Raw genomic sequence first — 57,671 nt, 5'->3', positions numbered from 1 at the left:
TGCAGTAAATGCAGCGGAAATTGCACTTGTCGGTAACGGCAATGCGCAGGTAGTTGATATCGCGGCCAAAGCCGTCATGTTGCACGCGCCCGTCCACGCGGCCCTCCTCTCACGCGGCGTTTTATTCTTCGGAAAACATAATACCCCACGAGAGAATCATGCTGACACCCGTACGACAGGACAGGTCGCTTCGAGCAAAACGGACTTTCCAAGCCCATTCTCAGCACAGACCATCACAACATTCGATGCTTTTCACGTTTTTGGCAAAAAACGTCGAATGTTGTGATGGTTTGCCTGCCCACGGCACCCCGCAGAAGGACCAAAGCGCCCCTAAAGGCCGCCGTCCCAGTGCCGAATCACGAATTCTCGCAGATCGTTCTGCCGCTTCTGGAACGCTTCGCTTCGGTCGCACTTAAGGCCCATAGCGAGCGCGATGGCGTTCATCGCCCGATGCAATTGCAGCTGGTGGGCAAACTGAGTCCCGGTGAGGACGATCATCCTAAAGCCCAGCGCGCTCAGCACGGCCATACGCTCCGCATCCGACGCGCTGCGCTGTTTATCAAGATGGTCCGAGCCGTTGTACTCAATCCCCGTACCGCTCGCAGGCGCATATACGTCGATCTCGAAATACCCGGCCTTTGCGAGATACTTGAACTCGTTGGGAACATCGACCCGATGGTTGAGCTCGATCTTGGCGTATCCCAGCCCTCCCTGGGAACGTTTTGCTACGACCATGATTGCGGTGGCCGTCTCCATGGGCGACCGCGCGCCATCGTGCACGCGCTTGAGCACGGCGGCCGCGCGTATAGCCCCCTGACGAGATCGGTTCTCATTGCAATAAACAATCAAGTCGGCAACGGTATACCTCTGCCCCATCTCGATATAATCGCCTGTCGACAGATGATTCAAATGGTATCGGGCACAGATTTCGTAGCCATATTCCAGCTGCTCGGGCTCGCTCATCCACGAACCCGCTTGGACAAAGCACATGGCCTCATCAACCACCAGAAGGCCCTCTGCCACCTCGATAAGATGGCCTGGAGGTACCGGCGCTCCAAACACGTGGCACCTAAATCCAGCCGGCGTCGAGCGCTCAAAATCGAAGTTGACGAGCGTGTCGATATGATCGAGCTCTTCTCGTGGAATACCAAGCGAAACCAGATAGCCGGTAACGATCCCAACTGCCGTTGAAGCCCTCAGCCCCTTGGTATCAAGCCCCAATTTGGGCAGGTCCGCAGTCGGCTCTGCCTCGTTAGCAAGCGAGTCCTCATCGTATAGGCTGCTTGCTCGCGAGAGCGGCTCGGACGGGCGCGCCACGTTGTGGTACAGCCAGGCAGTCTTATGGGACAGGACGATCGGCAGGTCCATGAGCCCTCCAATGGAGTCGGATAACCAACCTTATTCCCCTGCCCACGGGTCCGCACACCTTCATGCGCAAGAAAGCGATTCCACCCGATCGAGTGGCAGAAAAACCATCACAACATTCGATGCTTTTCCCGATTTTGGCAAAAAACGTCGAATGTTGTGATGGTTTGAGGCGAGGTGAGGGGCACGGAGGGATCAAAGCATCGTGCTCGAACGGGTTAATCTAGCTCTTTTAAGCCATGCGCCAGCTGCCAGTACTCGCCGTGCTGGGCGAGCAGCTCTTCGTGCGTGCCGCGCTCGATGATGCGGCCGTGTTCGAGGACCATGATGGCGTCGGCGTCGCGGACGGTGGACAGGCGGTGCGCGATCATAAACGTGGTGCGACCGCGCATGATGCGGTCCATACCGCGCTCGATGAGCTTTTCGGTACGCGTGTCAATGGAGCTCGTGGCCTCGTCCAGGATGAGCACCGGCGGATCGGCGACGGCCACGCGCGCGATGGCGAGCAGCTGACGCTGACCCTGCGACAGGTTGGCGCCGTCGGCCGTGACCGGTGTGTCGTAGCCCCGCGGCAGGCGGCGGATAAACGAGTCGGCGCAGGCGGCCTCGGCAGCGGCGCGCACCTCCTCGTCGGTCGCGTCGAGCTTGCCAAAGCGGATGTTCTGCGCAATGGTGCCGCTAAACAGGTGCGTGTCCTGCAGCACAATGCCGAGCGACCCGCGCAGGCTGGCCTTGGCAATGTGCTTGACGTCGATGCCGTCGTACGTGATCTCGCCGTCATCGACCTCGTAGAAGCGGTTGATGAGGTTGGTAATGGTCGTCTTGCCGGCGCCCGTGGAGCCCACAAACGCAATCTTTTGCCCCGGCTTGGCAAACAGGTTGAGGTCCGTGAGCACGCGGGCGCCCGGCACGTAGGAAAAGTCCACGGCATGGAAGCGCACGTCGCCGGCAAGCGGGACCAAGCCGCACGTGAGCTCGGTACCGTCGGCAGCCACCGCGCGGCCCGACTCATCAACGGCTGCCACGTCATGCAGGTGCCCGTAGACGCCCACGCCCTGGCCCTCGGGAATTTTCCACGCCCACGCGGCATCGCCCGTCTGCACCAGCTCCACGCAGCCCTCGTCCACCTCGGGCTCAAGGTCCATAGCCGCAAACAGGCGCTCGGCACCGGCCAACGCGTTGAGCAAGAAGTTGCCCAGCTGCGTAAACTGGTTGATGGGCATGGCCGCCTGGCGAACGAAGACCAGGTAGCTTGCAAGCGCGCCCACATCGGCGAGCCCCTTGATGCAGAGCATGCCGCCCGCCACGGCGACGATGGCATAGTTGACGTAGCCAATCACGACGGTCATGGGCACCATGGAGTTGGCATAGCTCACGGCGGCGGTACCGGTGCGGCGAAGCTCGTCGTTGCGGCAGGTGAAGCCGGCGACATTCGCTGCCTCACGGTTAAAGACCTTGATGACCTTTTGGCCCGAGACCATTTCTTCGATATATCCGTCCAGGTCGCCAAGCGATGCCTGCTGGGCGGCAAAGAAGCGCTTTGAGCGCGCGCCCGAGTAGCGCGCATACAGCACAATGGCCGCATCGCACACGAGCGTGATGATCGTGAGCTGCCAGTTAAGGATGATGAGCATAGCCGTGGTGCCCACAACCTGAATGGCGGCCTGAATCACGTTGGCAAAGCTGTTGTTGAGCGCCTCGGAGACGGTGTCGACGTCGTTGGTGAAAAAACTCATGATGTCGCCCGAGCGCGTGCTGTCAAAATAACTGAGCGGCAGCGTCTGGATGTGCGCGAACAGGTCGCGGCGAATATCGGACACCACGTGTTGGGCCGCGCGCACCATAATCTGCGAGTAGCCCAGGGCCGAGAGCACGCCCGCAGCGTAGATGATCGCCGTCAGGATGACCTGCTTGGCAAGCAGTTCCTCCCCGCCCGTGGCCAAACCGTTAACGATGGGGCGCACCATGTAGGTGCCGGCGAGGCTCGCGATGGCGGCGACGGAGGCGAGCACGCCCACCGCGAGCAACGAGAACTTGGCATGACCCATGTAGGAGAGCAGGCGGCGCACAGTGCGCTTGAGGTCGGCCGGGCGTGCTTGGGCTGCGGTCTTAGGCATGACGCTCACCCCCTTCCAAGGGCGATCCGCATGCGACGGAGGAAAACGGATCATTCGCGCAACCATCGTCGCTGCCGTCGCCGGCGTCCGCGTTCCCCGCAAACTCCATCTGCGAGGCGTAAATCTCCTGGTAGATGTTGTCGCCCGCCAGCAGCTCCTCGTGCGTGCCCACGCCGTGGACACGACCGTCGTCCAACACCACAATGCGATCGGCATCCATGACGCTCGCGATACGCTGGGCGATGATGAGCACGGTCGTATCGGAAATCCGAGCGATGTGCTCTCGAATCTTTGCGTCGGTCGCCATATCGACCGCGCTGGTGGAGTCATCAAAAATGAGCACGCGCGGATGCTTGAGCAGCGTGCGTGCGATGCAAAGGCGTTGCTTCTGGCCACCCGAGACACCGGCGCCACCTTGCCCCAACTCGCCGTCCAGCCCGCCGATGCGATCAAGGAACTCGTCCACGCACGCTGCGCGGCAAGCCGCGAGGAGCTCATCGTCCGACGCCTGCGGATTGCCCCACTGCAGGTTCTCGCGCACGGTGCCCGTAAACAGCACGTTCTTTTGCAGCACAATGCCTACGGCGTCGCGCAAGGCGACCAGGTCGTAGTCGCGCACGTCGTGTCCGCCCACAAGCACGGCGCCCTCGGTGGCGTCGTACAGGCGCGCAATCAGCTGCACAAGCGAGCTCTTGCCCGAGCCCGTGCCGCCGAGGATGCCCACCGTCGAGCCGCTCTCGATGCGAAGGTCGATATGCTCGAGCACATCCTCGGCTGCATCCGCGCGGTATTTAAAGGAAACGTCGCGAAACTCGATACTGCCGTCCGCTGGCGCCGCAATCGCGAGGTCCCCCGCGGGGTTGGCGATAAAGGGCTCCTCATCGAGCACCTCGGCGATACGGCCCACACTCGTAAGAGCGCGCGTGAGCAGCAAAAACACGTTGGAAATCATCATGAGCGAATTCATGATCAGCAGCACGTAGCTCATAAAGCCCGTGAGCGAGCCCACGCCCAGCTTGCCGGCGAGAATCATGCGGCCGCCAATCCACAGGATGGAGAGCGCAGCCACGTACATCGACAGCTGAAACACCGGCAGGTTGAGCACCGCGCTGCCAAAGGTCTTTGTCGCAGTGCGCGCGAGCTCGGTATTGACGGTGTCGAACTTGGCCTCCTCATGCTCGGTACGAACGTAGGCCTTGACGGCACGCACGGCGGTGAGGCCTTCCTGTACCACGCCGTTGAGGTGGTCCATCGAGGTCTGGAGTTGGCGGTAGAGCGGGCTCACGCGATAGGTGATGACGCCCAGCACGATTGCCAGCACGGGCAAGATGATCGCAAAGACGGTGGCGAGCGGGCGCGACAGCATCAGCGCGTAGATAAGGCCGACGATAAGCGTCACCGGGCCGCGCACCATAGGGCGAAAGCCGTTGCCCACAGCATTTTGGATAACGGTGATGTCCGTGGTCATGCGGGTGACGAGCGAGCTGGCGTCGTAGTTGTCCAGGTTACCAAAAGCGAGCGTCTGAATCTTTTTGTACTCAGCCTCGCGCAGGTTAGCGCCTAGGCCCGAGGCAACGCGGGCGGACGTGTGTGCATAACCCAAGCCCAGTACCAGCGAAAGCGCAGCGCACACCAACATGTACGACCCCTGCAGCAGCATGTAGTTGATATCACCCGCAGGCACGCCCACATCGATGATGTTGGCCATGATGACCGGGATAAACAGCTCGAGCACCGTCTCGACCGACACAAAGAACACGCCGAGGATGGCATCGCGACGGTATGCCCCTAGATAGGAAAACAGTATTTTGAGATTGCGCACGCAGGTTCAACCCCCATCAAACGTTGTTCGCAAACGCACGTATTATTGCGCGCCGAATAATGGTGTCAAGTATTCCGAAATCGTTTTCTGCAAGGTTAGCGCCGGCGGCGAGTTCTCGTGATGTGTGTCCATATTCACTCGGAATAATGGTGCGCGAGACTTTTTCGCCCCACTGCCAACACAAACCTTGACTCTACAATCGCTGTAGGGTTTTCACTACACTGGTACGTAAACAAACCCAGCCAGAAAGCCCCGCCCATGGAACACGACCTCACACGCGGTAATGTCCTTAAGACCATCGCGGTCTTTGCCCTGCCCTATATGCTCTCGTACTTTTTGCAGATGCTCTACGGTATGGCCGACCTGTACATGATGGGGCAGTTTAGCGGCGCCGCCGGCATCACCGCCGTGGGCAATGGCGCGCAGACGCTCTATATCATTACCGTGACGCTCGTGGGCCTGGCCATGGGCACGACGGTCATCGTCGGCCACGCCGTGGGCTCGCGCCGTTTCGATCGCGCCGAGACCGCCATCGGCAACACCATCACGCTCTTTATGGGTGTCTCGGTGGTGCTGGCCGCCATCTTGCTTGCACTGTGCCCGCAGATCGTGGCACTCATTGGCACGCCGGCCGAGGCGGTCGAAGGAACCGCTGCCTACCTGCGCATCTGCTTTGTCGGCATTCCGTTTATCGCCGCATACAACATCCTCTCGGCCATTTTTCGCGGCCTGGGCGATTCGCGCTCGCCCATGTACGTGATCGGCGTGGCATGCATCATCAACATCGCGCTCGACTTTCTGTTTATCGGTCACATGGGGCTCGGCCCCGTGGGTGCGGCACTCGGCACGGTAACCGCGCAGACGGCCAGCGTCGCCCTCGCGCTCGTGTGGCTCAAGAGCCGCCGCACGAACATCCACGTTAAGCGCAGCGACCTGCGCCCCCAGCCCGAGGTGCTCGGCAGCATTCTTAAGATCGGCGTGCCCGTGGCCGTGCAGGACGGCTGTATCCAGGTGGCGTTTATGTTTATCACCGTCATCGCCAACCACCGTGGGCTCGTCGACGCCGCCGCCGTGGGCCTGGTCGAAAAGATGATCAGCTTTTTGTTCATTATGCCGAGTTCCATGGGCGCCACCGTCAGCGCGCTCACGGCACAAAATGCCGGCGCGGGCAAGGGCGACCGCGCGCGTCAAGTGCTCAAGGACGCCATGACGATCTCGGTGGTGTACGGCTGTCTGATCACGGTTCTGATGTGGCTGGTAGCGCCGGCGTTTATCGGCTTTTTTGCCAAGGACGCCGCGGTAGTCGCGGCCGGCACCGGCTATATGCGCAGCTATATTTTTGACGCGATTTTTGCCGGCATCCACATTTGCTTTAGCGGCTTTTTCGCTGCGTATGGCAAGAGCTACATCGGCTTTGCGCACAACGTGCTGGCCGTGGCGCTCATTCGCGTGCCGGGCGCGTGGCTGCTGTCGAACGCCTATTCCGACACGCTGTTTCCCATGGGCATCGCTTCGCCATGCGGATCGATTTTGTCGGCAGTCATTTGCGTGATGGCATTTACCGTACTCAACCGCCGCGGAGCTTTTGACAAGTTGGCAGCGTAGCGGGGCAACGTGAGATTGCCCTGATCGACGACATCATCAGCGATGATCCCACAACATACGTGACGCAGATCACGGTGCCCGTATCGCTAGGCTAGACCGAGCCTCGTCTCTAACTCGGTCAACGCCTCAAAAGCATCACGAGACGCACCTGCCGAGCGCTCACGTTCCGCAATGCGAATTCGCGCCGTCAGGTGCTCTTTTGCCTGCCCTTGGGCGTGCCTCGTGCGCCCTTCCGCCTGCGAGCAATTGCGATTCTCTATATCCATTACGCCTCCGGCACCTGACCAGTAGCCAAGATCTGCTCGAGTGCGTCCTCGTCCAGCACGGGTACGCCCAGCTGCTCGGCTTTGGTGAGCTTGGAGCCCGCTTTGGGGCCGGCGACCAGATAGCTCGTCTTCTTTGAAACACTGCCCGAAACCTTGGCGCCGAGCACCTTGAGCGCCGCGCCTGCCTCGTCGCGCGTGCGGTTGACGAGCGTGCCGGTGAGCACGAAGGTCAGACCCGCGAGCGGCTGTGCGTCGGCGAGCTCGCCCGCTACGCCGGCATCGGCTGCGGCTTGCGCATGCGCGGCGCCCAGGTCGACCTCGAGCGAAAGGCCCGCTTGGCGCAGACGTTCCAGCACGGCAAGGTTCTCGGGCACGGCCAGGAACTGCTTGACGCTCGCCGCAATCTTGGGACCGATGCCCTCGCACTCGGCGATGTCCTCTTCGCTCGCCAAGATAAGCTTGTCGATCGACAGGAATCGCTCGGCGATGACCTCGCCCACGCTCTTGCCCACGTGGCGGATGCCCAGGGCAAACAGTACGCGACCGAGCGGCTGGCTCTTGGACTTGTTGAGCTCGACGATAATTTTCTCGGCCGTCTTGAGGCCCACCGGAATGGGGTCGCCCTTCTTGACGCCCTTTTTGCTGTTGGAGCTGGCATAGGTGCGCCCCGTGTCCAAGCCGGCGATGTCGTCAACCGTGAGCTGGTAGAAGTCCGCGACATCGTGGATCAGGCCGGCGGCGATCATCTTGTCGACGATCTCGTCGCCCAGGCCGTCGACGTCCATGCAGCCGCGGCTCACCCAGTGGAGCAGGCGCTCCTTGAGCTGCGCGGGGCAGTCGATGGAGACGCAGCGGTAGGCGACCTCGCCGTCCTCGTGGACCACGGGGCTGCCGCACACGGGGCAGACCTCGGGCATCTGCCAGTCGACCGAATCGGCCGGGCGCTTATCGAGCACCGGGCCCACGACCTCGGGGATTACGTCGCCTGCCTTATGCACGATGATGGTGTCGCCCTCGCGCACGTTTTTGCGACGGATCTCGTCGATGTTGTGCAGCGTGGCGCGCGCGATGGTGGAGCCGGCGACCGTCACCGGATCGAACTCGGCGACCGGCGTGAGCACACCGGTGCGGCCCACCTGGATGCGAATTTCGCGCAGGACGGTCTGCTTTTCCTCGGGCGGGAACTTAAAGGCAATGGCCCAGCGCGGCGCGCGGGCGGTAAAGCCCAAGTCGAGCTGCTGCTGAAAGCTGTCGACCTTTACGACAACGCCGTCGATGTCGTAGTCCAGGTCGCCGCGATGTTCGAGCGCCTGGGCACAGAACTCGTGGACCTCGGCGGGCGTGGCGCAACGAGCCACGTTGGGGTTGACGCTAAAACCGGCGCTGCGCAGCCAGTCAAGAAACTCGCGCTGGCTGTGGACATGCAGCGGATCGGTATCGGCGATGGCATAGATAAAGGTGGCAAGATCGCGGCGCGCCGTGACCTTGGGGTCCTTTTGGCGCAGGCTGCCGGCGGCGGCGTTGCGCGGGTTGGCGAAGGGGTCGCGCCCCTCGGCATCGGCCTCTTCATTCAGGCGAACAAAGCTGCCCTTGGGCATATAGACCTCGCCGCGCACCTCAATGGTGCGCTCACGGTCGGCGCCCATGTGAGCGAGCGCCGGCTCGGACAGGTGCATGGGCACATCCTTGATGGTGCGCACGTTGAGCGACACATCCTCGCCCGTGGTGCCATCGCCACGTGTGGCCGCACGTACGAAGGTGCCGTTTTGGTAGGTAAGGGCCACGCCCAGACCGTCGATCTTAAGCTCGCAGGTATAGGTGACGCTGCCGGCACCGAGCGCATCCTCGGCGCGCTGGAGCCACGCGTCGAGTTCGTCCAGATCCATGGCATCGTCCATGGAATACATGCGCGCCATATGCGTGACCGGCGTAAACTGCTCGCTCACGTAGCCGCCCACGCGTTGGGTGTAGCTGTCGGGCGTTACCAGATCGGGGTAGGTCGCCTCAATTTCCTGCAGCTCAACGAGCATTTTGTCAAAGGCGGCGTCCGTGATCTCGGGCGCATCGAGCATGTAGTAGCGATAGGCGTGGTAATCGAGCTCGTGGCGCAGCTCGGCCGCGCGCGCTGCCGCCTGGGCACGGGCGTCGGTCGGTGCGGCGGCTTCCGCGGTCGTGGGCGTTTCGGTATCGATGTCCACGCCGTCACCAAACAGGCTCGATTGCTCCATAGCGGCACTCCTTCGCTCGATTTCAAACGGATACTAGAGTACCACCGGTCACGATAGGGCCGAATAACCCTTTCGAACCGCACCGAATCGGCAGCCACCAGACTGGAGTGGACAGTTAGTTCAGATACGTATAAATCCTAGAGCCGAATCAAGCACGAACACCCCTGTTTCAACTAATTTGGGCTCCTCGAGACCATGTAAACGTCCCACTCTCCCTTCCAAACACCCATTCGAGCCCCATCCCAATCAAAAATTGCTCAAAACGCATCCCAAGCTGCCCCAGATTTATACGTATCTGAACCAACTGTCCAGACCATTACGAACCAGGCCTCTTATCAGCCCCAAGTGATCCGTTTTTCTCCGTCCCCAACGGATCAATAAGAAAAGAGGGGCTGTCCCACGTTGATGGGACAGCCCCTCTGGCATCGGTATGTGCGATACGGCTCGTTAGAAACCCTGACCGTAGCCCTGGCCCTGCTGGCCCAGCAGCTCCTCCAGATACTGGCGCAGCTGCTCGTCGGTAATACCGCCGTTGCCGGTGTCAGTCGCGCTGTCGTCCTGCTGCTGGTTCTGCAGCTCCTCGTCGGAGCCAAGCTCGACGGTGACCTTCTTCTCGTCCTTGCCGCGCATGAGCGTGATCTCGACCTTCTCGCCCACCTCGTGGCTGCGCAGCGCGATGATCAGGCCATCGGCGCTCGTGATCTCGTCGTCGCCCAGCTTGGTAATGACATCGCCCTCTTGGATGCCGGCCTTTGCGGCAGGACCGTCCTCAACGACGCTCGCCACGTACGCGCCGCTATCGGTGCTCAGCTTGTTGGTGCGGGCGTTGAGCGCGTTGACGCTCGAAAGCGTGGCGCCCATGTACGGATGCACCGGCGTCTTGCCGTCGATGAGCTGGTCGGCAATGTTCTTGGCATAGTTGACCGGAATGGCAAAACCCACGCCCGAGCTGGAGCCCGAATAGCTCTCGATGAGCGAGTTGATACCCACGAGCTCGCCATTGTCGTTGACGAGCGCGCCGCCGGAGTTGCCTGGGTTGATGGCGGCATCGGTCTGAATCATGTTGGCGTAGATAGTGTTGCCGCTGGTAGAGCTCATGGCCGTGGAGCGGTAGAGCGCCGAGACGATACCGGTAGAGACAGACTGCTCGTTGCCAAACGGCGAACCGATCGCCATGACCCACTCGCCCACGTTGAGCTTGGAGGAATCGCCGATCTCGATCGGCGTGAGCTTGGAGGCGTCGGCGTCCTTGAGCTTGATGACGGCCAGGTCGCTCGAAGCATCGTTGCCCACGAACTCGGCCTCGTAGGTGGTGCCGTCGTCCATGGTGACCACGTACTGGTCGTAGCCGTCGACCACGTGGTTGTTGGTGAGGATGTGGCCCTCGGTATCGAGCACGACGCCCGAACCGACGCTGCCCGAGCTATCCGACTCATCAGCAGACTGCGAAAGCGAGCCATTCTGGCTGCCGCTCGAAGTGGCGGTGATGGAAACGACGGAGGGCAGGGCCTTGGCAGAAACGGCCTCGGCAAGTGTGGTGTCCTCGGAGTCGATCGTAATCTTTTGCGTCGACGAACCCGAAGCACCCGCCGTCACGGCATTCTTGCCGCCGCCGATATCGAGCGTGCCGCTCATAATGAGCGCAATGACCAGCAGGGCGCCGCATGCGCAGCCGGCGAGCGCTGTAATGAAAATCGGCAGCTTTTTGGTCTTGGTCTTGACCACCGTGTGCTTGTTTACAACCTGTTGGCCGCCCAGCGGCTTGCCGGTCTGTGTGTCGTAAGCCTGCACGTAGGGAATGTTGCTACCGGCAGGCGTCGACTCCACCTGCACGCGCGGCTGCTGCTGGGTCTCGCCGGCGTTGCCCGCATCCTGGGGACGCTGGGAATCGTACTCGCTCATAGCTGCGATCCTTTCGTCAAATAACCAAAGGCCCGCCAAACATGTGGCGGGCCATCATTGTTCACGTTGAGTTGTACCCCAATATGCGGGCGTACGTGTATGAGAACGCAATCTTTTAGGAAGGCTTAAGTTCTGCTGCAGACCCAAAAGGACCCGGCCTGCGTCAAAACCACCACGAAGGTGCCTGTCCCCTTTGTGGTGGAAATCTAGTCCTTAAACAGATAACCCACGCCACGGACGGTGGTGATATGTGCTGCGATCTGCGGGCCCACCTTGGAACGGATGCGTCGAATGTGCACGTCGACGGTGCGCGTGCCGCCGCAGTACTCAAAGCCCCACACGCGGTGCAGCAGCACCTCGCGGCTGTAGGCGCGGTTGGGATGCGTCGCCAAAAAGCTCAGCAGCGAGTACTCCATCAGCGTCAGGTCGATAGGCTCGTTATCGAGCGTCACCTGGTAGGTAGCCAGGTTAATCTCGAGGTTATCGATGTTGAGCACATCGTCGGCGGTGACGGTCTCCTCCTCGCCCATCAGGCGCTGCGCACGAGCCTTGAGTTCGTTGGGCGTCGCCGTGGGGCATACAAAGTCGGCATGCGCATGATTGGGCAGACGCAGGGTGCCAAGGGCCTCGTCGTCGACGATCACCAGCATGGGGACGCCGCCACGATCGTCAAGCCACTTGGCAATCTGATCGATGCGGTCACTGCGGATACCATCGGAATCGAGAATCAGCAGGTCAAAGTCGTGCGCCGCAGTCGGCGAATCGGGGGTGGCCAGGCTCACCTCGACACCCAGGGTGGTCGTCAAGCTGCGGGCAAACTCGTGGAAGCGCGTCGTGCGCGCCATGAACAGGGCACTCTTTTCGGACATATCGGCCTCCAAAAAAATGAGCTCAATCGTACTGGAACAAGCCAGCGCGATTAGGAGTTCGCCAGGTAGTGCTTGATCTCCCACTCGGTGATCGTAGACTCAAACTTATGCCACTCGTCGCGCTTCTTTTTGAGGAAGAAGCTGTGGATATGCTCGCCGAGGGCATCCTTCATAAACTGCGAGTCCTCAAACACGTCGAGCGCCTCTTTGAGCGAGCGCGGCAGCGGCGTGTAGCCGGCCTCGAGCATCTGGCGGTCGGTGAGCTTGAGCGTCTCGGCCGTAGCCTCGGGCGGGAGTTCCAGCTTGCGCTCGATGCCGTCCAGACCAGCCGCCAGCGTGACGGCGTTGACCAGGTACGGATTGGCCATGGGGTCGGGACTGCGCAGCTCGATGCGCGTGGACAGCTGCTTGCCGGGCTTGTAGACCGGGATGCGGACCATGCTCGCGCGGTTGCGCAGGCCCCACGTGGCGTACTGCGGCACGGAGTCGCCGCCCGTGGTGATGCGCTTGTACGAGTTGACCGTGGGGTTAGTGATGGCGCTGATCTCGCGCGCGTGCGCCAAGATGCCGGCCATGTAGTGCTTGGCGATATCGGAGAGATGGTACTTCTCGTCGTCCTCGCCCCAAAAGACGTTGTTGCCGTCGTGGTCGAATAGCGACTGGCACAGGAACATAGCACTGCCGTCCTCGCCTGCCAACGGCTTGGGCATAAAGGAGGCGTGGCAACCGCTCTCGTAGGCCTGCTGCTTAATGATGAGCTTGGCCGTGGTGATGGCATCGGACATGCTCAGGGCCTCGGCGTGGCGCAGGCTCATGCCGTGCTGCGAGCGGCCGGCAGCGTGGAAGGTGTACTCCACGGGCACGGACATCTTCTCGAGCGTGAGAACCGTGTTGCGACGCAGGTCGCGAGCGGCATCGCTCACCGAAAGATCGAAGTAGCCCACGTTGTCGAGCGGCTCGGGGGTGTGCTCGTCGGGGAAGTAATAGTACTCCAGCTCGGCGCCCACGTTGAGCAGGTAGCCAGCCTTCTCGGCCTTGCGGAACATGCGGCGCAGGGCATCGCGCGGGTCGCCGGCGAAGGGCTTGCGGTCGGGGGTGCACACGTCGCAGAACACGCGGGCGACGCCGTTGTGGCTCGGGCGCCACGGCAAAATCTGGAAGGTCGAAGCATCGGGAAACGCCAGCATGTCGGCTTCCTCGGGCGTGGCAAAGCCCTCGATGGCGGAGCCGTCAAAGCCAATACCCTCCTCAAAAGCGACCTCGAGGTCCTCGGGGCTAATGGCAAAGTTCTTGAGGCGGCCGAGAATGTCGACAAACCACAGACGCACAAAGCGGATGTCACGCTGCTCTACGGAGCGGAGTACGTAATCGATGTTCTGCTGGTTCATGTCGCTCCCCTTTCTTTCGGGCGGGTTTCGACTGGTCTATATCGCAGATACTATCGCAGAAAAATGTTTCCGCAGGGTTAAAGCGTATCAAGCGCTCAAAAAACGTGTGCGAACAGGCCGTTGCGAACGAGCGGTTAGCGCGAGGTTGATGCGCGATGTTCGATGTGGCCGGGAATCTCGATGCGTTTGGGCGCCAGCTTTGCGGCCTCGCCCACGGTGGTGGTAACGACGTCGATGCGCTCGGAAAGGCGCTCGACTACGCGCTCGGCAATGGTGAGGGTGTCCTGCGCTGCCGTGGTCACACCGCCAAAGAGCACATGGTTCCAGGGGTAGTCGTCAAACGTCGCGATCTTGAGCCCCGCCGGCAGCGAGGGACCAAGCTGCGCCAGCGCCTCGGTCAGACGCAGGAAAACCAGGCCGTTGACAGCAATGAGGCCGAGCTTTTTGCCTGCATAGCCGCGGATGGTCTCGTCCAAGCGGCCGACGCCCGAGGCGCCACCGTCGGCCAGAGTGACGACCTCACCCGCAAGGCCGCGTCGCGAAAGTTCGTCGGCAAAGGCCTCGGCGCGCTCTCGACGCACGGGGCTATCGTCGCTTGCCTCGGTGAGCAGGCACAGACGCTCGCTGCCCGCAGCTGCCAAGGCGTCTACCAAGCCGGCGACCAGCTCACGGTTGTTAGATGTCACCAGGTCAACACCGCCGTCGGCAACGTCGCGGTCGAGCAGCACGACGGGCAGACGTCCCGCTGCCGCGGCGATCGCCTCGTCATTGCCTCCGCAGGTGTTGACGACCAGGCCGTCCACGCCGGCATCGATAAGTCTGGTGAGCGACTCCGCTTCCTTAGCGGGGTCGTTGCCGCTAATGGCCGTCATGAGCGAGCAGCCGCGCGCCGCGGCGCTGGCGGAAAGGCCCTCGAGCATGGCGCTCGAGAACGGGTTGGCGATGTCAGCCAGAATCACACCGATGAGGTTCGTACGCGAGCTGCGCAGATTGCGCGCGGCGGCACGTGGGCGATAGCCGGTGCGCTCGATAACTGCCGCGATGCGAGCACGGGTCTCCTCGGTCATTTGCCCGGGGCGGTTGTTGAGATAGCGCGAGACCGTGGCCGGGCTCACGCCCGCCTCGGCGGCAATGTCCTTGATTCTCATCTGCGCCATAGCGCACCCCGTTTCCCAATGTCGGCAGTCTGAGCCATTTTAGGCATTTTTTAAAAATCTCGGTTGCAAAACGCTGTAGGTGAGTATACTACAACACGAAACGAAACCGATTTCGTAAACCGATTTCGGCGAGCGTTGGCACGCAGGTGCAAAGACGCACCCTACCGTCTTGGCACCTGCGTGCCAACGCCATATCAAAGGTGTACGCACGAGTAAAAGGAGCTGCGCGACCATGGGTAAAACGGTTCTTACCTTCGGCGAGATCATGATGAGACTCTCACCCAAAGACCACCTGCGTATTGAGCAGGCAACCGAGTTTGACGTCCGCTACGGCGGCGCCGAGGCCAACACTGCGCTTTCCCTGGCCTACCAGGGCGACAAGGCCGCTTACGTCTCCGTTGTCCCGGCCAACCGTCTGGGCGAGTGCGCCCTGCGTTCGCTGAAGGCCTACGGCGTCGACACCACGCGCGTCGTGCGTCAGGGCGACCGCCTTGGCTCCTATGTGTTTGAGGTCGGTGCCTCGCAGCGCGGCAACGGTTGCGTCTACGACCGCAAGTACTCTGCCATCAACATGGCCAAGCGCGACGTCTTTGACTGGGACGAGATCCTCAAGGGCATCGATGTCTTCTATTTCTCCGGCGTGACGCCCGCTGTCTCCGGCGAGATGGCCGCTGCGTGCAAGGACGCCCTCACCGCCTGCCGCGCCAAGGGCATCACCACCGTGTGCGACGTTAACTATCGCGGCAAGATGTGGTCGCCCGAGAAGTCGCAGGCAACCATGAAGGAGCTCCTACCGCTCGTCGACATCTGCATCGCCAACGACGAGGACGCACCCGCCGGCCTCGGCATGACCTGCGTCTCCGGCTCCCTTGCCCATGGCATCGAGGAGCGTGACACCTACGTCGAGATGGCCCGTCAGATTTGCGCCGAGTACGGCTGTAAGAAGGTCGCTTCGGTCGTCCGCAACATCTCCTGCGTCGAACGCTCCATCTGGATGGGCATGCTCTATGACGCCGAGAGCGACGCGCACTGGTTCTCCCCTGCCCACGACGTGCACGTGCTCGAGGGCGTTGCCGCCGGCGACGCTTTCAACGCCGGCCTCGTCCATGCCCTCATCAACGACTTTGACCCGCAGGACGCCGTCAACTACGCGATTGCAGCCTCGATCCTCAAGCTCACCATCAAGGGCGATTCCAACCTGGTGACCGCCGACGAGATCGCCGCTGTGGCCAACGCCGCCGACGGTGGCACCCGCGTCGCGCGCTAGTCCGTCTCCATTCCGCGGGCCGCAGCTTTCCAATCCCATACCCCTGCGGCCCGCTCCCCGATTCCTCCGGCCGGGCAAAACCACCAGTCCCATTCCGGTTTTGCCTGGCATTCCCTACATGACTGGTCGAGCAGCCGGTTTTGGAATTGCTTGAACCCCAAGCAGTGCCTCCGATAACCAATCCAAAATCGGCTCCTGACCAGCACATTTGGCAATCACGCGCCCATGCGCGCCACACATCGAAAGGAACATCATGTTCGATCAGTTCTACACCACGCTTGAGTCCCTGGGCATCGTGCCGGTCGTTGTGCTCGACAAGGTCGAGGACGCCGCTCCGCTCGCCCACGCCCTTATGGCAGCTGGCATGAAGTCCGCCGAGGTCACCTTCCGCACCGCCTGCGCCGCCGAGTGCATCGCCGCTATGGCCGAGGCCGAGCCCGAGATGTGCGTTGGCGCCGGCACTGTCCTGACCGTCGAGCAGGTTGAGCAGGCCCGCGCCGCCGGTGCCAAGTTCATCGTCTCCCCGGGTTACAACGAGGACGTCGTGAAACACTGCATCGACATCGACCTGCCCGTGCTGCCCGGCACCGTGACCCCCTCCGAGGTCACCGCCGCCGAGAACCTGGGCCTCAAGGTCACCAAATTCTTCCCCGCGGCTCAGTATGGCGGCCTCAACACCATCAAGGCCCTCGCTGCTCCGTTTGTCGGCCATCGCTTTATGCCCACCGGCGGCGTGAACACTGCCAACGTCGAGGAGTACCTGAGCTCCTCCGCCATCATCGCCTGCGGTGGCACTTGGATGGTCAAGCCCGCCCTGTTCGCCGACGGCGACTTCTCCAAGGTCGAGCAGATCGCTCGCGAGGCCATGGACGTCGTCAAGAAGGTCCGCGGCTAAGTTTAGCTCTCTATCGTGAAAGGGGGCGTGCCCTAGACCTCGCCCCCTTTCTTTTAAAGCAGCTCGGAAGCGCGCCGTTTCCGTCACGAGCAAGAACCAAAACCGTCTTGTATGCTGATAGAACGTGACGGAAGCGACACGCCCCCGAGCCGCTTTGTCTACTCGGCTGGCAGTCGCACTCAACTAAGACACTTCGACAAAAGCCGAACCATCAAAACAGCTGCGGCACCGTCTGGAGGAATGGACCCTTGCTTCCGGTCTTTTCCTCCAAGCGGCGCCGCAGCGTTTTCGTGCCCCGATGTGCCCCGGCACTTGCGGTGGAATACGGACTGCTTACACCATCAGAGCCGCAAAACAATCCCTATTTCACCGCAACTTATATGGGGATTGATTAGATGAACGAGTCTTTGGACAGCTCAAAATAGTCGGGATGCAAGGCGATAACCGGACCTTGCTCTTCGGGCATCAGGTGCAGGTGTGTCTCTGCCAGATAGCTCGCCGCGTCGGTATCGCCCCTCTTAATGGCCTCGAGAATCCGGCGATGCTGCCGACGAATCGGCTCCCAATCCAAATCCTGCGACACCATACGCAACCAGTTGTATCGCTCAAAATGCGTGTTGATGCTCTTCATCCAATCCCACAACATGTGACGACCGGCAATCTCAAAACATGTCTCATGGAACAGGTTATCCAGGTCAAAGAAACGGCGCGTTTCGCCATGGTCGAGCGACTCGGACTCGGCAAGAATCTGCTCGAGCCGCTGCTTTTGCTCGGGCGAGGCGGCCGAACAGCATTTAATAAGCACGCTTCTCTCGAGCTTCTCGCGCAAAAAGCAGGCGTTTTCGGCGCGTTCCATGCTGATCTTAGAGACGTAGGTGCCGCTTTTGGGACGCGTTTCCACCAGCTCCTGCTCACGCAGGCGCACAAAGGATTCGCGAATGGGCGTGCGCCCGATTCCCGTCTCCTTTTCCAGACCAATCGCCGAAAGACGCGTGCCGGGCCTGAGCTCGGCATAGATGATCTTGGAGCGCAATGCGTTGTACGCCTGGTCTTGCAGGCTCTGATAATGCTGGTGCTGTTCCATAAAGCCCTCGGATAAGTCCTCGGTTAGTCGAATACCACCATGCAATACTATCGCATCCCCCGCCCCCTCATAAGTTGCGGTGGAATAGTTCCTGTTCAAGGCCTTCAGCAGCAAAAACAGGAACTATTCCACCGCAACTACAGCCAACGAGTTGTTGCGATTAGGTGAACGTTCACCTTTTTATTGTTTTTCTCATCGCAAATAAAATCCCGTGCGTATACTTAGGCTCAAACGAAACCGATTTCGTTGAGCGTGGGCAATAGGATGCTAAGACACACCCTACCATCTTGGCATCTTATCGCCCACGCAATGCCATTTGCTTTCTTCCCGTCTCGTTGGACCTTTAGTCCCATTCCGGCACAGCGAGACACTTCCTAGACGACTGACCGTGGGGCCGGCTTTTCTGCTTTTGCAGCAGTGCCTCCGATAACCCTCTTTTGCCGGCCCGGGTCAGCTTTTTCGCACAACCGAAAGGACGGGTAGCAACATGCGACCGCTCATCATCATGCATGGCGAGAACATCGACTGGTGCCATACCGTCATCAGAATGCTGATGTATCTGGTGGGCGTTGCAGTACTGGCACTCGGTATGAGTCTCCAGACGGCATCCGGCCTGGGCGTCGCCGCGCTCACGTGCTTTGCCACAACCCTATCCATGCTCACTGGTAAGACGCTCGGCTTTTGGATCACCGCAACCTACGTCGCCTACATCGTGGCGCAATTAGCCATCTTGCGAAGCGAGTTCCAGCCGCGCATCCTGCTCGAGTTGTTCTTCTCAACGCTGATTGGCGGCTTGACCGACCTCTTCATGGCGGTCAACCCACTGCATCCCACGGCACTCCCCACACAGATTGCGACCATGCTGCTCTCCCTCGCTGTCACCGCATTTGGCGTAAGTCTCGTCGTCAACATGGGCGTTGTCCCCAACGCGCCCGACGGCTTGGTGCAAGTCATTGCCGAAAAGCTTAAACGCCGCTTTGGTGACGTAAAAGTCGTGTTTGACTGCTCACATGTCGCCGCCTCGCTCGCGTTGTCGCTGATCTTTATGTACAACCTGGGCGGCTTTGGCGTCACGACCGCCATCTCGGCACTGTTCCTGGGCCATGTCATCAACGTCGCCAACAAGCTGTTCGCCCAGCGCTTTGTGCGCGCGGCATTCGGGAAATAGCACCACCGTAAGAACCCGCAAACAGCGCTATACGTTGCTATATCTCACTATACTTTGCTATATCTTGCTATACTTTGCTATATCTTGCTATATCTTGAGCAAAGGTGGCTCACATGCAAACAAACCCTTTTAAGCCCACAGCAGGTAAAACACCCCCCACGATTATCGGCCGCGAAGATGTACTCGAAGAATTCAATGAAGGCCTCGTCAACGGGCCTGGTGCCCCGGGGCGCCTAATGCGCATAGCCGGCGTCCGTGGAACAGGCAAGACGGTCCTCCTTGACGAGTGCTCACGTTTGGCGCAAAGCCGTGGCTGGACGGTCATAAAAGAGGTCGCAACCGAGGGACTTTGCCAGCGCATTCTCGAACAGCTGCAGCCCAAATTCCAGGCCAAACACGCCAGATTTGAGCCCACCGTAGCTGGCATATCCATCGGCAGCATAGACATTGAGCGAATCGGTCCATCGCTACGCGACGCCATGAGACAGACAATATCCAAGAATGAAAATGGCCTGCTCATCACTCTCGACGAGGTTCAAGACGCAGAGCTCGATGAGGTCCGAACGCTCTCCATTGCGATTCAGCAGGTTATCGGCGAAGACCTTGATATCGCCTTTGTTTTTGCGGGGCTGCCTTCGATGATTGAAAGCATCATCAACGGAAAGACACTTACGTTTTTGCGCCGTGCCCTCCCCTTTGACCTGAAGGCTGTGGCAGTGACCGAAGTGTCGTACTCCCTCGAGGAAACCATTGAAGCGTCTGGCATGGAGTTGCAGCCAGGTATTGCCGGCCAACTTGCCGAGGCAACGCAAGGTTATCCTTTCATGATCCAACTCGTTGGATACTACGCATGGCAGTTGGCAAGACGCGCACATACACCGATTATTGGAGAAGAAGAAGCCGAGCGCGGCATTGCAACGGCACGCGAACGCTTCTGCGCCATGGTGATTGAGCCCGCGCTGCAGCGCATTCCGCCCACGTGCATCGCTTATCTGCTGAGCATGGCGTCTTTGGGGCAGACGAGCTCGACCAGCATGGTTGCCGATGCCCTAAACAAAACGCCTCAACAGGTGAGCTCCGTCCGCAGCCGCCTGTTAAGAGAATCGATTATCGAGGCTCCTTCGTACGGCAAGGTCTCATTTGCCATCCCCTACATGCGCGACTACCTCTGCGAACACAAAGCCGAACTGGAAGTTGAACTGTAGAAACGACAACTGCCCTGCAAGACGAAAACCGTTTTCGTGCGGATTTATAGCAGACGCAAACGGTTTACGTCTTGATTTGCGTCCGGAATTAAGACGTAAATTGCGCTTTCGTACGCTTATTACCAGACGCAAATTGTTTTCGTCCGGCCATGCGTCCCCAATCTAGACGAAAAGAGCCCCGAGCTCGTATTGAACTGCATCCCAATTCTTGGACGGGCGCCGATGCCCTGATCTCTGCCATGTCGAGGAGCGAGATCAAATCCTTGGCGCGCTCGCCGGAGTGGTATGCCTTGTTCGGCGCCACCTTCCTGTAGAGCTTCTTGAGCTTCGTCTTCCCCTTGTTGCCCGGCGGCATCTCCGTCTCAGGTGGCAGCCCTAGGAAGGACAGGACGCCGGGCAGGTCGCACAGCATCACGTCCTCGATGTCGGCCTTGGCCGCCAGGTCGATGACTCTCTGCGCTGTCGGCGAGATGTTCGGGGTGCTGCTACCGCCCGCTGGTTCGGAAGCTGGCGGGCAGTAGCGGGCAGTAGCGGCAGTAGCGGTGTGGCTCGATAGGCCCGAATATCCGTAAGGAAGGTGCTCGCTCTCATATGTGCTGATATGCCTCGCCTCGCGAACCTTGGGATGCTTCCTGAGGTAATCCCTCAATTCGAGCCACTCTTTATGCTCATAACGCTTCGAAATCGTTTCCCCGTCGACAGTTTCCTTCACATAATGGTATGTTCGAACGCCTTCGAACTTGCCGAACCCGTTCTCGACGCTGAAGTTTCTGAACCAGCGCGAAAACCCATTCAGGTCCATGAAGTTGACTTGGGGATGCCTGTCTTTCGTTCGTTCGAATGAGTGGACGAGCGGAGTGCCTTTGACTTGTTCCAGGCCGAAGGCTTCCATTTCGCGGGCCTGCTCCTTTTTCCAGAATTCGAGATACGACGTCAGCGTCTCGCTTATCGAGATCCTCCGCACGCTTTTCTTGCTTTTGGGCGAGCGAACGCTTCGATCGGCCGCGAACTGCTGCTCAATGAGGATGCTTCTGTTCTCGACGGAGACATCGGACCACGTCATCCCGAGGGCTTCTGCCCTTCTCATGTCGGTGTCGAGCATGAGCATCACGCATGTGATGTGCGCGTCCGGTTCTCGATTGAGTAGGATGTCGGGTAGGCGAGCGGCGTGATGGTTCCTTCGCGGTTGTCGTGGAACTTTTTTGCGTACGAGCCGACGGTGTCCCTCGATTTTTGGACGTAGGTGCCGCTGTTGAGTTCTGCCTTGTAGGCTTCGAGTGCGGCGTCGACCTCTCGGCTTTTGGTGGTATGTATGGTCTGCCACGGCGAATAGCGGTATTTGCCCGTGACCGGATCCTTGCCGAGGCTGTGACGGTAGCGCCACGTGTATTTGTCGCGGCGTTGCTTCGTTCCTTTGCCTATGACGAGAGGTCGGTCGTTCATCGTGTTCCTTGCCTGAAGTGCCTGAGAATCGCGCTCGGTTGCGCGGAATGGCGCAAAGGGCTGGGGCGGGTGGGCATTACCCTTGGTGGTGGGCCCTGCGTGGGGTCACACCCCAAGGGTAATGCTCCGCCTGACCGCTTTCAAGCTCGTTGTGGGTCGAATTTGGGTCGAATTATTCCGCGTACTTTTCTTTCGTAAATCTATGAAAACATCAAATGACCTGGAGTTATATTGACTTCAATTTGGGTCGAAATGTCTGAATGAAACAACGTCGTAGCGACCTCATAACCCAAAGGTCGGTGGTTCAAATCCGCCCCCCGCGACCATGAAACTTCAGGTCGGAAGCATAAAAGCTCCCGACCTTTTTCTTTGTCTAGGGGTTTCGGCATCTCTCGTTCTTTGGGTACCTCGAGGCGGGCAATCAGATAGGTGCTTACGAGTATCATAGGGTCTTTTTACGTCGCGGTCGTGTCTCGTACTGGTGCGCCGCTCTTTGTGGGACGTGTCACTTTGCCATAGGTTGTCCGGCGGCGGGGCGCAGGTCGTTCCCCGTGGCGTCGCTCCTTTCGACGCTACGCTGCCTGGCTACTCGTTCCACTGGTGCTTTTTCATGTCGACGCAGCCGTTGTCTCGGAAGGCGACTCCTTCCTCCGTCAGTAGTGCTCGCTGGTCGGGGAAGTTTGGCGCGAGGCGTCCCGCGTGGTTGACGACGCGGTGGCAGGGATAATCGCCGTAGCGATCCGCCTCGCTCAGCACCGCTCCGACCAGGCGAGAGTTTTTCTCCCTGCCGATGAGGCGCGCTATCTGACCGTACGAGGCGACGCCTCCCGCCGGAATCTCTGCCACGACGGAGAGAATCTCATAAACCAAATCTTCGTCCAGGACTTTTCCCATCGTATCGCTCCCGTGTTCGCTTTTGCCTTCGGGGGCGCGGCGCCGATCACCCGTGCTGCGATTTTCGCAGCTCCCCTTACCGAAGCATCGAGGGAAAGCGCGTGCGTGTCAAGGCTGTCTGGTCCAGTTGCTGGCTCGATGCCTCGAGATGTTCGCCTCAAGTGCGACCTGCCCCTATTGGAAAAGGATGCCGAAGATGTATTTGGTGATGGCGGAGCGGCGGATGACCCCCACGAGTTTGCCCTCGTCATCAACCACAGGAAGCTTCTTGAACTTCTTCTTCGCCAGCAGCGCGGCGACGCGGGCGATGCTCTGCTCGGGACGGGCACACACTACCTGGCGCGTCGCGAAATCCATGACGCAGCGATCCTTCAGGTCTTCGATGCGCTGCTCAAGGCTCTGATCGTCGAAGTACAGCATGGACGCGTCGCCGCCCGTGAAGATGGTGTGAGCGCGATGCTGCGCGATGGCTCCCATGACATCGCCGTCGGAGATGAACCCGACCACCTGGTTGCGCTCATCGATTACGGGCATGCTGCTCACCTCGTTTTCGGCGAGCATGCGCACCACGTCGGAAATCGTGCAATCCTGCGTGCAGGTGAACGGCTCTTCAATCATGATGCTCGAAACGGGCGTCCCCTCGAGCTCGAGCGGGATGCGCTCGGACAGAATCTCGGACATCGCTTATGCCTCCTTCGTTTTCGGTGCGGTTTTCTTGGTGCGCACGCTGAATATGGCGCAGATAAGGGAAACGAGGCCGATTGCCGCGCACACCTTGTAAGCGACGCCCGCGCCCACGGCGGTGGCTACTTGGATGCTCGCATCGACGCCGGCCGACGCGGTGACGCTTGTCATGACCGTGATGATGAGCGCCGTGCACAAACCGCCGGCGACCTGGCGGCCGGTGTTCGCGATGGCGTTGCCGTGGGCAATCATGTCATTTTTCAAGGCATTGACACCCCATGTGTTCACCGGCATGTTCGCGAGCGACTGGCCGGCGGACTGCAGCATGCAGAACAGCGCAACCACCAAGATGGGCGTGTTTACCGTCGAAAGCGAGAGCAGGAACAGGGCGCCGGTCATGAGGGCCAGGCCGACGATCGAGATGGCACGCGGACCGAACTTGTCGAACACCACGCCGGAGATAGGGCTGATGATGATGCCCACCGCCGCGGCGGGAAGCATGGCCATGCCGGTTTCGAAGGCCGAAGCGCCAAGCGAGGTTTGCAGCAGCAACGGCAACAGCGTGTTGGTGACCAGGCATGCGGCGTTGATGAGCGTGACGATGATGGCGGCCACGCGGAACTCGCGCGTCTTGAGCGTGCCCAGTTGAAGCAGCGGGTCCTCGATTTTGCCCTGGCGTACGACGAACAGCACCAAGCACACGACACCCGCGACGATCGAGCCGAGCACCACGGGGTTGCCCCAACCCATCGACGAGGCGCTCGAGAACCCGTAGAGAAGTCCGCCGAAGGCGATGGTGGAGAGGACGACCGAGGGCAGGTCGAGCTTGGGGTTCTTCAGCTCGCCCACGTTTTTCAGCATGAACACGCCCAGCACCAGCACGAGAATTGCGAGGGGGACGATGGCGCCGATCATGGTGCGCCAGCCGTACGTGTCGATCACCGCACCGCCTACGACGGGGCCGACCGCGGGACCCGCCGACATGACGATGCCCGCCATGCCCATAGCCGTTCCTCGTTTCTCGACGGGGAACACCAGCATGGGAACCACCGAGACAAGCGGCATGAGCACGCCTGAGCCCGCCGCTTGCAACACGCGACCGATGATGAGGAACAGGAAATCAGGGGCTGCGGCGCACAGCAGCGTGCCCAGCGCGAACACCAGCGTCGCCCCGAAGAATAGCGCGCGGGTGCTGAACTTGTCGATAAGGAACGCCGAAACGGGGACCATGATGCCGCTCACCAGCGGGTATATGGACATGATCCACTGGGCAGTCGAGGCATCGATGGCGAAATCGGACATGATGACCGGCAGCGCAGGCGACATCACCGTTTGGTTCAGTAGCGCCAAGAAGGCACCCAGGACGACGACCGCGACGATGCGGATCTGGGTACCGGTAATGCGCCCATTGGCGGGCGCGACCGTACAATTATCAGACATAAGCTTCCTTCGTATCTATTCGATTCTTCGCCGAAGGCGCGCCGGCCCACGGGCGAAATAACATGCACGTGCTATGCGTGCATCAGATACGACAGGAAGAAAGCGGCTGCTCAGAGCGCATTTGGGGAACAACAGGAGAGGCCCCGTATACCAGGGGCCGCCGAATTGCGATGTATGCTTTGGTCAAATCCTTCATAGCGGGGAGGTATTCTAGCAGCCGTCTTCGCCCCTTTCAAGGGATGTAACCCAGACGTTGATTTTCTTCACCGAGGCGCCATCGTTGACGGGTGGCGTGCTTCTCTATCGCCACACCGCGGGGCGAGGGAACGCCGCGGCGAGCTTGTACATCGGCTATGTGTGCAGCTGCGAGCGTGTCGCCGGCGCGCGCTGGGCGCCAGTCCGATCCGGCCGACTCTTGCCGACGGTCGGTCGCCGTCCTCCTCCATCTCCGCCTGCTCTGTTTTTGCTCGGCTCCCTTGTCGTATCATGGACGGACGAGAATTGAGCGAAGGCGGTACGTATGAACATCCAGATATTCGGCACGAAGAAAAGCTTCGATACTAAGAAGGCGCAGCGCTATTTCAAGGAACGTCGTGTGAAGTTCCAGTTCATCGACTTGAAGGAAAAGGGGATGAGCAAAGGCGAGCTCGAAAGCGTGGCGCGCGCCGTCGGCGGGATCGACGCTGTGATCGATCCAAAGGCGAAAGATGCCGACACGGTTGCGCTCGTACAGTATCTTGCTGCCGACCAGAAGTTCGAAAAGGTGCTCGATAACCAGCAGATTCTTCGTGAGCCCATCGTTCGCAACGGCCGCCAGGCAACCGTTGGCTACGAGCCTGACGTGTGGAGGGGCTGGGAATAAAGCGGCTGGGAATAAAGTGAAGCGCCCACGCCCGTGGTTTTATCCACGGACGCGGGCGCTTGCGTAAGACGTCTCTTGTCGTTTGAGTGGAGCGCCCCGGCGGCGCTGAACAACGCGCCCCGGTGACGTGGCTGAACTCGGGGCTCTTTGTGCCGCACATCTATGAGAGGGAATCGATGCGCACGGACGCTACTCCATGTAGCCACCCTGGATGGCGGAAACTGCATGTTCGGTAAAGAACTTGAGCGTGCCGGAGGTGTAACGATTAGCCTTGGGCTTCCAAGCGGCGCGACGCTCGGCCAGGACGGCGTCGACCTCGGCCGGCTCCATCTCCTTGCCGGCGATGCCCACGATGGACAGCGAGCGCTCGGGGATGTTGATCCGGATAAGGTCGCCCTCCTCGATCAGGGCAATCGGGCCGCCCACGGCAGCCTCGGGCGAAACGTGTCCGATAGCCGGGCCCTTGGAGGCGCCGGAGAAGCGGCCGTCAGTGATCAGGGCAATGCTCGCGCCCAGCTCGGGGTCGCTGGCGATAGCCTCGGTGGTGTAGAACATCTCGGGCATGCCGGAGCCCTTGGGACCCTCATAGCGAATGATGACGGCGTCACCGGGCTTGACCTCGTGCGTCAGGACGGCGTGGATGGCGTCCTCCTCGCAATCGAACGGACGGGCCTTAAGCGTGGCCTGGAACATCTCGCGCGGAACAACCGTGTGCTTGACGACGGCGCCCTCGGGGGCAAGGTTGCCGTGAAGGATGGCAATAGAGCCGTCGGTACCAAAAGCCTGGTCAAACGGACGGATGATGTCCTCGCGCTTGAGGTTCCACTTCTCCAGGTAGCGGCCGCACTTCTCGTAGTAACCGTTGTTCTTAAGGTCCTCGAGGTTTTCGCCGAGAGTCTTGCCGGTGACGGTCATGACATCGAGGTGAAGCATCGACTTGATCTCCTCCATGATGCGCGGCACGCCACCTGCATAGTAGAAGAACTGCGCCGGCCACTCACCTGCGGGACGGACGTTAAGCAGGTAGTGGGCACCACGGTGCAGGCGATCGAAGTCGTCGGCGAACATCTCGATGCCAAACTCGCGGGCAATCGCGGGGATATGCAGCAGCGAGTTGGTGGAGCCCGAAATGGCGCCATGGACCATGATGAGGTTCTCGAAGGACTCCTTGGTCACGATGTCACGCGGACTCAGGTTGTGCTCGGAGAGCCACACGGACTGACGGCCGGCCTCGCGCGCAAACTCACGCAGGTCGGAGCTGGTGGCGGGCAGCAGGGCTGTGCCGGGGAGCATAAGGCCCAGGGCCTCGGCGGTAACCTGCATGGTCGACGCGGTGCCCATAAACGAGCAGGCGCCGCAGCTGGGGCAGGCGTTGTGCTTGGCAAACTCAAGCTCCTCGCGGGAGATCTCGCCGCGCTCGTAGCGGGCAGAAATCGCGCCGAGCTGCTCCAGGGTCAACAGATCGGGACCGGCATCCATGACACCGCCGGTAACGACGATGGAGGGAATGTTGATGCGGCCCATGGCCATAAGGTTCGCAGGCAGGCCCTTATCGCAGCTGGCGACAAAGACGCCGGCGTCGAACGGGGTGGCCTTGGCATGGATCTCGATCATGTTGGCGATCATGTCGCGGCTGGGCAGCGAGTAGTTAATGCCGTCGTGTCCCTGGGCCTCGCCGTCGCAGATATCGGTGCAGAAGTAACGGGCACCGTGACCGCCAGCCTCGGCAACGCCGGCACGGACCTCCTCGACCAGCTCAAACAGGCCGGCAGAACCCGGGTGCGAGTCGCCAAACGTCGACTCGATAATGACCTGCGGCTTGTCCAGGTCCTCGATGGACCAGCCAGAGCCCAGGCGCAGCGGGTCCATCTCGGGGCTGATGGTGCGAAACTTGCCGGAACGCGGCTGCAGCTTGGCAACCAGGTCGGCTGCCTCCTGCTGAATCTGTACCTTGGTCTTCTCGTCCATGATGCTCTCCTCTTTTGATTTGAACGGTTGTACCAATCGTTGGTTAATGAATCAGGTGTAAATGGGTACCGAGCGATGCACTCGGCGGAAGATGCTTAGCTACGCGAACTAGGCGAAGAACGAAATCACCAGGGCGCAGGCAAGACCCGAAAGGCCGATGAGCGTCTCCATAACGGTCCAGGACTTGAGGGTGGTCTTCTCGTCAATCTCCAGGAACGAGGAGCACATCCAAAAACCGGCATCGTTGACGTGCGAGAGGGCCGTGGCACCGCCGCAGATAGCAAGACAGATAGCGGCGCGCATGAGCACTGAGGCTCCGGCAACCGCGGGCATGGCGGCCATAATGCCCGATGCCATGGTCATAGCGACGATGGAGCTGCCAACAGAGGCGCGCACCATGACGGCAATCAAAAAGGCAACGACCACCAAAGGCAGCGGTGAGGCCTCGAGCATAGGGCCGATAACCTGGCCCAAGCCGCAGTCTTGCAGCATCCAGCGAATGACGCCGCCGCAAGCGATAACCAGCAAGATCATGCCGACGGGCTTAAGAGAGCGGTCGAGCAAGGCCTTGAGCTCGGCGCCGGAGTAGCCGCGCCGCGCGCCCAGCAGATACATCGCGACGAGTGTGGCGAGCGTCAAAGCGACGAACGGCTTGCCCAGGAAGGCAAGAATCGAGGCGAGTTCGGCGGGCATGGGGATATAAGAGGACAACGTGCCCAGCAAAATCAGACAAAGCGGCGTGAGCACGATGGCGAGCACCATGCCAAAGGAGGGAAGCTCCTTTTCGTCGCTCGCACCCTCGGCGGAAGTGAAATGCTCGGGAACGTCCGTAAAGATGCGGCCGCCCACGTTGCGGCCCCAGATGACGCCGGCAATCGCCATGGCGATGAAGGCGGTGGGGATACCGACGAGAATCATGGTGCCCAGGTCGACACCGAGCGTGCCGGCGACCAAAACCGACCCGGCCGATGGCGGCACAAACGCATAGCCAGCGGCAAGTCCCGCGAGCAGCGCGATGCCGTAGTAGAGCGTCGACTTCTTGGTCTGCGATGCCACGCTAAACGCAAGCGGGATCAAAACGACCACGCCGGCCTCAAAGAACACCGTGGTGCCGATGACCAGACCGGTAATGCCCAGCGCCCAGCTGGAGTGACCCTGCCCAAAGGTATCGATAAAGGTCTGGGCAATCTTCTTGGCGCCGCCGCTCTCTTCAAGAATCTGACCAAACATCGAGCCCAGGCCAATGAGCAGGGCGATGTTTTGCAGCGTGGTGCCCACGCCCTTGGTGACAGTGTCCGCCACCAGGTCGAGCGGCATACCGGCGCCGATGCCGATCGCGAGCGCCGAGACCATCATCGAAAGCACGGGATGCAGCTTGAACTTAATGATGAGCGCAAGCAGCAGCGCAATGCCCACGATGGCGGCGATGACCAGCCTGGTGGGGTCGGCCATAAACGTTGGGTCTGACATCTTTCCTCCAATTCATCAGACCTTTTGAATTCGCCTTAGACTATAGCGTGTTTTCAATAGGTCTGATGTTTAAAAGGGAAACTTTTTTCAAAATACATCTGATGTATTTCCTGAACGATCTGTTTTTGACGGTAAACGGCTACTTACAGCTCTCCGTTGTCGGAGCGAACCGCCGCGGCTTCTGTTGAATGAGTTAGAATAGCTCTGATGAATTCTTTTGATATGAGGTGAAGCGTGGCACGAGCCGATTCGGGACTCCCCGAGCAGATTTCCGAGAAAATCATTCAATTGATCTTGGATGAGCATCTTGAGCAAGGCGATCGCCTGCCCAAGGAGGCCGTGCTCGTCGAGCGCCTGGGCGCCGGCAGGAGCACGGTGCGCGAGGCCATGAAGCTGCTGCAGTCGCGCAACATCGTGCGCATTAAGCAGGGCTCGGGCACCTATGTGGCCTCAAACCCCGGCGTTGCCGACGACCCGCTGGGCTTTACCTTTATCGATGACAAGCAGCGTCTGGCGCGCGACCTACTCGAGGTGCGCTTTATGATCGAGCCGCAGATTGCACGCATGGCAGCCGAGCACGCAACCAACGACCAGGTCGTCTGTATCAAAGAGCTCTGCGACGAATCCGAGCGCCTGGCCGAGGCCGGTGAGGATTACTCCGCCGCCGACACCGCGTTCCACAATGCCATTGCCGAGAGCTCCGGAAACCTCGTCGTTCCCCGCCTGATGGGCGTGCTCAAGGCGTCGGTTCCCCTGTTTATTGACGTGACCGGCAAAAAGCTGGTTGAGGAGACCATCCGCACCCACCGTGGCGTGGCCGACGCCATCGCCGCGCGCAACCCCACCGCAGCGCATGATGCGATGTATTTGCATCTGGTGTACAACCGCAACATGATTGCAGAGGGCGCGCAGGCAAAAAGCGAGTAGAGGTCCGCACGGCAGGGACTTTTCTGCCGCTCACCTTTTAAAAGTGAACGTTCACCTGATTTTAGGAAATAAAGGGTGCCTGTTACGCGGCTTCTCCTATACTGAGCTTGTATTAAAAGCAAGATAAATATAGATGAACGTTTCTTTTGAAAGGATCGCTATGTCTGATCTTATGGACAGCTTCCGTCTGGACGGCAAGGTCGCACTGGTAACCGGCGCCACCTATGGCATTGGCATGGCTATCGCCGAGGCGCTCGGAGAGGCTGGCGCCAAGATCGCCTTTAACGCACGTCACGCCGACAAGGTCGCCGAGGCCGAGAAGCACTACCGCGAGCTGGGCTTTGAGGCTCATGGTTACGTGGCAGACGTCACCGACGAGGCCGTCGTCGCCGAGCTCATCGCCAAGATTGAGGCCGACTTTGGCACCACGCCCGATATCCTGGTCAACAACGCTGGCGTCATCCAGCGCACCCCGATGCTCGACATGAGCGCCGAGGACTTCCGCCGCGTCGTCGATATTGACCTCAACGCACCGTTTATCGTGTCCAAGGCCTGCCTGCCCGGCATGATCGCCAAGGGCCACGGCAAGATCATCAACATCTGCTCGATGATGAGCGAGCTGGGCCGCGAGACCATCGCCGGCTATGCCGCCGCCAAGGGCGGACTCAAGATGCTCACCAAGAACATCTGCTCCGAATTTGGCGAGGCCAACATCCAGTGCAACGGCATTGGGCCCGGCTACATCGCCACGCCGCAGACCGCGCCGCTGCGCGAGACGCAGCCCGACGGCAGCCGTCACCCGTTTGACCAGTTCATCATTGCCAAGACGCCGGCCGCCCGCTGGGGCACGCCCGAGGATCTGAAGGGCCCCGCCGTGTTCTTGGCTTCCGACGCGTCGAACTTCGTCAACGGCCACATCCTCTATGTCGACGGCGGAATCCTCGCATACATTGGAAAGCAGCCTCAATAAGCGTCGCCGCAACTGCCCATATCAGGTTTCATCCACTCGTTTTTCATTTGAGTTGCGGTGAGATAAGGATTGGTTTTGGCTTCTATCAGGCAAAACAGTCCGTATTTCACCGCAAGTTAGAAATAGAAAGGTAATTCGCAATGAAGATCGCTCTGATCAATGAGAACTCTCAGAACTCCAAGAACCCTATGATCGAGGCTGCCCTTAAGAAGGTTGTCGAGCCCATGGGCCACACCGTCTTTAACTATGGCATGTATGCCGACGCCGACTCCAAACCCCTCACCTATGTGCAGAACGGCATCCTGGCCGCCGTGCTGCTCAACTCCGGCGCTGCCGACTACGTCGTGACCGGCTGTGGCACCGGCGAGGGCGCCATGCTCGCCTGCAACTCCTTCCCCGGCGTGCTGTGCGGCCATGTTGCCGACCCGCTCGATGCCTACACCTTTGCCCAGGTCAACGACGGTAACGCTGTCGCCATGCCCTTCGCCCTCAAGAACGGCTGGGGCCAGGAGCTCAACCTTGAGTACACCTTCGAGAAGCTCTTTGGCTTTGGTTCGGGCAACGGCTACCCCGCCGAGCGTGTTGAGCCCGAGCAGCGTAACAAGAAGATCCTCGACGGCGTGCGCGCTGTGACCATGCGTCCGCTCGTCGACGTCCTGGGCGAGATCGATCAGGACCTGGTGAAGGGCGCACTTGCCGGCGAGCACTTCCAGGAGTACTTCTTTGCCAACGCCACCGACGAGGCCATCATCGCCAAGGTCAAGGAGATCCTGGGGCTCTAATCGCACGACTCATTGCAGCTAACGCAAGCGGCGGCCGTCCCACGCACGGGACGGCCGCCGCTTTTTGTTATCTATCGACCGGTGCCGCGGGGTCAGCCCCATGCACCAAAGGGTTGACTAGAGCTCGCAGGCAACCTTGTAGCCATCGCCGATGGCGTCGCGGATGTTGCCGCACTTGTTGGCGTCACCCAACACGTGGGTGGCAACACCGGCAGCGGCAAGGTCGTCGGCCAACTTGGTATTGGGACGATAGCCCATGGCAAGTACCAGCGTATCGGCATCGGCGATGGTGTGAATCTCGCCATCCTTCTCGTAGCTGATGGCATCCTCGGTAATCTCGGTCACCTTGGCCTCGGTCAGCACGTGAACGCCCTTGGAGAGCATGCGCGTGATGAGCACCGCGCGACCGGCGCCGCCCTCGTTGGCGGCGAGCGTCTTGGTCATCTCGATGACGGTGACGTCGCGATTGGCCGGCGAGAGGTCATTGACCAACGGGGCCAGGTAGTCGGCCGTCTCGCAACCGACGGTGCCGCCGCCCACGATGACAATCTTCTTGCCCGGGAAAGCCTTGCCGCCCAACAGGTCGTCAGCCGTCATGACCTGCTTAAATCCCTGCATGAAGGCCGGGGCGATGGGCTCGGCGCCATAGGCCAGGACGACCTCGTAGCCGGCGTAGTCACGCTGAATGTCCTCGGCAGTAAGCTCGGTGCCAAATACGCACTTCACGCCGACCTCGGCCAGGCGACGGTACTGATACTTGATCACGCGGGTGAGTTCCTGCTTTGCCGGCGGAACGGCCGCGATGCGCATCTCGCCACCCGGCTCGTCCTGCTTATCCACGAGCACTACGTTGTGGCCGCGCTTGGCAGCAATGTAGGCTGCCTCCATGCCCGCAGGACCAGCGCCCACAACCAGCACGTTCTTAGCCTCGGCGGCAGGCTCGTAGCCGGCCTCGTCGCGCTCAACATCGGGATTGACGGTGCAGGAGATGCGCTTGCCAAACATAATGCCGTTCAGGCAGCGCAGGCAGCCGATGCAGGGGCGGATGTCGTCGGCGTTGCCGGCAGCGGCCTTATTGCAGAACTCGGCATCGCACAGATTGGCGCGGCCCATCATGCAGATGTCGGCAGCGCCGTCCTCGATCAGCTCCTCGGCGATCCAGGCCTCGTTGATGCGGCCGACGGTGGCGACAGGAATGTTGACGTGCTTTTTGATCTCGCGCGAGCAGGCAGCGTGCGAGGCCTGCTGGGTACCGGCGGCAGGAATCGCGGAACCGCGCTTGATGGTGGTGCCGCCCGACACATGAATCATGTCGACGCCGGCCTTCTCCAGGCGACGCGAGACGTAGATCATGTCGTTGAGGGTCAGACCGCCATCGGTGTATTCATCGCCCGAGATGCGGACGTCGATGATAAAGTCCTTGCCGCAGCGCTCGCGAATCTCGGCGATGACCTCGAGCAAAAAGCGCATGCGGGCGTCGAGCGAGCCGCCGTACTCATCGGTACGCTTGTTATAGAGCGGGGTCAAGAAACCGCCGAGCATGCCGTGGGCGTGCGCCGCATGGACCTCGACGCCATCGACACCGGCCTTCTGCATGCGCACGGCAGCGTCACCGAACTGATGCGTGAGCTCGTGGATCTCATCCACCGTGATAGGACGCGGTGCCTCGCGGGCATAGGACGGTCCCACGAAGGACGGAGCGATCAGGCGCGGCGTGCCCGGAATGTTAAAGGCCATGTAGGCGGGGTGGAAGAGCTGCGGCATGATCTTGCAGCCATACTCGTGGACGGCCGCGGCGAGCTTTTCCCAGCCAGGGATAAACGTGTCGTCGTAGCAGCACATGTCACCCGGCAGATAGGTATAGGTAGGCTCGACCGTCACGACCTCGGTGATGATGAGGCCCACGCCGCCCTTGGCGCGGGCACGGTAATGATCGACCAAGTCGTCGGTCACATAGCCATGATCGGCCAGGTTGGTGGACACCGGCGGCATAAAGACGCGGTTCTTGACCTCGGTCGTACCGACCTTGATCGGGCTAAAGAGCATCGGATAGGCGGAGGACTCCATACAGGGTTCCTTTCATTTGAGCCGCTCGGCGGCAGTTGCTGACTTATCTATCGTACCAGCAACCGCACGGTACCCGACCGCACGCACTCCCCTGCCTACGTATCGACCCACAAAAAAGTTGCGGTGGAATACGGAGTAGATAAGGCCTTTGACAGCCAAGACAGTCCGTATTTCACCGCAACTGATGGGCGGGGTGGAATTGAGGGCTCAGATAGTCAGTCATGCCCTCATCCGCCGCTCCTTCACCTACAGCACGCCGTCCAGCATAAGGTTCACCTTGAGCACGTTGACCGTGGGCTCGCCGAACACGCCGAGGAAACGACCCTTGGTGCACGCGGCGATGATGTCGTGCACCTCGTCCTCACTTTTGCCCGTGGCTTTGGCAAGGCGCGGGACCTGGTACTCGGCGGCATCCGGAGAGATCTCCGGGTCGAGGCCGGACCCCGAACACGTCACCAGGTCGACGGGCACAGCGTCCATATCGGCATCGGGATTGGCGGCGCGAATCTTCTTCACGCGCGCATCTATCAGCTGCCGATACTCCTCACTCGCCGGGGACAGGTTGGACGGGGCACCATACGCCATGAGTTCGCCGTCTTCGCCTTCGACAATTGACACGTTCTGGATACGACCCCACATGTGGGCTTCATCATCGAAGTTCTGGCCGATGAGCTCGGAACCCACAACCTTGCCGTCGACCGTAATGAGTGAACCGTTCGCCTGGTACGGAAACGCAAGCTGCGCGACGCCGGTCACCACGAGCGTGTATCCCAGGCCGCAGACGATGGTAAACAGCGCGAACACGCCAAGTGCGCGCGATGCGATACCTTTGAACATACAAACCTCCGTCTACATCATGCCAATGCCGAACAAGGCCAGCAGCATGTCGATAATCTTGATGAATACGAACGGCGCCACGATACCGCCCAGACCCCACACCAGCAGGTTGTGGGTCAGCAGCTGGCCGGACGAAAGCTCGCGGTACTTCACGCCTTTCAGGGCGGCAGGAATCAGCGCGACGATGACCAGCGCGTTGTAGATAATGGCGGACAGCACGGCAGTCAACGGGCTGGTGAGCCCCAGGATGTTGAGGGCGTCCAACCCGGGGTAGATCGGCGAGAATAGCGCCGGGATAATGGCGAAATACTTGGCGACGTCGTTGGCGACCGAGAAGGTCGTGAGCGAGCCGCGGGTCATGAGCAGTTGCTTGCCGATACGCACGATATCGATGAGCTTGGTGGGGCTGGAGTCGAGGTCGACCATGTTGCCGGCCTCCTTGGCAGCCTGGGTTCCCGTGTTCATGGCCACGGCGACATCCGCCTGCGCCAGCGCCGGCGCGTCGTTGGTGCCGTCGCCGGTCATCGCGACCAGATGGCCCTCATGCTGGAACGCGCGGATCTTCTCGAGCTTGCCCTCGGGGGTGGCCTCGGCCAGGAAGTCGTCCACGCCCGCCTCGGCTGCGATGGCGGCGGCCGTCAGCGGATTATCACCCGTCACCATGATGGTCTTGATACCCATGCGGCGCAGGTCGGCGAACTTCTCCTTCACGCCGGACTTGATGATGTCCTTAAGGTAGACGACGCCCAGCACACGTCGGTCCTTTGCCACGACCAACGGGGTGCCGCCCACCTTCGCAATGCGTTCGACGGCCTCGTCGCACTCCTTCGAAAACACTCCTCCGGCAGCCTCCACATAAGCGCGAACGGAATCGGCCGCACCCTTGCGAATCTCGCTGTCGGCGTAGTTCACACCGGACATGCGGGTCGCCGCGGTGAAGGGGATGAACTCCATGCCCTTATCCTCGAGTGTGCGGCCGCGCAGCCCAAACTGCTCCTTGGCGAGCACGACGATGGAGCGGCCCTCGGGGGTCTCATCCGCCAGAGAGGACAGCTGCGCAGCATCGGCGAGTTCTGCCGGATCGACACCGTCGACCGGAATGAACTCAGCGGCCTGGCGGTTGCCCAAGGTGATGGTACCGGTCTTATCGAGCATGAGGATGTCGACGTCGCCGGCGGCCTCGATGGCGCGGCCGGACATGGCCAGCACGTTGGCCTCGTTCAGTCGGCTCATGCCGGCGATGCCAATGGCGGACAGCAGCGCACCAATGGTGGTGGGCGCCAGACAGACGAGCAAGGCAACGAGCGTGGTCACAGCGGTGGGATTCGCCATACCGTTGAGTCCTGCAGAGAAACTCGAGTAGCAATACAGTGCGATCGTCACGAGGATGAAGATGACGGACAGAGCAACCAGAAAGATCTCGAGCGCGACCTCGTTGGGGGTCTTCTTGCGGGCGGCGCCCTCGACCATGGCGATCATCTTATCCAGGAAGCTCTGGCCAGGCTCGCTGGTAATTTTCACCACAATCCAATCGGAAAGCACGGTAGTGCCGCCAGTGACGGCAGAACGGTCGCCGCCAGCCTCACGAACCACGGGTGCAGACTCGCCGGTGATGGCCGACTCATCAACCGAGGCGGCACCCTCGATGACATCGCCGTCTCCCGGAATCTGCTCGCCGGCGCGCACGACCACCAGATCCCCGCGTGAGAGCTCGGTACCGGGAACGACCGTGAAACGGTCCTTATCCTCGACGGACTCGATGCGATGGGCCTCGACGTCCTTTTTCGCCGCGCGCAGGGAATCTGCCTGCGCCTTACCGCGGCCCTCGGCAAGCGCCTCGGCAAAATTTGAAAAGAGGTCGGTCAGCCAGAGAATGACGGCAATGGCGATCACATAGTACGTGGGGACGTCGGCGTCCTGTACCCCAATAATTGAGGCGATAGCCAGAATGGAGGTCATGGCGGCCGACAGCCACACCAGGAACATGACCGGGTTTTGGACCTGGACACGAGGGTCAAGCTTGGCAAATGAATCGCGCACCGCGCGGCTCATCATGTCTTTTTGCATAGCCATAAATCTGCGACTCCTTTACGCAACCATCTGGAAGAATTCGGCAACGGGACCAAGCGCCAACGCCGGGAAGAAGCTCAGGGCGCCAATCAGCAGAACGACGAATACCAGCAGGAACACGAACATGGCATTGGTGGTGGAAAGCGTGCCGGCGCCCTCGGCGACCTTGCCCTTCCCGGCCAGCGAGCCCGCGATGGCGAGCGTGCCCGCAATCGGCAGGAACCGCGCGAACAGCATCTCGATACCCAGCAGCACGTTGATCCACGGGATGTTGCAGTTCATGCCGGCGAATGAGGAGCCGTTGTTGCCGCCAGCCGAAGTAAGGGTGTACAGGACCTCGGAGAAGCCATGCGCCCCGCCGTTGTTGAGTTGGTCGACAAGACCGGGCACCATGCAGGCGATAGTGGAGCTCACCAGAATGGCGAACGGGGTGGCGAGACACAGAACCACCGCCCAGCGCATCTCGGTCGGCTCGATCTTCTTGCCCAGGAACTCGGGCGTGCGGCCGACCATAAGGCCGGCGATAAATACCGTGAGGATGGCGAAGCCGATCATGCCGTACAGGCCGCAGCCCACGCCGCCGAACACCACCTCGCCCAGCGCTATCTGGAGCATCTGGACAAACCCGCCGAGCGGGGTGTAGGAGTCGTGCATGGAGTTGACCGAGCCGTTGGAAGCAGCCGTCGTGAAAGCGGACCAGGTAGAAGAGGAGGCGATGCCAAAGCGGCTCTCCTTGCCCTCCATGTTGCCGCCCGCCTGGCCATCGGTCATCTCGATGTTGACCGCGCCGCCATCTGCCAGCTGCGGCGTACCCATATGCTCGTTAACGACGATGATGCCGGTAAAGACCACGAGCAGGATAAACATCGCCGCGAAGATGGCCTTGCCCTGCCTGGCATTCTTGACACCGATGCCGAAGGTGAAGCAGCAGGCGACCGGAATCAGCAGCAAGCTGGTCATCTCGATGATGTTGGTGAAGGCATTGGGGTTCTCATACGGATGCGCAGAGTTCGCGCCAAAGAAGCCGCCGCCGTTGGTGCCGGATTGTTTGATGGCAACCTGGCTGGCCGCAGGACCCTGGGGCAAAAACTGCTCGGTGACCACGCGGGCGCCCTCGACGACCTTGCCGTCGACCTTGACCGTGTCGCCCTCAATCTGGGCGCCGTCGATGACGCTCCAACCGCCGTCTGCATTAGGCTGGACAGCAACGGGCTCTACGAGCTCAGCCTTCTGAGCCGGCTGAAAATTGGAGATAACGCCACCGGCAGCCAGGCAGATGCCGAACACGAGGTTCAGCGGGATGAGCACATACAGGACGGTGCGGGTGAGGTCGACCCAGAAGGAACCCAGACCCTGCTCCTTGACCTGACGGAAACCGCGGATGAGCGCGAACATGACCGCAATACCGGTGCCGGCGGACAAGAAGTTTTGCACGGTGAGGCCCATGAACTGCACAAAGTAGGACAGGGTGGTCTCACCGGAATAGGATTGCCAGTTGGTGTTGGTTATGAAGGAAGCAGCCGTATTGAACGACAGGTCCCATGACACACCCGGCAGGTGCTGGGGATTGCCTGGCAAGAAAGACTGAAGCACCTGGAGTGCCACAAGAGCCACGAGGCCGATCCCCGAAAAGACCAGCACGCTCGCCAGATAGCGCCTACACCCCATCTGCTCTGCCGCGTCGATGCGAAGCAGACGATAGACGCCACGCTCCACAGGAGCAATCACAGGCGACAGGAACGTATGCTCACCATCCATGATATGGGCCATGAACCGACCGAGCGGAACGGCCAAGACGACGAGCACGGCAAAGTACAAGATGTACTGAATCGCAGCATCCATAGTTTACGAATCACTCCTCATCAGAATGTAGATGTAATAGATAAAGAGTCCAATGCAGACGACTCCGATGATGGGACTGAGGATGTCCATTTACCGCCCCTTTCACGCACGGTCCGATGTCTCGGACGCCTGCTCTCGCAAGCGTCTGGGGACAGTAAACGCTTCTAGGGATTAAAGAGGCGTGAGGGCCGGGGCCCACGTCCTTAAGATGCCGTAAAGATGCAGGTAGAAAGCACTATTGCGGCTGCAGTGCGCCTATACTCGACCTCGCGAGCATACAGTGGCGTCCTCACCGCGTATGCACGCATGGACAACGCTTCAGAAAGGCTACGCTATGCAGCGCGACGCATCGGACACTCGCGTCAATCCAGACCTCATCCTCAAGGCAATTGAGAAAGACGAGGTCGCCGATGACGCTCGAACCAGCCGGGGACACCTCAAGATTTTCTTTGGCTACGCTGCCGGCGCAGGCAAAACCTATGCGATGCTTCAAGCCGCCCACGCCGCCAAGCGGCGAGGTGTTGACGTCGTCGCGGGGTACATTGAGCCGCACGAACGTCCGGCAACTGCCCATCTTGCACAAGGGCTTGAGAAAGTGCCCTGTAAACTCATCGAGCACAACGGCATTGCGCTCAGCGAGTTCGATCTAGATGCGGCTATCGAACGCGCCCCTCAGCTCATCCTTGTCGACGAGCTCGCCCATACGAATGCGCCGGGGTCTCGCCACGACAAACGCTATCGAGACGTCGAGGAACTTCTACATGCGGGCATCGACGTCTATACGACCGTGAACGTTCAGCATATCGAGAGCCTAAACGACATGGTTGCATCCATCACCGGCGTTGTCGTGAGCGAACGAATCCCCGACCGTATCTTCGATGATGCCGACCAGGTCGAGCTCGTCGACATAGAGCCCGAAGACCTACTTGAGCGCCTTCGCGCCGGCCTCGTCTACCGTCCCGCGCAAGCCGCCCGAGCGCAACAGCATTTTTTTACCGTCGAGAACCTCACCGCACTCCGAGAAATCGCGCTGCGCCGCTGCGCCGATCGCACCGGCCACCTCACAGACGCCGCACGCGTGCTGGGAAACCGTGACTACTACACCAGGGAGCGTATCTTAGTCTGTGTCTCCCCGGCGCCGACCAATCCCCGCATCGTCCGTGCCGCCGCGCGCATGGCGAAAGCGTTTCGCAGCGAGCTCGTCGCCCTGTTCGTAGAGAGCCCGCACACGCAAGCCATGAGCGATAATGAGCGTACCAAGCTTGCAGCCAATATCGCCCTAGCCGAGCAGCTCGGAGCACATATGGAAACCGTCTATGGCGACGACATCGCGTTTCAGATCTCCGAGTTCGCGCGCCTGTCGGGTATTTCGAAGATCGTCATGGGGCGCACGGGCGAGCGCAGCAGCGTCCGTCAGGCCCTCTTCGGCCGCAAATCTCTCGTAGAACAGCTCATAACATTCGCCCCGAACCTCGACATTTACATCATTCCAGACCAGTCGACTCCGCCCTCCCGGCCCAAAGGACGCCGCCGTACGCTCGCCCTGCAGCCGCCCAACAGCCGAAACGTGCTTCGCACGCTGGCCCTCTCTCTTGTCGCCACGGCGATCGGCACGGCTTTCCGCCATCTGGGATTTGCCGATTCCAGCATCATATCCCTCTATATCCTCACGGCCCTGCTGACCGCCGTCACCACGACGGGGCGTATCTGCACGATCGTATCGAGCGTGCTCTCTGTAGTGCTTTACAACTTCTGCTTCGTCACGCCTCTGTTTTCGCTCGCCAGCTACGACCGAAGCTATCTGGTCACGTTCGGCATCATGTTCGCTACCGCTATGGTCGCCGGCGAGTTAACTGCGCGCATCGCCGACAACGCCCGTACCTCCGCCGAGAACGCATTCAAAACGCGCGTACTCCTCGAAACGAACCAGCTCTTGCAGCAAGCCCATAGCGCGGAGGAGTGCGCCCGCGTCGCCATGAACCAACTCATCAAACTGCTAAAACTCGACGTGGTCTTCTACACCGCCGAACACGGCACGCTCGGCAAAGCGCTCTATGAGTCCGCTGGCACCGAAAACCGATCCGCGTCGCTGCTCACCGACTACGAGCGCGCCGTTGCAACCTGGACCTACACCAACAACAAGCGCGCGGGCGCAAGCACGCGGACCCTGCCTGAGGCACACTGTCTCTACCTCGCGGTTCGCACCGGCGACAAGGTATTCGGTGTCATCGGCATCGCCCTGGAGGGGCGCGAGATCGAAGCCTTCGAGCATTCGATCGTCCTATCTATCGTAGGTGAATGCGCCTTGGCGCTCGAAAGCGACCGGGCGGCGCAAGAGCGCGAAGAGGCTGCGGTCTTGGCGAAAAACGAGCAGCTGCGCGCCAACCTTTTGCGCTCCATCGGCCACGATTTGAGGACACCCCTCACGGCTATATCCGGATCTGCGGCAATCCTTCGGAAGAGCGACGAGAAGCTCAGCCTCGAACAACGCTGCGATCTTGCCGATGCCATCTACGACGACTCCCTCTGGCTTATCGATACCGTGGAAAACCTCCTCGCCATCACACGCGTCGAGGACGGCACCATTCGCCTCAACTTAACATCCGAGCTCATCGACGAGGTCATCGAGGCCGCCCTCAGCCATGTCGCCCAAGCATCGCATGGACGTGCCGTCACCATCGAGCACACTGACGACATCCTGCTGGTACGCATCGACGTCCATCTCATCATGCAGGTGCTTACGAATCTCATCATGAACGCCTTCAAATACACGCCCGAGGACTCGACTGTCACCATCAGCGCACGTCGCGAGGGTGAGTTCATCGTGGTGGACGTCGCAGACGATGGGCCGGGTGTAGCAGACTGCGACAAGCCTCATATCTTTGAGCGCTTCTTCACCTCAAGCAATACGCGGCCCGTGGATTCGCGTCGAAGCATCGGCCTTGGGCTGTCGCTCTGCCGCTCCATCGTGGAGGCGCATGGCGGCGCCATCGAAGTTCGCGACAACCACCCCCATGGGGCCGTCTTCCGTTTTACCCTGCCTGCCGAGGAGATCGAGATTCATGAATAATGCCGCTAAGCCACGCGTCCTCTTGGTCGAAGATGACCTGACCGTTCAAAACCTCGTTTCGACCGCGCTTGACCTTCACGGCTATGTCGTGAGCAAGGTTTGCAACGGCCAGGCCGCCATCATGGATGCGGTGTCGCACGGCCCCAGCCTCATCATGCTCGACCTCGGCCTTCCCGACATTGACGGTATCGAGGTCATCACGAAGATCCGAAGTTGGTCGGCAGTCCCCATTATCGTCATTTCGGCGCGCACCGAAGATTCCGACAAGATTGCAGCACTTGACGCAGGGGCAGACGACTACCTCACCAAGCCCTTTTCTGTGGATGAGTTGCTCGCGCGCGTCCGTGCGAATTTGAGGCGCTCCTCGATGGCGTCGAGCGAGTCGACAGAAGCGAGCACGTTCGACAACGGTCCGCTGCATATCGACTACGCCGCGGGATACGCGACGAAAGACGGACGCGAGCTCTCGCTCACCCCAACCGAGTACAAATTGCTCGTCCTTCTGGCGAAAAACGTCGACAAGGTGCTCACCCACACCTTCATCACCCGCGAGATATGGGGCACGAGCTGGGACAGCGATCTGGCGAGCCTGCGCGTGTTCATGCGCACCCTGCGCAAGAAGATCGAGGCAGACCCCTCTCACCCCAAGATGATTCAGACGCACATGGGTGTCGGGTACCGCATGCAGCGTCTCTAGCCCGCCCAACAAAAAGTTGCGGTGGAATACGGAGTAGATAAGGCCTTTGACAGCCAAAACAGTCCGTATTTCACCGCAACTAATGGATGGGATGGGTTAGAGGCCCAGGTAGCTGGTCATGCCTTCGACGGCGAGCTTGGCGCCTGCCACGGCATGAACCACGGTGAGCGGGCCGTTAACCACGTCACCGGCGGCAAAGACACCGGACACGGTGGTCATGCCGTTCTCATCGACCGAAAGAAGGCCGCGATGGTCGGTCTCCAAGCCACCCGTCGTAAGCACAAGCTTGTCCTTGGGCACCTGCGAAGCCGCAATCACAACTGTGTCGGCAGACGCATGGTCGAGCTCTTCCTCGTAGCCCACCACGTTATTCTTCTCGTCGAAGATAGCCGTCTCGAACACCGGACCGTTATCGTCGATGGCGCAGATCGCCTTGCCGCACACAATCTCGGCACCGTCAAGCTCGGTCAGCTCCACCTCGTCATCGATGGCCGAGATATGGCGCGAACGGGCATACACGGTGACCTTGCGAGCGCCCGAGCGCAGGGCCGTACGGGCAACGTCCATGGCCACATTGCCGGCGCCGATAACCGCCACGTTCTGCCCGATTGCCACGCTCGCGGGATCGACCAGGTAATCGATACCAAAAAGCACGTTGCCGCGCGACTCGCCGGGAATGCCCAGTTTGCGGGCACGCCAGGTACCGGTACCGACAAAGACCGCGTCGTAGCCGTCACGTAGCAGGTCATCGATGTGCAGTGCGCCGCCGATGGTAGTCGAGGGGCGCACACGCACGCCAAGCGAGCACATCACGTGGCGATACTTTTGCACGAGCGCACGGGGCAGGCGGAACTCGGGGATACCGTACTCCAGTACACCGCCGATCTCGGGACGCTGTTCAAATACCGTGACGGCACAGCCCAGCTGGGCCATTTTAATGGCCACGGTAATACCGGCGGGACCGGAACCGACCACAGCAACCTGTTTGCCGCACGACGGCGCGGGCGTCCACTCCTTACGATCCAAATACGCTGTCGAGATATAGTTCTCGATGCTCGAGAAATGCACAGGTGTGCCCTTGCGGCCCTGGATGCAAGCACCCTCGCACTGGCCCGAATGGTTGCACACCATGGAGCAGGCCGCGCTCATGGGATTGTTCAGGAACAGCAGCTCGCCCGCCTCTTCTAGACGACGCCGCTTGAACAGGTCGATGACCTGCGGAATAGGCGTCTGAACCGGGCAGCCCTTAATCTGACAGAACGCCCTTTTACAACCTAGGCAACGATTCGCCTCTTCGACAATGTGGATAGCCACGCAACTCCCCTTTTTAATGCAATCCAATGGGGCGACGATAAAGACCCTTCACCGCCGCCCCCATACAGGTAATCTCAATCTGCCGACACGGCAAAAGCCAATGCTATAACTCGCGATGCGAAGCCCCGCAGCGAGCGGACATGTGCTCGAGTGTCGCCAGGCAGTCAGCCGCCGTCGCCGGCACGCTGTTCTCGACCACGCAGGGAATCCCAGGGCAGGCGGCAGCCGCCCAGGCCACCACAGGCTCAAAGTCATATCGTCCCGTCTCGCCCACGCCATGACACACCAGGCGCGAACCCGTACCGTCGCACCATCCGGCTCCGTCCTCGTTATCAACGATCTCAAAATCCTTGGCGTGCAGCACGCGGATCTTACTGCCGCATAAGTAGAGCATGCGCGCGGTGATTTCCTGCGCTTCGTCAACGACACTGGGGTGCAGCAGCGATACCGGGTCGTAGATCACGCCGAGCGACGGGCTCGAGACGCGCTCCAGCACCTCACGGCAGCGATCCGGAGTATTAACCGTCTCGTTCCAACCGGGCTCGATCAAAATTTGCCCGCCCACGGCCTCGGCCCGATCGCAGACGCGTGCAAGCCCGTCTGTAAACGCTTCGAGTGCCCCATCGGTCATGCGGTCGTCAGCAACGCGGTTCTGCGCATTGGGGCGACCGGTCTCGGTGCCAACCGGGCATCCGCCGAGCATCTGGGCAAAGTTCAGGCATGCCTCGTACTCGGCAATGTTATCCATGAGCTGTTGGCGATCGGGCGTCGCCAAATTCTTATAGCAGCCGAGCACGGCGACCGAAACGCCCGCCTCGTCGAGCACCGCACGCAAATGGTCGGCAAGCTCGCGGGTCAGGCCGCCTCGATCGATCCCCATCGATGCGTAGAGCACCTTGCTCGGCAGCTGAATGCACGAAAAGCCCAGCTCTCCCGCCATGCGGATGCGTTCCTCGACGGTCCCCTGCGGAAGGTCGTGCAAACGCACACCCGGAGTAATAGCCCCCACGTTATTCACATCCCTTATGAGCGTTGATGCCCGGGGTGTATCCGCCAAACGGGTCCTCGATAGAGCACACGCCCGAGGGAGCAAGCGGGTCATGCCTGCCGGCCAGTTTGTCGTGATGCATGGTCTCGATATAGGCAAGCACCAGCGGCGCCACGCCCTTCGCATCGTTTTTGACGATAGGCTCGCTCATGTAGTAACCAAACGTGCCCTCGCGGTGCGCGGTGTTTCCCAAGCCCGCGACCAGGCAGATGTTGTCGAGCGCCAGCTGCCCATCATGCTCGGACAGGCAGGTCTCGCAGATGCCGTCGAAGGCGCGACGGCCGTACTGGTAGTAACGCTCGCCCAGCACGCCTAGACGCACGCCCTTCATGATGGCATTGGCAAAAATCGCGCTACCAGACTCCTCCAGGTAGTTGGGGGCGATATTGGGCAGGTTGATGACCTGATGCCACATGCCGGTCTTCTCGTCCTGATACGGCAGCATGGCATCGATCAGGTCGTGGAACATCTTGCGAATCTCGTCCTTCTCAGCCGACATCGAAGGCGGCATAAGCTCCCAGGTGTCGATGAGCGCCATGGCAAACCAGCCCTCGGCGCGCAGCCAGAAGTTAGCCGAAAGGCCGGTGACCGGGTCGCACCAGAACTGTTTGCGGCTCGCGTCGTAAGCGTGATAGTACAGACCGTTGAGGGGGTTGCGCATCAGGTCATGCACAACCTGGAACATATGGAAGCTGTCCGAGCAGGCACGACGGTTGTGGAAGCTCAGCTCATACTGCATGTAGAACGGCTGCGCCATATACATGCCGTCGAGCCAGATCTGGTTGGGGTAGACGGCCTTGTGCCAAAACACGCCCTCTTTGGTACGCGGCTGGGTTTCGAGCTGACGATAGATGGTATCCATGGCGGCGCGATACTTGGGCTTGCCCACCAGGTCATAGAGCTTGTAGAGGGTCTTGCCCGCATTGACGTTATCGAGGTTGTACTCCTGCGGGTTGTAATGCTTGATGGTACCGTCGTCCTGGACAAAGAAATCGATGTAGTCATCGGCAAAGGTCAGGTAGCGCTGCTCACCCGTGATCTCGTACAGCTCGATGAGCGCCTTGATCATGCAGCCGTCGATATAGTTCCAGGTGTTCTCCTTGCCGGCGCGAATCTTTTCGATATTCCAAGCCGGCGCCTGCGGCGTAGAGGTTTCGATCAACTGCTCGATATAACGGTCCAGGATTTGATTGCAACCCATTGCTGTCCCCTCTGACATAAACGATAGGTGAACGTTACCCCTAGTGTAACGCGAACGGGGAATATAGGGTGAACGTTAACCCTATATTCCCCGCAAACGGCAGACTTTTAGCGGCAAACGGCGGTGAGACCCGCGGCGATGCGATGCGCCAGGCGCTCATAGCCGGCAGGACTGTAATGCAGACCGTCCGGCATATAGAGCTCGCGGTGCCCTGGCAAAAACGGGCTGATACCACTTTGCGCATACAGGTCAATCACCGGAACCGAGTAGCGGTCGCAGACTTCGAGCATCGCCCGCACGTAGGCGACCTGCGTCAACCCCAGGTGATTGAGCTCATCGCTTGCCGGGATATCCTTCTCGTGCTTACCGCTCGTCTTGCACGGCGTCATAAACACGAGCTTTGCCTGAGGTGAGCGCGCCGTGATGGTGCGGATCAGGTAATCGAGTGCACCATAGAACTCGTGCACGTCCGTGCTGCCCAGCTCTCCAAGCGGCACGTTGCGGCTAAAGTCGTTGACGCCGCCAAAGACAACATAGACATCGGCCGCATCGTCGATACCGTCAAGGCGCTCGACAAACGAATCGGTACGGTCGGCCTTGATGGCGATACGCGAACCCTTGATGCCAAAGTTCTCGACGACCGCGCCTCCCAGCAACGCGCCCAAATGCGAGGTCCACGAGATGTCGTTGCCTCCCCCACCGCAGCCGTTGTCGCCCCAGGTCGTTGAGTCGCCAAAGCAGCAAATGGTCGATTCACTCAAACTCTTCGTTTCCATAATCTTCTCCTCATCCGCCCATCGGCAGTCATACAGGAACGTACCGTTTATTCGCAGCATGCCGAGGGGCTATGCACGGGCGCATTCCGCAACGTGCGAATCGAGCCATTCGATATCCTCGACAAGATGTGCCACGCCCAGATGGTGTCCACCCGGACACACCTCGTGCCGCAGAGCATCTCTGCGGCCCAGCAACTTGTAGGCATCGCGCACGATCTTGAGCTGTTCATCGACATTTTTCAGCCCGCGCGAACCGTTCAGATGATCCTCTTCGCAGCTCTGCACTAACAACGGGCGCGGTGCAATAAGCGAGGCAATATCGCCCATGTCAAGTAAGCGCCAAAGTCCGGGTGTGTAGTTGCAGCTGCAATTGCCATTGAGATGCAGCAGCGAATCGTCGACACCGTACAGATAGCCCGAGACAAACGCCTTGCGCACACGCGGGTCGAGTGCGGCCAGGTACAACGTCATGTAGCCGCCACCCGAAAAACCAAAGCAACCCAGGTCATCCATGGCAATGTCGCCGCGCGCCTCCAAGTAATCGATCAAGCGCATGTTGTCCCAGACGTTGAGGCCCGCGACCGTAAGACCCAGTGGCTCGGCCATACGTGCTTGATTCAGACACGTACCGCGCAGGTAGCTGTTCTCGTCATCGCCCTGACCCTTCCAGTCACGACGGTATCCCCAACCGCGCGCATCAGGGCAGACGGTCACGTAACCCATGCGTGCCAAACGCAGACCGTAGTCGTAATTGAACTTACGCACAGCATCATCGACCGCCGGCACGCCCGTCACGCCCGCAACACTTGCGGCGCCTGCTCCCTGATGGCCATGCGGGCAGATATAGCAACGCTTAAGCCCCCGTCCATCAAGCTTAGGATGAGACGGCTCCAACAGGTAAAACGGCATCCACACATCGTGCTCAACCTGCAGCATCGCATGAGTACGCACAATGCCGCCGGCAACCCGCACGCGGCTGAGCTCACGAATCTCAATCGGGACGCGGTCCATAAGCGAAAGGCCCAAAACATCGTACAGACGAGTCCTGGTCGCAATCTTCCATGCCTCAAAATTCGCAGGAGTCTTGCCCGTAAAAGCAGCCGAACGCCCCTCGCGCTTCAGCCGGGCACGCAGCGCAGGTTCGTCTTCGCAGTACGTCTCGATGTGCACGGTGCGGCCGTTGGCAGACAGTTCAGCCGTCTCAACCGCATCACCGTCGCCGCCCTCGGGATCCCAGCCATCCCCACCGGCAAGCACCTGCTCGCGAGCGTACCCGGCGGCAGCCATCACATCGAGTTCATTCGCCCACGGCACCCAGCCGGTAGTATCACCCGCCGGCCCATGCAGAATCGCGCCAGCATACTGCACGCAGTTGTGTGCCGCCGGCTTATTCCAATCCCACCAGCCTTCGCGCTTGATATGTCGCCCCAGCCAGCAATCGATCAGCACAGTTTGCGCCCATTCGCGCCAAGGACGACCCAGGTAGACCGAATCCGGTGCCACGCCATCCGGAGCTGTAAACGAACAGCCGTGGAACACAAAGCCGTGCGGCTCGCCTTCGGGCGTCGACGCCGCCGTCACGTAGCCGTTCACGTCCATATCGCGGTTGAGCGAGCGAATCTCGCACCCCTCAAAGTAGGCACGCGCGCCGCCAAAGATAAAGTCGACATCGCCCTCGATCCGGCAGCGTCGAAAATACTGACGGCCCACCCGACGCGGCGCAAACTGCTTGGGCCCAATGAATCCGCCCGGTTTGACTTCACGCGGGGGCAACGGGCCCAAAAACAGCGTGTCCTGGCGCCCCGTAATGCAGCAGGCATCGACAACCAGACGGTCGCCATCAGCATACAGGGCAATCGCTTGACCGACCTCGCGTCCATCGCCCGCATCGTTTTCAATCGTGAGGTTCTCGAGCCGTACGTCGTCGGCATCGACCAAAACGGTATAGGTCCTAAACGTGCCGAGCGTGCCGTCGACGCCCGAGCCGTCCTCCGAAGGCATCTTGGCACCCAGGCTGCCCACGATACGCACGCTGTCGGCCGTCTCTCCCTCAATCGTCACATGCGAGCGATGAATCTCGACCCGCTCGCAATACTCGCCCGGATCGACGCGAATCATCACCGGTTGCTCGGCATCCGGATAGAGCTGATCGGCTGCCGCCAAGGCATCGGAAATCGTTGGATACGCTCCTGCCGCAGCCCTCGAAACGCGCAGCGTATAGATACTTTCGCTCATCGTCCATCACGCTCCCATGCAACGAACTGTTCAGGCCAGCCCTGAACCTGTGGCTGAATATGCTCGGCGCAGCCCTTAAATGCCGTTTGGGCCGTGGCGAGCGATGCCCCATGCTTTCCATGCGGAAAGACATGTAGGCTAAAGCCAATCCCGTGGTCGGCAAGAGCCTGCGCAAGAAGGAGGCTATTTTGAACTGGTACCGATGCATCCTCGGCGGTATGCCACAAGAACGTACGGGGGAAGCCATCGCCCACCATATTCTCGATCGACAACTTTTGAGCCAAAGCGCCATCGGCACCCGTTAGGTGTTCAAACGAACCACGATGAGCATAGGCCCCCGAGCTTACGACCGGATAGCCCAAGCAAAGTGTGTCAGGCCGAATCGACTCAGGCGATGCCGAAATCGACTCTGCAAGCCAGGGTTGGTCCCAAAGCGCCCCGAGCAAGCCAACTAGATGCCCACCGGCCGAAAAACCCATGACCGTAATCCGATCAGGATCGACACAGTACTCTGCCGCATGGCTTCGGACGGTATCGACCGCCCGCGCGAGTTCTTGCAATGCCAGCGGATAGACAGCCGGAGCAACCGAATAGTTCAGTACAAACGCTTGGTAGCCCATCGCCAACAAACGGAGCGCTACCGGCTCGCCTTCGCGCGGCGAAACGTGATCGTAGCCGCCTCCTGGCACGACCATAACTGCAGGCAGCGGTTTTAAAGCATAAGCATCTTCGGTCGGGGCAAAAACATAAGACGTAATCGTGGCAGACGAGCCATCGACCCCGACAGGAATCGTTTTATTGAGCATGTGTTCCCTTTCACCATGATGCGTAGCGCAGCGCACACGGCCGTATCGCACAAGGGCTGCATTGCCGATTTATCCGACAATGCAGCCCTGGTCATCACCCCGAGTTAGGAACGGATAACCTTGTCGACGTTCTGGAGCTGCAGTTCCTCGCCGTCCTGGCCCTCAATCACCACATTTTGCAGATCGAGTACCTTGACGTTTTGCGCGATGATGCCCTGGCGTACCATGGGCTCAACGCCGCAGGCCATGGCCGGGACAAAGGGCTCGGCATCGTCGGCAAAGGTAACGTGAACGTCTTGGAACGTCAGACGCGTCACCTTGCTCTCGGGCAGACCCGTGATATAGGCCGCGGCAGCATGGCAGTTGGTGGCCTCGATATCGCAAAACGTCGTGGCACCAAAGCCGGGCGTGCGGTCGTCGACAGGCAGCGCCTCGCGAGACTGCACGTAATCGGTCTTGCCGTCCTTGTCACAGAAGTAGAAGGAGTTGACCACGAAGGGCGTGAGCACCTCGTCCATGCGAATGTGCTCAAAGGTAATGCCCTCGTTGACGGCATCCTTGCCGCGCCCGCGGCGGGTCTTGACGCGCAGGCCGCGGTCGGTGCGCTCAAAGAGGCACTTGCTCACGGTAAGGTCCTTGATGCCGCCGGCAGCCTCTGAACCCAGGACCACGGCGCCATGACCATCGTGCATGTAGCAGTGAGAGATCAGCACGTCGTGCGTGGCGGGACGAAGCTCGGGCTCAATGCCCAGCTTGCCGCTCTTGATGGCGATGCAGTCGTCACCCACTGAGAACTGACAGCCAAGGATGCGGACAAAGCCGCAGCTCTCGGGATCGAAACCGTCGGTGTTGTGGGAGTTCTTGGGGCCCTCGATGGACAGGCAGAGCGCATCGACGTGCTCGCACAGGAGGGGGTGGATGTTCCACGCCGGGCTGTTGCGGACGGTGAAGCCGGCCATGCTCACGTTCTCACACTCGGATAGGAAGATCATGCGCGGGCGGGCGACCTCGCGGCCCTCCTCCGGGCGAAAGATGTTCTTAAAGTCCTTGTTCCACCAGTTGTCCTCGGCAAAATCGGTCTGACCGTCGATGGCACCACGACCATAGATGCACACGTCGTGCACGCTCAGACCCGTAAAGGTAGAGCAGTAGGTCGAGAAACTCTCGCCCTCCCAGCGGCCCAGGGGCAGCATATCGGTGCCGGCATACCCGGCGCCCTCGTCGCCTGTGACCGTGCCCGGAATGTAGGCAAGCGCCGCGCGATCGTGACGGGCCAACAGCACCGCTCCCTCGGCGAGCTCGATGTTGATATTGCTCTTAAGGAAGAGGGACTTGATGCGATAACTACCGGCGGGGATCAGCACGCGCCCGCCCTTGGGGCAGGCCATGATGGCAGCCTGGATGTTGGTGGTGTCGTCGTGCTCGGCATCGCCCTTGGCGCCACAGTCGCGAACGTTGATGGTAAAGGGCTCAGCCGGCGTGGTGACACCTACGCTCAGCTCACGCTCGCCACAAACAAAACGAACCAGGTTGCGCTTGCCGGGGATCAGGCCGTCGACATAGGTCTCGACCGTATTCGTGGTACCGGCGGGCTCGTCGTTGACAAAGATCTCCCACGTATCGGCACAGGTAAAGTAGCCGCCGTCGTCAAGCTCGATCACGGCCGCGCGGGCGTTGCGCCAGATAACGTTCGTCTCCATGGATTTCTCCCTCAAAAAGATGCTCTAAAGGCAAATTGTACGCTGTTAAAAAAGGGCCGTGCCTGCCGGCGGAATTCCGGTGGCACGGCCCTGTGATTTGGACGATATGTCGGCCTTACTCGGCGGGGGTTACGCTACCGTCCTGGAAGCCAACGTTGTTGTGGGCAAAGCAGTCCTCGTACTTAAAGCCGGAGAGCTCCTCGCAAAGCGCCTTGACCTCGGGCTTGACGTCGGCCATCTTGCCACCCTCCTTGACGCGGTGAATCTCGTCGCAAAGGATGTCGCACTGCTCCTTGTCGATCTTGATGCCGCGGGCAAGGACGGCCGCAAGCAGGAAGAAGCCGGCGCAGCCGATGATCATGTAGCCGCAGATATACAGAGGCACGGTAGCGGGCTGGGTCACGGCGTCGCTATTGCCGGCGGTCTGAATGAAGCCGGAGGCAGCAAGGACGATAGCCCACACGTTGACGGCGATAGCCTGGGCGATCTGCTGGCAGAGCTGCTGCGCGGAGCTGTAGATGCCCTCGCGACGACGCAGGGTGATGAGTTCATCGACATCGGGGATGTAGTTGAGCAGAACATCGGGCAGGTACTGGAAGCCGACGTAGAAGAACTTCCAGATGGCGAAGATGATGGGGTAGGCGATCATGGCGATGGCGACCGTGGAGGTGCCGTTGATCTGACCAAAGGCGAAGTAGTTGTAGGCAATGATGCACGCAGCGCAACCGACATTTGCGAGGTACCAAGACTTGTGGAAGCCCTTCTTGGCCATGAGGGCGACCCAGATGGCGGTGCAGACGATAGCGACGACCTTGCCAGGCATCTCCATCACGGACTCGTAGGACTTAGGAATCTGCAGGCAGTAGACGATGAAGAAGGACAGGCAGGCAGACCAGCAGGCAGCAGCAAGCTTCGTGGAGACCTGTGCATACAGGACCTTGCGGAAGGACTTGTTGCGGAAGGTGGAGATAACGTCGATGAAGAACTTCTTGATGCCCTCGCCGACGCTCTCGATCTTCTCCTGAGCGACCTCCTCGGGGGTGTGCTCCCATGTGGACAGGTACACGCAGAGCAGCGAGATTGCCATGACCGAAGCGTTGATCGTAGCGATGATGAAGTAGCTAAACGGGTTGGTCTCGCCGAAGGTGCCAAAGCCAAATCCGACGAGTGCTGCCATCAGGAAGCCGGCGGCGTTACCAAAGAGATGCTTGTAGCCGGTAAGGTACGTACGCTCCTTAAAGTCGTCGGTCATCTCGATGGTAAGCGGCGACAGGTTGGCGGTGCAGAACGTGTACGCGACGTTGTAGATCAGGTACAGCACAAAGTAGTACGGGAAGCCAAACGGCGTAGCCACGAAGATGAGCGGCTCGGCGATCATCATCGGGATGGCCAGCAAGATCCAGAAACGACGACGACCAAAGATGCGGCCAATCTTGGTGGCATAGAAGTTATCGGCCACAAAGCCCATCAGCGGGCAAAGAATGGCGTTGACATAGATGGCAAACGAGCTGATCAGTGCAGCCTCGCCTGCGGACAGGCCACACTCCGTGGACAGGAACAGCACCATGTAGCTGTGCGTAAAGGTCAGGGCACCGGAATTGAGCATACCGCCCATACCAAAGCCCAAGCGCGTCCAGAATGTGATCTTACGCTTTTTTCCGATCTTATTAGTCATCGAGCTCCCTCTCTTTTCTCGATTGTCTTGTAACAAGACAGTTGAGTCCACACTGACATCTGTCTGCCCAGCGTTCAGGGTGAACGTTTAGTTAGATTATGCGCGATTGCTTACGACAGGTGAACGTTCACTTGAATAATATCCTTGAACGGTCGATTTTTACCGCTGAACGGACACAATTGAGATCCTCACACCTATTTTCTGCTGGTAAAGGTGCCATGCTGGACAGCCATGAGATAGGTGAACGTTTATCAGATTTTCCAACATATTCACTTAACCATGAAACGAAAAGGCCCCGCCGGGAACACTCCCGATGGGGCCGATGACATCTCGCTATGCTTGGGCGCACTTGCCGCTACAAGCAGACGCCGTCCTTCCAGATACTGATCTCGTGACAGCCACGGCGCTCAGCACTCGTGAGCTTACCGCTCGCCGTCTCCAGCACCAGCTGGTACAGATCGTGGGCAGCCTCGTCGAGCGTGCGCTCACCCGTGGCAATCACGCCAGCGTTAAAGTCCATCCAGTTGGCCTTGTGGTCGCACAAACGCTGATTGGTGAACACCTTGAGGGTAGGCGCCGGCGCGCCAAACGGTGTGCCGCGGCCGGTCGAGAACAGAATCACGTGGCAGCCGGCAGCCGTCAACGCCGTGGTGGATACCATGTCGTTGCCCGGACCGCACAGCATGTTCAGGCCGTGTTTATTTGCCTGGCCGGCATACGGCAGCACGTCGACGATGGGGGCAGATCCGCCCTTTTGCACGCAGCCGCAGCTCTTGTCCTCGAGCGTGGTAATACCGCCGTCCTTGTTGCCGGGACTCGGGTTCTCATAAACGACCTCGCCGTGGCTAATAAAGTAGTCCTTAAAACCATTGAGCATGTCGGAGGCAGCGTTAAAGACCTGCTCGTTCTCGCAACGGTCGAGCAGGATGCTCTCCGCGCCAAACATCTCGGGCACCTCGGTAAGCACCGACGTGCCGCCACGGGCGACGACCATATCGCTCACGCGACCGATCGTGGGGTTGGCGGTAATGCCCGAAAGACCGTCGGAGCCGCCACACTTAAGACCAATGACCAGCTCGGAGGCCGGAATGGGCTCGCGCTTGGACTGCTTTGCCAGGTCTGCCAGCTCGGCCAGAATCTTGTGGCCCTCGATTTGCTCGTCGGCTACATCCTGGCAGGTGAGAAAACGAACGCGCTCGTGATCGAAGTCACCGAGCTCGTCGAGCACCTGCTGATGCGTGCAGTTCTCGCAACCGAGCGACAGGAACAGCACGCCCGCGGCATTTGCGTGACGCGACAGTGCCACCAGCAGACGACGGGTCTGGGCATGGTCGGCGCCGGTCTGCGAGCAACCGAACGGATGCGGGAAGTAGTAGACGCCCTCCAGCGAGCCATCGACCAGATCCTGGGCCTGCTCGCACATGGCACGGGCGACTTCGTTGACACAGCCGACCGTGGGGATGATCCACAGCTCGTTGCGCGTCGCGGCACGACCGTCGGCGCGGCGGAACCCCATAAAGGTCTCAGGCTCAACGGGATCCACGACCGGATGCGTGGGGTTGTAGGCGTACTCGACCTCGCCCGAAAGGTTGGTCTTCACATTGTGCGTGTGGAGCCACTGACCGGGCTGGACATCGCCCGTCACATGGCCGATAGGAAGGCCGTACTTGATGACGTCCTCCCCTGCGGCAATCGCGCGCACCGCCATCTTATGGCCCTGCGGAATATCCTCCACGGCCACGACCTCGCCCACCCCGGGAACCGCGACGGCAGTGCCCTTGGCAAGCGGCGACAGCGCAACGATCACGTTGTCGGCCGGATTGATCTGGATAGTATTCATTACAAATGGTCCTAACCCTACAGGTTGAGCAGAAGTCGAGACGCGGGCACGCCGTCCCGCGCCCGCGTCTGCGCCGGAAATTTACGCCTGAGCGTTGGCGAAGGCCTGCTTGGCGCCCTCGGCACGCACGACAGCGAGCGCGCTGACGACAAACTCCTCAAGACCTGCGATCTGCGTAAGGTCCTCGCCCCACATCTGCTCGTTGGTGAGCACGTCGTGCACCAGCTGGGCATCGTCGGCGCCGGCATGGGCGGCGTAGAAGTCGAGCACGAAGGCATCGTCCTGAGCGGTGTACTCGGTGCCGTCGGAGCGACGCAGGTGCAGGCCGTCGCCCTCACGGGACACGAGCTCCTGCGTGTAGAAGGAGATGAGCGTAGCGAGGCTCGTCGCCAGGCACTTGGGCAGGTTGCCGGTCTCGGCAACGTAGTCCTTGAGCGTGGGCAGGTCGCGAGCGCGCCACTTAGCCGTGGAGTTGAGGCAGATGGAGAGCAGCGCATGATCAATAAACGGGTTGTCGAAGCGGTTTTCGACGGCGGCGGCAAAGGCCTTGCAGTCCTCGACATCCAAGTCGGCGGCAAGCGTCGGAATGACCTCGTCGTAGAGCATGGTGTTCATGAAGCCGCGAATGGTCTCGTCATGCATGCAGTCGCGCACGATATCAAAGCCGGCAACCCAGGAACCCGGAACGAAGGCGGTGTGGGCACCGTTGAGGATGCGGACCTTGCGCTTTTTGTACGGGGTGACGTCGGGAGTCACAAAGACACCCGGAAGACCAGCCTTCACAAAGGGAAGCTTCTCGGCAAGCGACTCGTCGCCCTGGATGCCCCACATCTGGAAGGGCTCGCGCACGGCCAGGAAGGGATCCTCGTAGCCCAGACGCTCAGCCACCGCGGCGGCCTCGGATGCGTCGCGGATACGGCCCGGTACGATGGTGTCGACGAGCGTGGTGCAGACGGTGCAGTCGTTAGCCATCCACTGCGCAAACTCGTCCTCCCAGCCCCAGTCGCTCACATACTGGTTCATGATGCGCAGCAACTCCTCGCCGTTGTGATCGATGAGCTCGCAGGCGAGGACGATGACGCCCGGCTTACCGGCAGCCCAGCGGGTGTGGAGCACCTGGGCAAGCTTGGCGGGGAAGCTCGCAGGTGGCATGTCGTCGGCCTTGCAGGACGGGTCATAGGCGATACCGGCCTCGGTGGTGTTGGAGACGATGATCTCTAGGTCGTCGGAGACGGCGACCTCCATCATGGCGCGATAGTCGTCCTCACGATACGGGTTAAGGCAGCGGCTGCAGGCGCTGATCACGCGGGACTCGTCAACCGTGTTGCCGTTCTCCTTGCCGCGCACCAGCACGGTGTACAGGTCGTCCTGGGCATTGATACCGTCGGCAAAGCCAAAGGCACCGCTGATGGGCTGCACCATGACGACCTTGCCGTTCCAGCCGGTGGCCTCGTTGCCCATGTCAAAGAAACGGTCGACGAAGGCGCGCAGGAAATTGCCCTCGCCAAACTGCAGAACCTTCTCGGGAGCATCCTTGGGCAGCAAATAGCCCTTGTAGCCGATCTTCTCGAGCGCATCGTAGCTGATGTTCTCCATCTGTGTCTCTCCTTAGATAGCTGTTAGCGTGCAAGCAAAACGGGGGCGCCGCGTGTGGCAACGGCGCTCCCGGAACCAGGTTTGGATTTAGGCCTCGACGGTGTCCAGGTCAAAGCCAAAGTAGCGAACGGAGTTGTTGTAGCTGATGTCGCGCACGATGGTGCCCAGCAGCTCCATGTCGGCCGGGTACTTGCCCTGCTCGACCCACTCGCCGATCACGCTGCACAGCACGCGACGGAAGTACTCGTGGCGCGGATAGGACAGGAAGGAACGGGAGTCGGTGAGCATGCCGACGAAGTTGCCCAGAACGCCCTCGTTGGCAAGGGCGGTGAGCTGCTCGCGCATGCCGACTTCGTTGTCGTTGAACCACCAGGCGGAACCGTTCTGGATCTTGCCGGCGGTCGGGGCCTCCTGGAAACAGCCCATGACGGTATCGATCATGGTGTTGTCGATGGGGTTCAGGCTGTACAGGATGGTCTTGGGCAGACCGCAGGTCTCCTGAATGGAGTTGAGGAAATCAGCGAGCTGGTCGGACGGCGTGTAATTGGAGATGCAGTCGTAGCCGGTATCGGGACCGAGCTTGGCAAACATGGCACGGTTGTTGTCGCGCTTGCAACCAAAGTGCAGCTGCATGGCCCAGCCAAGGCGCACATACTCGCCGGCGACAAACTGCATGAAGGCCGTCTTGTACTTGAGGACCTCGTCCTCGGTAAGCGGCTCGGCGGCAAGGCCCTTGGCAAAGATAGCCTCAATTTCCTCGGCGGTAGCCGGGGCGTACATAACGTAGTCGAGCGCGTGGTCGGAAGCGCGGCAGCCCAGCTCGTGAGCAACGTCGTAGCGCTTGGAGATGGCGGCCTTCATGCCCTCGAAGTCGCTGACCTCAACGCCGGCAACCTCGGAAAGGTGCTTGCAGTAGTCGGCGAACTCCTGGCCACGCTCGATGCGCAGGGCGGCATCGGGGCGCATGGCGGGAACGACCTGGACGTCAAAACTGTCGTCGGCGGCAATCTTCTTGTGCCACTCAAAGCTGTCGGCGGGGTCGTCGGTAGTGCAGATCATGCGGACGTTGGACTGCTTGATCAGGTTGCGGCAGGTAAAGCTAGCCTCAGCGAGCTTGGC

At 60.3% G+C, this 57,671-nt stretch carries 43 protein-coding genes (2 of these 43 running past the window's edge); 11 read left to right on the top strand and 32 right to left on the bottom strand.

Features of this window, described 5'->3' with window-relative positions:
• The 4 genes from moaA to AAAV44_RS02120 form a co-directional block, all read right to left on the bottom strand.
• Positions 1-97, bottom strand: partial view of a GTP 3',8-cyclase MoaA gene (moaA, locus tag AAAV44_RS02135; protein WP_349114333.1) — the start only. Its footprint begins 959 nt before the window's first position; only the first 97 of its 1,056 coding nucleotides appear in the window; the start codon lies at positions 95-97; its stop codon lies beyond the left edge, outside the window.
• 233 nt (positions 98-330) lie between these two features.
• Positions 331-1,368: a hypothetical protein gene (locus AAAV44_RS02130; RefSeq protein ID WP_349114331.1), complete on the bottom strand. Its 1,038-nt coding sequence runs from the start codon at positions 1,366-1,368 to the stop codon at positions 331-333.
• Between the two features lie 215 nt (positions 1,369-1,583).
• Entirely contained in the window at positions 1,584-3,482 is a 1,899-nt protein-coding gene (locus AAAV44_RS02125; protein WP_349114330.1) for an ABC transporter ATP-binding protein, read from the bottom strand.
• Positions 3,475-5,304 (bottom strand): ABC transporter ATP-binding protein, encoded by a 1,830-nt coding sequence (locus AAAV44_RS02120; RefSeq protein WP_349114328.1) that lies wholly within the window; start codon positions 5,302-5,304, stop codon positions 3,475-3,477. The genes AAAV44_RS02125 and AAAV44_RS02120 overlap by 8 nt, the downstream gene beginning before the upstream one ends.
• A gap of 258 nt (positions 5,305-5,562) precedes the next feature.
• On the opposite strand from AAAV44_RS02120, the gene AAAV44_RS02115 reads away from it, so the two are divergent.
• Positions 5,563-6,909, top strand: a complete 1,347-nt coding sequence (locus AAAV44_RS02115; RefSeq protein WP_349114327.1) for an MATE family efflux transporter — start codon at positions 5,563-5,565, stop codon at positions 6,907-6,909.
• Positions 6,910-7,174: 265 nt separating this feature from the next.
• On the opposite strand, the gene ligA is transcribed toward AAAV44_RS02115, so the two are convergent.
• The 5 genes from ligA to AAAV44_RS02090 all read right to left on the bottom strand — a co-directional run bounded on the left by ligA (position 7,175) and on the right by AAAV44_RS02090 (position 14,719).
• Positions 7,175-9,403 carry an NAD-dependent DNA ligase LigA gene (gene ligA / locus AAAV44_RS02110; RefSeq protein WP_349114326.1) on the bottom strand — a complete coding sequence of 743 codons (2,229 nt, stop codon included), beginning with the start codon at positions 9,401-9,403 and terminating at the stop codon, positions 7,175-7,177.
• A gap of 447 nt (positions 9,404-9,850) precedes the next feature.
• On the bottom strand, positions 9,851-11,305 hold the full coding sequence (locus AAAV44_RS02105; RefSeq protein ID WP_349114325.1) for a trypsin-like peptidase domain-containing protein: 1,455 nt from the start codon (positions 11,303-11,305) through the stop codon (positions 9,851-9,853).
• Between the two features lie 206 nt (positions 11,306-11,511).
• The gene (locus AAAV44_RS02100; RefSeq protein ID WP_006234733.1) at positions 11,512-12,174 is read right to left on the bottom strand and encodes a response regulator transcription factor; all 663 of its coding nucleotides are present in this window, start codon (positions 12,172-12,174) and stop codon (positions 11,512-11,514) included.
• A 50-nt stretch (positions 12,175-12,224) separates the two neighbouring features.
• Positions 12,225-13,562, bottom strand: a complete 1,338-nt coding sequence (locus AAAV44_RS02095; protein ID WP_117745685.1) for a glutamine synthetase family protein — start codon at positions 13,560-13,562, stop codon at positions 12,225-12,227.
• Between the two features lie 134 nt (positions 13,563-13,696).
• Positions 13,697-14,719: a LacI family DNA-binding transcriptional regulator gene (locus AAAV44_RS02090; RefSeq protein ID WP_349114324.1), complete on the bottom strand. Its 1,023-nt coding sequence runs from the start codon at positions 14,717-14,719 to the stop codon at positions 13,697-13,699.
• Between the two features lie 232 nt (positions 14,720-14,951).
• On the opposite strand from AAAV44_RS02090, the gene AAAV44_RS02085 reads away from it, so the two are divergent.
• Together AAAV44_RS02085 and eda are read left to right on the top strand one after the other, a co-directional pair.
• Positions 14,952-15,986: a sugar kinase gene (locus AAAV44_RS02085; RefSeq protein ID WP_349114322.1), complete on the top strand. Its 1,035-nt coding sequence runs from the start codon at positions 14,952-14,954 to the stop codon at positions 15,984-15,986.
• 253 nt (positions 15,987-16,239) lie between these two features.
• A complete protein-coding gene (gene eda / locus AAAV44_RS02080) occupies positions 16,240-16,881 on the top strand; it encodes a bifunctional 4-hydroxy-2-oxoglutarate aldolase/2-dehydro-3-deoxy-phosphogluconate aldolase (RefSeq protein WP_117757442.1) in 642 nt (213 codons plus the stop codon).
• A gap of 391 nt (positions 16,882-17,272) precedes the next feature.
• Here the strand turns inward: eda and AAAV44_RS02075 are convergent, their stop codons facing one another.
• The gene (locus AAAV44_RS02075; protein ID WP_349114320.1) at positions 17,273-17,965 is read right to left on the bottom strand and encodes a GntR family transcriptional regulator; all 693 of its coding nucleotides are present in this window, start codon (positions 17,963-17,965) and stop codon (positions 17,273-17,275) included.
• A gap of 487 nt (positions 17,966-18,452) precedes the next feature.
• Here AAAV44_RS02075 and AAAV44_RS02070 point away from each other — a divergent pair, with 487 nt between their 5' ends.
• Positions 18,453-19,133, top strand: coding sequence for a DUF6198 family protein (locus tag AAAV44_RS02070; protein WP_117770066.1), 681 nt, complete (start codon positions 18,453-18,455; stop codon positions 19,131-19,133).
• Between the two features lie 113 nt (positions 19,134-19,246).
• Positions 19,247-20,338: an ATP-binding protein gene (locus AAAV44_RS02065; protein WP_349114318.1), complete on the top strand. Its 1,092-nt coding sequence runs from the start codon at positions 19,247-19,249 to the stop codon at positions 20,336-20,338.
• Between the two features lie 88 nt (positions 20,339-20,426).
• On the opposite strand, the gene AAAV44_RS02060 is transcribed toward AAAV44_RS02065, so the two are convergent.
• The 5 genes from AAAV44_RS02060 to AAAV44_RS02040 all read right to left on the bottom strand — a co-directional run bounded on the left by AAAV44_RS02060 (position 20,427) and on the right by AAAV44_RS02040 (position 24,799).
• On the bottom strand, positions 20,427-21,440 hold the full coding sequence (locus AAAV44_RS02060) for a hypothetical protein (RefSeq protein WP_349114316.1): 1,014 nt from the start codon (positions 21,438-21,440) through the stop codon (positions 20,427-20,429).
• Between the two features lie 5 nt (positions 21,441-21,445).
• Positions 21,446-21,781 (bottom strand): hypothetical protein, encoded by a 336-nt coding sequence (locus tag AAAV44_RS02055; RefSeq protein ID WP_349114314.1) that lies wholly within the window; start codon positions 21,779-21,781, stop codon positions 21,446-21,448.
• A gap of 585 nt (positions 21,782-22,366) precedes the next feature.
• Complete coding sequence (locus AAAV44_RS02050) at positions 22,367-22,675, bottom strand: MGMT family protein (protein WP_349114312.1); 309 nt, start codon at positions 22,673-22,675, stop codon at positions 22,367-22,369.
• A gap of 174 nt (positions 22,676-22,849) precedes the next feature.
• Positions 22,850-23,356 carry a CBS domain-containing protein gene (locus tag AAAV44_RS02045; protein ID WP_006234745.1) on the bottom strand — a complete coding sequence of 169 codons (507 nt, stop codon included), beginning with the start codon at positions 23,354-23,356 and terminating at the stop codon, positions 22,850-22,852.
• Positions 23,357-23,359: 3 nt separating this feature from the next.
• Positions 23,360-24,799: an MDR family MFS transporter gene (locus AAAV44_RS02040; RefSeq protein ID WP_035136865.1), complete on the bottom strand. Its 1,440-nt coding sequence runs from the start codon at positions 24,797-24,799 to the stop codon at positions 23,360-23,362.
• A 520-nt stretch (positions 24,800-25,319) separates the two neighbouring features.
• Here AAAV44_RS02040 and AAAV44_RS02035 point away from each other — a divergent pair.
• The gene (locus tag AAAV44_RS02035) at positions 25,320-25,661 is read left to right on the top strand and encodes an ArsC/Spx/MgsR family protein (RefSeq protein ID WP_349114310.1); all 342 of its coding nucleotides are present in this window, start codon (positions 25,320-25,322) and stop codon (positions 25,659-25,661) included.
• 189 nt (positions 25,662-25,850) lie between these two features.
• On the opposite strand, the gene ilvD is transcribed toward AAAV44_RS02035, so the two are convergent.
• Positions 25,851-27,629 carry a dihydroxy-acid dehydratase gene (gene ilvD, locus AAAV44_RS02030; RefSeq protein ID WP_349114308.1) on the bottom strand — a complete coding sequence of 593 codons (1,779 nt, stop codon included), beginning with the start codon at positions 27,627-27,629 and terminating at the stop codon, positions 25,851-25,853.
• A 108-nt stretch (positions 27,630-27,737) separates the two neighbouring features.
• Entirely contained in the window at positions 27,738-29,099 is a 1,362-nt protein-coding gene (locus AAAV44_RS02025) for a gluconate:H+ symporter (RefSeq protein WP_349109715.1), read from the bottom strand.
• 234 nt (positions 29,100-29,333) lie between these two features.
• On the opposite strand from AAAV44_RS02025, the gene AAAV44_RS02020 reads away from it, so the two are divergent.
• From AAAV44_RS02020 to AAAV44_RS02010, 3 genes are all read left to right on the top strand, one after another.
• Positions 29,334-30,026 carry a FadR/GntR family transcriptional regulator gene (locus tag AAAV44_RS02020; protein WP_349091151.1) on the top strand — a complete coding sequence of 231 codons (693 nt, stop codon included), beginning with the start codon at positions 29,334-29,336 and terminating at the stop codon, positions 30,024-30,026.
• Between the two features lie 160 nt (positions 30,027-30,186).
• Positions 30,187-30,996: a gluconate 5-dehydrogenase gene (locus AAAV44_RS02015; RefSeq protein WP_138114095.1), complete on the top strand. Its 810-nt coding sequence runs from the start codon at positions 30,187-30,189 to the stop codon at positions 30,994-30,996.
• A gap of 140 nt (positions 30,997-31,136) precedes the next feature.
• The gene (locus AAAV44_RS02010) at positions 31,137-31,778 is read left to right on the top strand and encodes an RpiB/LacA/LacB family sugar-phosphate isomerase (protein ID WP_055309683.1); all 642 of its coding nucleotides are present in this window, start codon (positions 31,137-31,139) and stop codon (positions 31,776-31,778) included.
• Positions 31,779-31,895: 117 nt separating this feature from the next.
• Here the strand turns inward: AAAV44_RS02010 and AAAV44_RS02005 are convergent, their stop codons facing one another.
• The 4 genes from AAAV44_RS02005 to kdpA form a co-directional block, all read right to left on the bottom strand.
• Complete coding sequence (locus tag AAAV44_RS02005; protein WP_349114305.1) at positions 31,896-33,845, bottom strand: NAD(P)/FAD-dependent oxidoreductase; 1,950 nt, start codon at positions 33,843-33,845, stop codon at positions 31,896-31,898.
• A 246-nt stretch (positions 33,846-34,091) separates the two neighbouring features.
• Positions 34,092-34,682 (bottom strand): potassium-transporting ATPase subunit KdpC, encoded by a 591-nt coding sequence (gene kdpC, locus AAAV44_RS02000; RefSeq protein WP_195621788.1) that lies wholly within the window; start codon positions 34,680-34,682, stop codon positions 34,092-34,094.
• A gap of 12 nt (positions 34,683-34,694) precedes the next feature.
• Complete coding sequence (gene kdpB, locus AAAV44_RS01995; protein WP_349114303.1) at positions 34,695-36,755, bottom strand: potassium-transporting ATPase subunit KdpB; 2,061 nt, start codon at positions 36,753-36,755, stop codon at positions 34,695-34,697.
• A 15-nt stretch (positions 36,756-36,770) separates the two neighbouring features.
• A complete protein-coding gene (gene kdpA / locus AAAV44_RS01990) occupies positions 36,771-38,594 on the bottom strand; it encodes a potassium-transporting ATPase subunit KdpA (protein ID WP_349114301.1) in 1,824 nt (607 codons plus the stop codon).
• Between the two features lie 334 nt (positions 38,595-38,928).
• Between kdpA and AAAV44_RS01985 the strand changes: the two genes are divergently transcribed.
• Both AAAV44_RS01985 and AAAV44_RS01980 read left to right on the top strand, forming a co-directional pair.
• Positions 38,929-41,664 (top strand): sensor histidine kinase KdpD, encoded by a 2,736-nt coding sequence (locus AAAV44_RS01985; RefSeq protein ID WP_349114299.1) that lies wholly within the window; start codon positions 38,929-38,931, stop codon positions 41,662-41,664.
• Positions 41,657-42,361: a response regulator transcription factor gene (locus tag AAAV44_RS01980; RefSeq protein WP_195239597.1), complete on the top strand. Its 705-nt coding sequence runs from the start codon at positions 41,657-41,659 to the stop codon at positions 42,359-42,361. The genes AAAV44_RS01985 and AAAV44_RS01980 overlap by 8 nt, the downstream gene beginning before the upstream one ends.
• Positions 42,362-42,457: 96 nt before the next feature.
• Here AAAV44_RS01980 and AAAV44_RS01975 read toward each other — a convergent pair whose 3' ends face one another.
• From AAAV44_RS01975 to uxaC, 11 genes are all read right to left on the bottom strand, one after another.
• Entirely contained in the window at positions 42,458-43,675 is a 1,218-nt protein-coding gene (locus AAAV44_RS01975; protein ID WP_349114297.1) for an FAD-dependent oxidoreductase, read from the bottom strand.
• 103 nt (positions 43,676-43,778) lie between these two features.
• Positions 43,779-44,684, bottom strand: a complete 906-nt coding sequence (locus tag AAAV44_RS01970) for a sugar phosphate isomerase/epimerase family protein (protein WP_349091147.1) — start codon at positions 44,682-44,684, stop codon at positions 43,779-43,781.
• A 1-nt stretch (position 44,685) separates the two neighbouring features.
• Positions 44,686-45,924, bottom strand: a complete 1,239-nt coding sequence (locus tag AAAV44_RS01965; RefSeq protein WP_115596161.1) for a glycoside hydrolase family 88 protein — start codon at positions 45,922-45,924, stop codon at positions 44,686-44,688.
• Positions 45,925-46,031: 107 nt separating this feature from the next.
• Positions 46,032-46,700, bottom strand: a complete 669-nt coding sequence (locus tag AAAV44_RS01960; RefSeq protein ID WP_349114294.1) for an SGNH/GDSL hydrolase family protein — start codon at positions 46,698-46,700, stop codon at positions 46,032-46,034.
• A gap of 69 nt (positions 46,701-46,769) precedes the next feature.
• Positions 46,770-48,935 (bottom strand): pectinesterase family protein, encoded by a 2,166-nt coding sequence (locus tag AAAV44_RS01955; protein ID WP_349114292.1) that lies wholly within the window; start codon positions 48,933-48,935, stop codon positions 46,770-46,772.
• Positions 48,932-49,741, bottom strand: a complete 810-nt coding sequence (locus AAAV44_RS01950; RefSeq protein ID WP_349114290.1) for an alpha/beta hydrolase — start codon at positions 49,739-49,741, stop codon at positions 48,932-48,934. The genes AAAV44_RS01955 and AAAV44_RS01950 overlap by 4 nt, the downstream gene beginning before the upstream one ends.
• A gap of 104 nt (positions 49,742-49,845) precedes the next feature.
• Entirely contained in the window at positions 49,846-51,441 is a 1,596-nt protein-coding gene (locus AAAV44_RS01945) for a glycoside hydrolase family 28 protein (protein WP_349114288.1), read from the bottom strand.
• 115 nt (positions 51,442-51,556) lie between these two features.
• Positions 51,557-53,116, bottom strand: a complete 1,560-nt coding sequence (locus tag AAAV44_RS01940) for an MFS transporter (RefSeq protein WP_347478094.1) — start codon at positions 53,114-53,116, stop codon at positions 51,557-51,559.
• 355 nt (positions 53,117-53,471) lie between these two features.
• Complete coding sequence (locus AAAV44_RS01935; RefSeq protein ID WP_349114286.1) at positions 53,472-54,956, bottom strand: altronate dehydratase family protein; 1,485 nt, start codon at positions 54,954-54,956, stop codon at positions 53,472-53,474.
• Positions 54,957-55,037: 81 nt separating this feature from the next.
• Entirely contained in the window at positions 55,038-56,552 is a 1,515-nt protein-coding gene (locus tag AAAV44_RS01930) for a tagaturonate reductase (protein WP_195543842.1), read from the bottom strand.
• 87 nt (positions 56,553-56,639) lie between these two features.
• Positions 56,640-57,671: the 3' portion of a glucuronate isomerase gene (gene uxaC, locus AAAV44_RS01925; protein WP_055285978.1), read on the bottom strand. The gene runs 396 nt beyond the window's last position; 1,032 of the gene's 1,428 nt are visible here — the last part of the coding sequence; its start codon lies beyond the right edge, outside the window; it ends in the stop codon at positions 56,640-56,642.

Origin of the sequence: Collinsella sp. CLA-AP-H1 (assembly GCF_040092945.1) — a bacterium.
Classification (GTDB): Bacteria; Actinomycetota; Coriobacteriia; order Coriobacteriales; family Coriobacteriaceae; genus Collinsella.
The sequence above is the reverse complement of the archived record's forward strand: the minus strand, read 5'-3'. Positions and strand labels throughout refer to the sequence as shown.

Coding starts and splice junctions, on each gene's coding strand:
- AAAV44_RS02130 (WP_349114331.1), bottom strand. CDS start 1,368: ATGGACCTGCCGATCGTCCTGTCCCATAAGACTGCCTGGCTGTACCAC.
- AAAV44_RS02125 (WP_349114330.1), bottom strand. CDS start 3,482: ATGCCTAAGACCGCAGCCCAAGCACGCCCGGCCGACCTCAAGCGCACT.
- AAAV44_RS02115 (WP_349114327.1), top strand. CDS start 5,563: ATGGAACACGACCTCACACGCGGTAATGTCCTTAAGACCATCGCGGTC.
- ligA (WP_349114326.1), bottom strand. CDS start 9,403: ATGGAGCAATCGAGCCTGTTTGGTGACGGCGTGGACATCGATACCGAA.
- AAAV44_RS02105 (WP_349114325.1), bottom strand. CDS start 11,305: ATGAGCGAGTACGATTCCCAGCGTCCCCAGGATGCGGGCAACGCCGGC.
- AAAV44_RS02100 (WP_006234733.1), bottom strand. CDS start 12,174: ATGTCCGAAAAGAGTGCCCTGTTCATGGCGCGCACGACGCGCTTCCAC.
- AAAV44_RS02095 (WP_117745685.1), bottom strand. CDS start 13,562: ATGAACCAGCAGAACATCGATTACGTACTCCGCTCCGTAGAGCAGCGT.
- AAAV44_RS02090 (WP_349114324.1), bottom strand. CDS start 14,719: ATGGCGCAGATGAGAATCAAGGACATTGCCGCCGAGGCGGGCGTGAGC.
- AAAV44_RS02085 (WP_349114322.1), top strand. CDS start 14,952: ATGGGTAAAACGGTTCTTACCTTCGGCGAGATCATGATGAGACTCTCA.
- eda (WP_117757442.1), top strand. CDS start 16,240: ATGTTCGATCAGTTCTACACCACGCTTGAGTCCCTGGGCATCGTGCCG.
- AAAV44_RS02075 (WP_349114320.1), bottom strand. CDS start 17,965: ATGGAACAGCACCAGCATTATCAGAGCCTGCAAGACCAGGCGTACAAC.
- AAAV44_RS02070 (WP_117770066.1), top strand. CDS start 18,453: ATGCGACCGCTCATCATCATGCATGGCGAGAACATCGACTGGTGCCAT.
- AAAV44_RS02065 (WP_349114318.1), top strand. CDS start 19,247: ATGCAAACAAACCCTTTTAAGCCCACAGCAGGTAAAACACCCCCCACG.
- AAAV44_RS02060 (WP_349114316.1), bottom strand. CDS start 21,440: ATGCTCGACACCGACATGAGAAGGGCAGAAGCCCTCGGGATGACGTGG.
- AAAV44_RS02055 (WP_349114314.1), bottom strand. CDS start 21,781: ATGAACGACCGACCTCTCGTCATAGGCAAAGGAACGAAGCAACGCCGC.
- AAAV44_RS02050 (WP_349114312.1), bottom strand. CDS start 22,675: ATGGGAAAAGTCCTGGACGAAGATTTGGTTTATGAGATTCTCTCCGTC.
- AAAV44_RS02045 (WP_006234745.1), bottom strand. CDS start 23,356: ATGTCCGAGATTCTGTCCGAGCGCATCCCGCTCGAGCTCGAGGGGACG.
- AAAV44_RS02040 (WP_035136865.1), bottom strand. CDS start 24,799: ATGTCTGATAATTGTACGGTCGCGCCCGCCAATGGGCGCATTACCGGT.
- AAAV44_RS02035 (WP_349114310.1), top strand. CDS start 25,320: ATGAACATCCAGATATTCGGCACGAAGAAAAGCTTCGATACTAAGAAG.
- ilvD (WP_349114308.1), bottom strand. CDS start 27,629: ATGGACGAGAAGACCAAGGTACAGATTCAGCAGGAGGCAGCCGACCTG.
- AAAV44_RS02025 (WP_349109715.1), bottom strand. CDS start 29,099: ATGTCAGACCCAACGTTTATGGCCGACCCCACCAGGCTGGTCATCGCC.
- AAAV44_RS02015 (WP_138114095.1), top strand. CDS start 30,187: ATGTCTGATCTTATGGACAGCTTCCGTCTGGACGGCAAGGTCGCACTG.
- AAAV44_RS02010 (WP_055309683.1), top strand. CDS start 31,137: ATGAAGATCGCTCTGATCAATGAGAACTCTCAGAACTCCAAGAACCCT.
- AAAV44_RS02005 (WP_349114305.1), bottom strand. CDS start 33,845: ATGGAGTCCTCCGCCTATCCGATGCTCTTTAGCCCGATCAAGGTCGGT.
- kdpC (WP_195621788.1), bottom strand. CDS start 34,682: ATGTTCAAAGGTATCGCATCGCGCGCACTTGGCGTGTTCGCGCTGTTT.
- kdpB (WP_349114303.1), bottom strand. CDS start 36,755: ATGGCTATGCAAAAAGACATGATGAGCCGCGCGGTGCGCGATTCATTT.
- kdpA (WP_349114301.1), bottom strand. CDS start 38,594: ATGGATGCTGCGATTCAGTACATCTTGTACTTTGCCGTGCTCGTCGTC.
- AAAV44_RS01985 (WP_349114299.1), top strand. CDS start 38,929: ATGCAGCGCGACGCATCGGACACTCGCGTCAATCCAGACCTCATCCTC.
- AAAV44_RS01980 (WP_195239597.1), top strand. CDS start 41,657: ATGAATAATGCCGCTAAGCCACGCGTCCTCTTGGTCGAAGATGACCTG.
- AAAV44_RS01965 (WP_115596161.1), bottom strand. CDS start 45,924: ATGGGTTGCAATCAAATCCTGGACCGTTATATCGAGCAGTTGATCGAA.
- AAAV44_RS01960 (WP_349114294.1), bottom strand. CDS start 46,700: ATGGAAACGAAGAGTTTGAGTGAATCGACCATTTGCTGCTTTGGCGAC.
- AAAV44_RS01955 (WP_349114292.1), bottom strand. CDS start 48,935: ATGAGCGAAAGTATCTATACGCTGCGCGTTTCGAGGGCTGCGGCAGGA.
- AAAV44_RS01950 (WP_349114290.1), bottom strand. CDS start 49,741: ATGCTCAATAAAACGATTCCTGTCGGGGTCGATGGCTCGTCTGCCACG.
- AAAV44_RS01945 (WP_349114288.1), bottom strand. CDS start 51,441: ATGGAGACGAACGTTATCTGGCGCAACGCCCGCGCGGCCGTGATCGAG.
- AAAV44_RS01940 (WP_347478094.1), bottom strand. CDS start 53,116: ATGACTAATAAGATCGGAAAAAAGCGTAAGATCACATTCTGGACGCGC.
- AAAV44_RS01935 (WP_349114286.1), bottom strand. CDS start 54,956: ATGAATACTATCCAGATCAATCCGGCCGACAACGTGATCGTTGCGCTG.
- AAAV44_RS01930 (WP_195543842.1), bottom strand. CDS start 56,552: ATGGAGAACATCAGCTACGATGCGCTCGAGAAGATCGGCTACAAGGGC.